Raw genomic sequence first — 57671 nt, 5'->3', positions numbered from 1 at the left:
CTTTGAACAGGGCCAGATCCTGCGGCAGCACCGACAAGCCGGTGCGCTGCGCACTGCGCTCGCGGCCACTGGTGCTGCTGGCGGGATCGCGGCGCATGCTGATCTGGCGACGGCCGGTCAGCACGTCGCGGCTGGCATCGGTCAGGCGCAGGCCACCGTGGCCCTCGCTGTCCACTTCCAGCAGGCTGGCGGCGACCAACTGGCGGAACACGCTGCGCCAGGTGCGTGCATCCAGGTCGCGGCCGATCGCATAGGTGCTGAGCTTGTCATGGCCCTGCTGCTTCACCTTCTCGTTCTCGCTGCCACGCAGGATGTCGATCAGGTGGCCGACACCGAAGCGCTGGCCGCTGCGGTAGACGCAGCTCAGCGCTTTCTGTGCAGGAATGGTGGCGTCCCAGGAGGCCGGTGGTGTCAGGCAGTTGTCGCAGTTGCCGCAGGGCTGGGGGTAGGTCTCGCCGAAGCCGGCCAGCAGCACCTGGCGGCGGCATTGCATGGATTCGCAGTAGCCCAGCAGGTGGTCGAGCTTGGCCCGCTCCAGCTGCTTGCGCTCTTCACCGGCCTCGGACTGCTCGATCATCTGCTTGAGCAGCACCACGTCGCCGAGGCCGTAGCACAGCCAGGCTTCGGCGGCCTCACCATCGCGGCCGGCGCGGCCGGTTTCCTGGTAGTAGCCTTCCATCGACTTCGGCAGGTCGGTATGCGCCACGAAGCGCACGTCCGGCTTGTCGATGCCCATGCCGAAGGCGATGGTGGCGCACATCACGATGCCGTCCTCGCGCAGGAAGCGGCGCTGGTTGTTCGCGCGCACGTCCGGCGGCAGGCCGGCATGGTAGGGCAGGGCGTTGAAGCCCTGTCCGCAGAGGAATTCGGCGGTCTCCTCGACCTTGCGCCGCGACATGCAGTAGACGATGCCGGCCTCGCCACGGTGGCCGCGCAGGAAATCGGTCAGCTGCTTGCGGGCGTTGTCCTTCTGCACCACGGTGTAGCGGATGTTGGGGCGGTCGAAGGAGCTGACGAAGTGGCGCGCTTCCTGCAGATCGAGGCGCTCGGCGATCTCGCGCTGGGTCGGCGGATCGGCGGTCGCGGTCAGCGCGATGCGCGGGATCTGCGGCCAGCGTTCGTGCAGCACGGTCAGCTGGCGGTACTCGGGGCGGAAATCATGGCCCCACTGCGACACGCAGTGTGCTTCGTCGATGGCGAACAGGGCGATCTGGCTGCGCGACAGCAGCGACAGGAAGCGACCGGTCAGCAGCCGCTCGGGGGCGACATAGAGCATGTCCAGCTCACCCGCGAGCAGCTCGCGCTCGACGCGGCCGGCGGTCTCGGCGTCGAGGGTCGAGTTCAGGTATTCGGCACGCACGCCGAGCTGGCGCAGGGCTTCGACCTGGTCCTGCATCAGCGCGATCAGCGGCGAGATGACGATGCCGCAACCGTCACGCAGCAGGGCCGGGACCTGGTAGCACAGCGATTTGCCACCGCCGGTGGGCATCAGCACGAGGGCATCGTGACCGGCAGCCACATGCTCCACGATGTCCTGCTGGGGACCACGGAAATCGTCGTAACCAAAGACGCGTTGGAGCAGGTCGTGCGCGGGACGGGAAGCCATCCGGCTAGTTTACCCCGGCGGGGGTGTCTCGGCAGGGCTGCGCCCTGGGAACGCGCCATCGCATGCGCGCTGCCGCTCCCACGCTTCGCTGCGCGAAACGCGGGCCCACTTACCAGCTCCCAGACCCCCGCCGCTTCGCGGCCGCCCCCTGACTCAGGGGGCTCTCCCCCAGACTTGGCCCGGTGGCCAGTAGATCCACGCCATGCGTGGATGAAATCTGTCAGATATCGACAAACAAAATGGGTCAGATCCATTTTCCGCAGGAAAACGGATCTGACCCCAATGGCTTTGCCGGCAGATCGCGGAGACCTGTCGAAGGCGGGGTGGGGCCGGTGGCAGGGGTGTCCGCGGCATGGATACCGCGGCCAAGCCCCCATGGGTGAGGGCGCTTTGCTTGCGAAGCACTGCTTCGCAAGCGCCCGAACGCACAGCCGCCAGCGGCTGGGCCGGACCGCGGAGCGGGGTTTACGGCGTCCCCTGCCACCGGACCCACCCCGCCTACCCACAGGAAACCAGCTTTTGCTCCGGCTGTTGCCGTTGCCGTTGCCTCTGCGGGTGCAGGGCTGCAAGCCCTGCCGCCCCCCCTCAAACCTTACTGGAGCAGGGAACGCAGCATCCAGGCGTACTTCTCGTGCGTCTGCAGGCGTTGGGTCATCAGATCCTCGGTCGGGGCGTCGTCACCCTTGGCCGCCACGTCCAGCACTTCACGTGCCGTACGGCAGACCGCTTCGTTGGCGACCACCAACTGGCGTACCATTTCACGCCAGTCCGCACTGTCGGTCAGGCCCGGTTCCTCGGCGATCGAGGTCAACGCAGCGAATTCCCGGTAGGAGCCCGGGGCATTGAAGCCCAGCGCGCGGATGCGCTCGGCCACGTCGTCCAGTGCAGCCCACTGCTCGGTGTACTGCGTCTCGAACATGGTGTGCAGCGAGTTGAACATCGACCCGGTCACGTTCCAGTGGAAGTTGTGCGTCTTCAGGTAGAGCGTGAACGCGTCGGCCTGGAAGCGCGACAGACCGTCGGCGATCTTCTTGCGGTCGCCCTGGGTGATCCCGATATCGATGTTCGGCGCCGACGGTGCCGCCGCTGCAAGCTTCTGCTTGCCGGTCTTGGCCTTGGTCGTGCTCTTGGTCTTCGCCATGGGGTTCCTCCTTGTGGAATCGTTGGCCTTCACAATAAACCGGTCGTGATGACTGGTCGCTTTCAAAGTTTTGAACGAACCGATTGATGAACTCTATCGATAAAAATCCATCGCCCCGCCTGCGCCAACAGCGTGCCGCCATCGACGGCGCCATGAGCCGCGACCGGGGCCGTTTGCTGGGGATGCTCTCGCGTTGCCAGGCCAAGCCACAGGATGCGGCACTGGCCGCCACCTTCGAGCAGGCCTTGCAGGCATCGGTGCAGCGCCGAATGACACGGGCGCAGCAGCAGCCGTCCATTACTCTGGACCCGCAGCTGCCGATTGCGCGTGAAGCCGACGCCATCATCGGGCTGATCCGCGACCACCAGGTCGTGGTGATCGCCGGTGAAACCGGCTCGGGCAAGACCACCCAGCTGCCGAAACTGTGCCTGGCCGCAGGCCGTGGCCAGGCCGGCATGATCGGCTGCACCCAGCCGCGACGGATTGCCGCACGTGCGGTGGCCAGCCGCGTGGCGCAGGAACTGCAGAGCGAACTGGGCCAGCTGGTCGGCTACCAGGTGCGCTTCAACGACAAGGTCAGCGAAGACAGCCGCATCAAGTTCATGACCGACGGCATCCTGCTGGCGGAGATCGCCAGTGACCGTTGGTTGTCGAACTACGACACGATCATCGTCGACGAGGCGCACGAACGCAGCCTCAATATCGACTTCCTGCTGGGCTACCTGAAGCAGCTGCTGCGCAAGCGCCCGGACCTGAAGCTGATCGTCACCTCGGCCACGATCGACACCGAACGCTTCGCCCAGCATTTCGACAATGCGCCGGTGATCAGCGTTGAAGGCCGCACCTACCCGGTGGAAGTGCGCTATCGCGCGCTGGAAGGCGAGGGCGAAGACCAGGGCGAACGCACCGTCAACGACGCCATCGTGTCGGCCATCGACGAGATCACCCGCCTGGATGCGCGTGGCGATGTGCTGATCTTCCTGCCGGGCGAGCGCGAGATCCGCGATGCGCACCAGTCGCTGGAACGGCGCAAGTACCGTAATACCGAGGTACTGCCGCTGTACGCGCGCCTGTCCAACCAGGACCAGGACCGGGTGTTCAATCCCGGGCCGAACCGGCGCATCGTGCTGGCCACCAACGTGGCGGAAACCTCGCTGACGGTGCCGCGCATCCGTTACGTGGTCGATCCGGGCTTCGCCCGCGTCAAGCGCTACAGCCCGCGCAACAAGCTGGACCGCCTGCACATCGAGCCGATCTCGCAGGCCAGCGCAAACCAGCGCAAGGGCCGCTGCGGCCGTATCGCCGAGGGCATCTGCTACCGCCTGTACGCCGAGGCCGACTTCCAGGCACGGCCGGAATTCACCGATCCGGAAATCCGCCGCTCCAGCCTGGCCGGGGTGATCCTGCGCATGCTGCAGCTGGGCCTGGGCCGCATCGAGGAGTTTCCGTTCCTGGAAGCGCCGGATGAGCGCGCGGTGGCCGACGGCTGGCAGCAACTGACCGAACTGGGCGCGATCGACGCCGAGCGGCGAATGACCACCATCGGCAAGCAGATGGCACGCCTGCCGGTGGACGTGAAGCTGGCGCGCATGCTGGTCGCCGCGCAGGCCGCCGGCTGCCTGCGGCCGATGCTGGTGATTGCCTCGTTCCTGGGCATCCAGGACCCGCGCGAACGCCCGCCCGAAGCGCGCGGCGCGGCCGACAGCGCGCATGCGCAGTTCGCCGATGGGCGTTCGGAATTCGTCGGAGTGCTGCGCCTGTGGGACGCCTACCGGCAGGCCCACGAAGACCTGACCCAATCCAAGCTGCGCGACTGGTGCGGTCGTCACTTCCTCGGCTTCCTGCGCATGCGCGAGTGGCGCGAGCTGCACCGCCAGCTGCGCCTGCTGTGCGAGGAACTGGGCTGGAAGGAAGAAGCCAGTGATGCCTCGATGGCCCCGCTGCTGGCCGGCAGCAGTGCACCGGCCCCGGCGCGTGATGATGCCGCCGCAGTGAAAGCCACCCGTGGCCAGCTGCACCGTGCCGCGCGCCTGGCCCGCGAAGGCAAGGCTGAAGCGGCGCCGGCGCCGGCGCCCGTGGCCGTGCGTGCACAGAAGGAACAGGCGCCGGTGGGCGGCGGTTTCAGCGAGCGCGTGCGTGCCGCTGCGTACCAGACCCTGCACCGCGCGCTGGTGGCAGGCCTGCCGACGCAGATCGGTCACCGCACCGAGAAGGGCGATTTCCAGGCGCCACGCCAGCGCCGTTTCCTGCCGTTCCCGGGTTCGGCGCTGTCCAAGCGGTCGCCGCCGTGGCTGCTGGTGGCCAACCTGCTGGATACGCAGAAGGTGTGGGGCATGACCCTGGCCGCGATCGAGCCGGACTGGGTCATCGCCGAGTTGCCGCACCTGCTGCTGCGCAAGCACTTCGATCCGCACTGGTCGCGCGCGCAGGGCCAGGTGCTGGCCTCCGAGCAGATCAGCCTGTTCGGCCTGGTGCTGGCGCCAAAGAAGCCGGTGCACTACGGCCGCATCGAACCGGGCGAAGCGCATGACATCTTCGTGCGCCAGGCGCTGGTGACCGGCGAGATCAACACCCGCGCCAGTTTCGTGGCCGACAACCAGAAAGTGCTGGAGATCGCCCGCGAGGAAGAAGCCAAGCTGCGCCGCGCCGGCATCGTGGCCGACGAGGACTGGCAGGCGCGCTGGTACCTGGACCGGGTGCCGCCGCAGATCCATTCGGCCGCAGGACTGGATACCTGGTGGAAGGGGCTTGCACCGGAACAGCGCAAGACCCTGCACTGGTCGCTGGTCGACCTGTTGCCGGGCGAGGGCAGCGAACAGGAGCGCTACCCGAAGTACCTGGCGCTGGGCCAGGCACGCCTGCCGCTGCATTACCGCTTCGAGCCGGGGGCCGACGATGACGGCGTGACCCTGGACGTGCCGCTGCACCTGCTCAATGCGCTGGATCCGGTGCAGCTGGGCTGGCTGGCGCCGGGCTTCGTTGCCGACAAGGCCTCGGCACTGATCCGCAGCCTGCCCAAGGCGATGCGCCGCAACTACGTGCCGGCGCCGGACTTCGGCCGCGCGTTCTACGAAGCGTTCCCGCAGCCCAGCGCCGATGCCATCACCGGCGAACTGGCGCGCTTCCTGTCACGCGCCACCGGCGCCACGGTGACCGCGCTCGATTTCGAACCCGGTTCGATCGAACCGCACCTGCACATGAATCTGCGCCTGCGCGACGAACAGGGCAAGGTGCTCGCGACCTCGCGCGACCTCGATGCGTTGCGCGCGAAGTTCGGCGGCCGTGCCGGCGATGCCTTCGCTGCACGTGCTGGCCGCGAGATGGCGGCCGATGGCCTGCGCACGTTCCCGGCCACACCGGTTCCGCTGCAGGTGCCCGGCGAAGCCGGCGTACCGGCCTATCCGGCGCTGCTGGACGAGGGCGACAGCGTGGCGCTGCGCATCTTCGCCGACCGCCTGCAGGCGCAGGAGGCCCACCCGCTGGGTGTGCGCCGGCTGCTGGAGATCGCGTTGGCCGAGAAGGTGAAGCAGGCACGCAAGCAGTTGCCGGTCGGTGCCAAGACCGGCCTGCTGTATGCCGCCATCGAATCGCAGGAGCGCCTGCGCGGTGACCTGGTCGATGCGGCGATGAACGCAGTGCTGGCCGAGGGCCTGGAAGACATCCGCGATGCGGCGGCTTTCGAGCAGCGCCGCGAGCATGCCGCCAAGGCCCTGTTTGGCGAGGCGATGTCGCGACTGAAGCTGGCCGAGAGCATCCTGGCGCTGGTGGCAGAACTGAAGCCGATGCTGGAAGCACCGTTGATGGGCTGGGCGCGCGGCAACCTGGACGATATGGAAGCGCAGCTGGTCGGCCTGATCCATCCCGGCTTCCTGCGCGATACGCCGGCCGACGCGCTGGCGCAGTACCCGCGCTACCTGAAGGCGATGATCCTGCGCACCGAGCGCGCCAAGCGTGATCCGCCGCGCGACCAGGCGCGCATGCTGGAACTGCATCCGTTCCTGGAGGCGCTGGAGACGGGCGAGCAGCAGGGGTTGCGCGAGCGGCCGCAGTGGCAGGCCCTGCGCTGGGACCTGGAAGAACTGCGGGTATCGCTGTTCGCCCAGGAGCTGGGCGCACGTACCGGCATCTCGGCGAAGAAGCTGGCGCAGCGGGTGGCCGCACTGCGCCAGGCGTAAATGCGTGCAATGGCCGCCCCATCGGGCGGCCATTGCCGCCGGGCATGGACCCGGCGCGGCTGGAATGCCCGGGTGTTACTTGGCGCGGCGAACCTTCGGCTGCACGTTCACACCGTCCACCTTCATGTACCAGGCCCCCATCACGCCCGGGCGCATGCTGACCTTCGGAGCTTCCTTGCGGCCACCGGAATAGTGCGTGGCATCAATCTGCTCCCACTCCTGGCCGTTCTGCAGCACGTAGCGGCGGCCCTGGCTGAAGCCACGGAATTCGCCCTGCAGGGTGCTTTCGATCGGCTCGCTGCTGCCGAAATCGAAGAAGCCGCGGTTCTTCTTGATCACTTCCTGGCGGCCTTCTTCGCGCGCTGCGGCGACGGCCTGGGTGGTGGCCGCCTCCACTTTGCCCTGCAGCCAGCGATTGAGCGTGGCCAGTTCGTTGGCACTGAGCTTTTCCAGACCGGCGGCCTTGAACTCAGCGGGCGACATCTGCTGCTGCAGGTCGCCCTCCACCACGCGCTGGGCCAGCGCTGGCGCGGAAAGGGACAGCAGCACGGCGGCACAGGCCAGCATCCGGGGACGGACGCGCAGGGCAATCGAAGGCATGGCAGGTCTCTCCTGGGTGTGCTGGCGAGTGTAGCGGCATGTCTTCATGCCGGGTGATGGTGGCCGCGGTGATTGTCCCTGAACGGCGCCGGCGCTAGTGTAGGGGCCTCTGTCTTGCCTGCTCGATGCTGTGAACCGCGCTTCCGTCCCTGGCCTGGATGCCTTGTTGAACCGTCCCTCGGCAGCCGTGCTGCCTGCTCCGCTGCGCCAGGCCCTGCGCGAGCATTGGGAAGCGCCGGACTGCGACCACCAGATGCGCGCCACCTGGTCGGTGCTGGGCGATACCCTCGATGCGCTGGCGATGCTCTCGGCTGACGAGGGAGCGGTGGTGGCAGCATTGCTGTTCGACCTGCCGGGCCTGCGCGCCAGCCTGGACCAGCTGCCGCTGGGCAGCCACAAGGCGGCAGTGATCGGCCTGCTTGATGGCCAGGACGCCGCCGACCCGGTGTGGGCACTGCATGCCGGCCGCGAGGCCGGACGCAACAGTGAAGGCCTGCGCCGGCTGCTGCTGGCGATCATCCGCGACCTGCGCGTGGTGCCGATCCTGCTGGCACGCCAGCTGGCGCGGATGCGTGCGGCCGACAAGCTGGACGAAGAGCAGCGCCGTGCGCTGGCCCAGCTGACCCGCGATATCCACGCGCCCCTGGCCAACCGCCTGGGCATCTGGCAGCTGAAGTGGGAGCTGGAGGACCTGGCATTCCGCCACCTGGAGCCGGAGACCTACCGCCGCATCGCCCGCGAGGTGGACGAAACCCGCATCGCCCGCGAGCGCTACGTCGAGAACGTCAAGAAGGTGTTGTCGCGCGAGCTGGTCGCCCAGGGCATCAAGGCCGAAGTCAGTGGCCGCCCGAAGCACATCTACAGCATCTGGCGGAAGATGCAGAAGAAGCGGCTGGCCTTCGACCAGCTGTATGACATCCGTGCGGTGCGCGTGATGGTCGACGACGTCGCCGCCTGCTACGCCGCGCTGGGCGTGGTGCACGCGCTGTGGGCGCCGGTGCCGAGCGAATTCGATGATTACATCGCCCGGCCCAAGGCCAATGACTATCGCTCGCTGCACACCGCCGTGGTCGGTCCGGAAGGGCGCACCATCGAAGTACAGATCCGTACCCACGAGATGCACTCGCAGGCCGAGCTGGGCGTGGCCGCGCACTGGAAGTACAAGGAAGGTGGCAAGGGCGCGGAGAAGTCCTTCGACCGCAAGATCACCTGGATGCGCCAGCTGCTGGAACAGGCGCAGGACGGGCAGGGCAATGAACTGGCCGGGGCGCTCGATGCCGAGCTGACCGAGGACCGGGTCTACGCGCTGAGCCCGAAGGACGAAGTGCTGGACCTGCCGCAGGGTGCTACGCCGCTCGATTTCGCCTACCAGGTGCACACCATGGTCGGGCACCGCTGCCGCGGCGCCAAGGTCAACGGCCGTATCGTGCCGCTGACCTATCGGCTGCGCAGTGGCGATCGCGTCGAGATCCTGACCGGCAAGGAGGCCGACCCGCGCCGCGACTGGCTGATGCCAGCCAACGGCTTCCTGGCCAGCAACCGCTCGCGCGAGAAGGTACGCAGCTGGTTCCACAAGCTCGACCGTGCGCGCAACGTGCAGGCCGGTCGCGAGCTGCTCGAGCGCGAACTGAAGCGGCTGGGCCTGCAGCACTCGGACCTGGCCGTCGCCGCGAAGAAGTTCCATGCCGACAGTGTCGATGACCTGTACATCCAGGTGGCGCTGGGCGATACCGGCCCGAACCAGGTCAGCCGTACGCTGCTGGAAGCAGAGCGTGCCGCCAGCCAGCCGGCGCCCGCGCCGAGCCTGCCGCGGCCGACCGCGCGCCGCGAGAACCTGGGCAAGTCCAAGTTCACCGTGCAGGGCGTGGGCAACCTGCTGGTGCAGCTGGCACGCTGCTGCCAGCCGGTGGCCGGCGAGCCGATCGTCGGTTACCTGACCCGTAGCCGTGGTGTCACCGTGCACCGTGCAGACTGTGCCGCGCTGGCCCGGCTGGCCGCCACCAGCCCGCAGCGCATCCTGCCGGTGGAATGGGGCCAGGCCGGCGGTGGCTATGAAGTGGACGTGGTGGTCACTGCTGTCGACCGCCGCTGGCTGCTGAAGGACATCACCAACCTGATCGCCCAGGAAGACGCCTACGTGCTCGACATCCACAGTGACAACGTGCGCAACAGTGGCCGCGCCCATCTGCGGCTGCGGCTGAAGGTCAGCGACTACGGGCAGTTGTCGACCCTGCTGGGCAAGCTGGATGCGCTGCCGGGCGTGAGTGAGGCGCGTCGCCTCGGCTGAGCTTCACGCTGCCCCGGCTACCCTGCACGCATGGAACGCGAGCCCCCGCATCGCCCGCATGGCGCTGAACATCCTGCGCTGGACCGCGTCCGTCGCGAGGGCCGTTGGTGGTGGCTGCAGGCGCGCCATGCGCGCCGGATCTGGCGCTGGGCGCTGCTCGCAGCGCTGGCCGTGTTCGTGCTGCTGGTGCTGCTGCGCAAGCCGTTGGCAGACTGGTTCTGGGACGAGCCGCAGATCGAACAACTGCTGGCCGAGGGGGATCGTGCATTGGCCGCCGGTCGCCTGAGCGATGCCGACGGCAGTGGTGCGCGTGAGCGCTACCAGGCAGTGCTGGCGCTGGACGGTGATCGTCCGCAGGCGCGCCAGGGCCTGGCCAATACCGGTGCGGCAGCGCTGCAACAGGCGCGCGATCGCCTGCAGGCCGATGACCTGGACGGCAGCGCGCAGGCACTGGCACTGGCGCGTGAGCTGCAGGTGCCGCAGGGCGAAGCCGATGCGGTCGCCCGCCAGCTGCAGGCGCGACGCAGTGCCGGAGCGGGCATTGGTGCGTTGTTGGCACAGGCGCGCAACGCGTTCGCTGCTGGACGCCTGGATGACGGCGACAGCAGTGCGCTGCCCTTGTTCCAGCGCATCCTGGCCCTGCAGCCGGACAACCTGCCGGCGCTGGAAGGGCGCGAGGATGCGCTGAGCGACCTGCTGCTGCAGGCGCGCACGCTGGCGGGGCGTGGGGAGCTGGCCGAGGCGGCCGCGATCCTGCGTCGTGCCCGCCAGTTCGATGCCGGTCATGCCGATCTGCCGGCCAGCGAGGAAGCCCTGGCGCGCGCGGTGGACCAGCGCTTGCGGCAGGCGCAGCGTGCGTTGCAGCGGCAGCAGCTGGAAGCCGCGGCCAAGGGCTTCCTGGCAGTGCTTGCGGTGGCTGCCGATGATCCGAATGCACAGCGCGGGCGTGAGCAGGCACTGCAGGCGGTGGTCGCGCGTAGCCAGACATCCGCCGACGACTTCCAGTTCGATGCGGCGCAACGCGATGCGGCCCTGGCGGCGGAGCTGGGGGCTTCGCAGGCAATCCGACAGCAATTGACGCAGCGCCTGCAGCGCGCGCAGCAGGCACAACGGGCCCTGCAGCAGCCGGCGATCAGCACGGCGCAGCGCGAACGCCAGCTGCGCGACCATCTGCGGAAGATCGAGCATGCCGAGCGTGCAGGGCAATGGATCAGCCCACCGGGGCACAGCGCATTCGACGCGCTGCGCGAAGCCCAGTCACTGGCCCCTCGCGACGTGCGGGTGAAGGCCGCCGCCGCGCGCCTGCTGCCCGCCAGCCGCCGCTGCTTCGACGACAATCTGCGTCAGAATCGTGTACAGGCGGCAGGCGCCTGCCTGCAGGCCTGGCAGACCCTGTCACCGACTGCGGCCGGGCTGCCCTCGGCGCGGCTGCGGTTGGCCCAGCGCTGGCTGGCGATCGGCAGCGAACGGCTCGGCAATGGCGACCTGGCCTTCGCTGCGCACGCCGCCGAACAGGCGCGCTTGCTGCAACCCGACCTGGCCGAACTGCCGGCATTCGAAGACCGCCTGCGCCGCGCCGGTGGTGAGCTGCGACCACACTGATATCGACAGGATTCGTGCAGGTCGTACTGGTCGGGTATAGTCCAGCCGCTGCATCACGCTCAAGCGGTGCAGTGAGTTGTCAGTCTTGCTGTCAATGTTATTGCTGCAGGTTTGGCGGGAGATGGCCTTCGGTCGTTTTCATCGTTTTTCACACAGCCTGCGTTCCGCAGCCAGCGACATGACGTCATGAATCCAGTGATTCCGCAGGGACCCGGTCCGGGGTCCGCCTTCGATGCCTCCCTTGTCTGCGCTGTCATCGTCACCTATGGGCCCGAGCCGGACCTGTTGCGGCGGGTGGTTGACAGTGTGCTGCAGCAGGTGGGGCATCTTGTGGTGTTCGACAATGGCAGCACGGGTGTTGATGTCGACGAACTGCTGGCCGGAAAGGGCGGAATCAGCGTAATTGCCTCGGCGCACAACGTTGGCCTCGGGAGTGCCTTGAACCGGGCCTATGAGCGGGCACAGGCGCTCGGCTTTGCCTATGTGCTGCTGATGGATCAGGACAGTGTGCTGGCGCCAGGGATGGTGGATGTCCTGGGGACTGCACTGATCGAATTGGCCCGCGCAGAGCGCGTGGCCGCTGTCGGCCCGCAGTTCCGCGATTCGCGCAGTGGCATGCTTGCCCCGTTCGTTCGCTTTGGCTTCCCGTTCAACCACAAGTTGCGGGGGGGAGCGGGCCAGCGCATCTCCTGCGATTTCCTCATTACCTCCGGTTCGCTGGTGCCGATGTCGGCATTGCAGGATATCGGTGCAATGGACGAATCCCTGTTCATTGACAACCTGGACATGGACTGGTGTTTCAGGGCCAAGCGCCATGGTTATTCCCTGTATGGCATCTGCGACGCGCAGATGACCCATAGCATCGGCGAGGAGCTGCTGCCATCACGTACGAAGCCGGATGGCGTGATCGTGCACAAGCCCTTCCGCCTTTACTTCATCATGCGCAATCGCGTTCTGCTCTACGCGCGTGCCTATACGCCACGGGTGTGGATTGCCCAGGATGTGCCGCGCCTGCTGCTGAAGCTGGTAGGCAACGGCGTGTTCCTCGCCCCTCGCTGGATTCGGTTGCGGTTCATGTTGAGAGGGCTGTGGGATGGGCTTCGGGGCAAGGCCGGGCCCCTGCCTCCGGTAAATCACTGAACAGGCAGTTTGGTGAACCTGCCTTGGGGAAATGGGCTGGGGTAGACTCCGCTGACGCCCCTGCCATGCTTCTCCCGTGCCCCGACGCTACGATTCCGACGACATCGACGATTTCGACGACGACGACCAGCAGGACAACGGTCCGCTGTGGCGGCGCCGGCTGATCACCTGGAGCATGGCTGCGGTCGCGTTGGGATTGGGTTTCCTCATCCCCTATACGCTGTACCTGAACCAACAGGTGACCCAGCGTTTCGGTGAACTGCGCTGGCAGATCCCGACGCGCGTGTACGCGCGCCCGCTGGTGCTGACTCCCGGCAAGGCGATGGATGCGTCCACGCTGAAGACCGAGCTGGCAGCCTCTGCCTACCGCGATGACGGGCAGGGCAAGGAGCCGGCCACCTATGCGGTGAACGGCGGGCGCTTCGTCATCTCCAGCCGCGGCTTCAACGACGTTGACGGCCGGGTGGCCCCGCGCCGGGTGGAGCTGTCGCTGGCCGACGGCGGCGTGGCCTCGCTGCGCGACGCTGACAACCGCAAGGCGCTGAAGGCCGCGCGGCTGGATCCGGCGCGCATCGCCACCCTGTACGGCCAGAAGCAGGAAGAGCGCCGCCTGATCCGCATGGACGAGGCGCCGGACCTGCTGGTGACCGGCCTGCAGGCAGTGGAAGACAAGGATTTCAACCGCCATCACGGCATCGACCTGTCCGGCATCGCGCGCGCGGTGTGGGTGACGATCCGTTCCGGTGGCCAGAGCCGCCAGGGCGCTTCGACGCTGACCCAGCAGCTGGCCCGCAGCGGCCTGCTCGGCATCGGCAAGGAACAGACGGTCACCCGCAAGTTCAATGAGGTGCTGTACGCACTGATCATGGAAGCGCGCTACGACAAGCGCACCATTTTCGAGGCCTACCTCAACCAGGTGTACCTGGGCCAGCGCGGCAGCCAGGCGATCCATGGCATGTCCTCCGGCGCCGAGTTCTGGTTCGGCCGTGACCTGCAGTCGCTGGAGACCGAGCAGATCGCACTGCTGATCGGCCTGGTCAAGGGCCCGTCCTTCTACGACCCGCGGCGCAACCCGGAGCGCGCGCTGGATCGCCGCAACTTCGTGCTGGGCAAGCTGCACGAGGCCACGCTGATCGACGATGCCGAGTACCAGCGCGCGCTGAAGGCACCGCTGGGCGTGCCCAAGACGCCGGGCCTGGTGGCAGCCAACCGCTTCCCCGCCTACGTTGACCTGGTTCGCCGCCAGCTCGGCCATGACTATCCGGAATCGGCGCTGCAGGGCGCGGGCCTGAGCGTGATGACCGGCATGTCGCCGTCCGCGCAGGCCTATGCCGAAGGCGCGGTGACCCGCACCATCAAGTCGCTGGAAAGCCAGCGCCGCCCTGAACTGCAGGCCGGCATGGTGTTGACCGACGTGCACAACGGTGACGTGCTGGCGGTGATCGGCAGCCGCGAGGTGTCCGAGGTCGGCTTCAACCGCGCGATCGAGGCACAGCGCCCGGTCGGTTCGCTGCTCAAGCCGTTCGTGTACCTGCTGGCCCTGGCGCAGCCGGACCGCTATTCGCTGGCCAGCTGGGTGGATGATTCGCCGGTGACGGTGCAGCTCGGCCGCGGCCGCAACTGGAACCCCGGCAATGCGGACAACCGCAGCCACGGCACGGTGCGCCTGATCGACGCACTGGCGCATTCCTACAACCAGGCCACGGTGCGCGTGGGCATGCAGGTCGGCCCCGAGCGCGTGACCCAGCTGATCCACGTGCTGGCCGGGATCAAGGCCGAGGCCAACCCGGCGGTGATCCTCGGCTCGACCGACCAGAGCCCGTACGCGATGGCGCAGCTGTACCAGTTCCTTGCGTCCGGCGGCGAGATCCAGCCGCTGCACGCGGTGCGTGGCGTGCTCGATCCGCAGGGCAAGCTGCTCAAGCGATACGACAAGACCCCGGCACCGGCGCAGGAAGGCGATTCGATTGCCGCCAACCTGATCAGTGTCGGCCTGCAGCAGGTGGTCGCCAGCGGTACCGCGCAGCGGCTCAATGCCGATGGCCTCGGCCGCCTGCAGCCCGCCGGCAAGACCGGCACCACCAACGATGGCCGTGACAGCTGGTATGCCGGCTACACCGGTGATCATCTGGCGGTGATCTGGATCGGCAACGATCAGAACGAGCAGGCCGGCCTGTATGGCGCCACCGGCGCGATGCGGGTCTGGTCGGGCATCTTCCAGCGCCTGCCGAGCGCGCCGCTGCGGGTCAGCAACAAGGGCCTGGATTGGCAGTCGGTGGCGCCCACCGGCCTCAACAGCACCGATGAAGGCTGCCCCGGCGCGCGTCGTTTCCCGTTCGTGGTTGGCTATGCGCCGGCCTATGCGCCGTGCGCACCGGCGGTGTCGCCGGACGGGCAGGGCGGGGCCGAAGGCGAGGGCGGTGGCTGGCGCAGCTGGTTCGGCCTGGACCGCAAGCCGGAAGCACCTGCCGAACCTGCCGCGGCACCCGCCGCCGCTACTCCTCCCCCGAGCCGATGATGCCGATGAACATGCGATCCCTGCTGCAGCCCCTGGCCCTGACCGGCCTCAGCCTGGCCCTGGCCGCCTGCGTGAGCAGCGCACCGCCGGTGGTCAAGCCGGTCGACACCACCACGCCGGCGCAGCGCCTGGCTGCCGTGGATGCAGCAGCAGGCCCGGACGACAAGGAACTGTCGGTGCAGCCGCTGCGTGATTCGCAGGTGGAAGACCTGCGGTTGACCGCACAGGCGCAGCGCCAGGCAAACGATCTGGCCGGCGCGGCCAGCAGCCTGGACCATGCGCTGGAAATCGTCGCCGGCGACCCGGCGGTTTTGCAGGAACGTGCCGAGCTGGCACTGCTGCAGGGCCAGTGGGCACAGGCGGAGACGTTCGCGCGCAAGGCGGTGGATCTGGGTTCGAAGACCGGGCCGCTGTGCCGCCGGCACTGGGCGACGATCGAGCAGTCGCGCCTGGCGCGGGGCGAGAAGGAGAATGCGGTGTCGGCGCATGCGCAGCTGGAAGGCTGCACCGTGCCGGGGATCAAGCGGTACTGAGTTATTCCACTCCATCGGGCGCTGCCCCCTCTGCGGCAAGCGCTCGCACTGATGGATGGTCGTGATGGGCCGTGTGGGTGGGGCGTGCAGGACGCGCCGTAAACCCATCCCTGGGGGCTCGATGGCGCCATCCATGGCGCCAACGGTCCTGCACGCCCCACCCACCCGGCCCGCCATACATCGCGCGGGCCGCAGGCAAGAACAAAATCAAAATCAAAAGCGGGTCGCACGCTGCGCGCACTCGCGGTAACTCATCGTTCTTCCCGTTCCCTCCACCGCTTTTGACATCCCAGTCGAGCAAGCTCGACGCTACGAAGTGCGTCCCTCCGTCACCGGGAAACTGTCGGAGGCGGGGGACTGTGGGTTTGCGGGGTGTCCGCGGCATGGATGCCGCGGCCAAGCCCCCAGGGACGGGTTTACGGCGTCCCCGCAAACCCACAGTCCCCCGCCAGTCCCCAGTACAACCCAGAGCCATGAACACCGCTGTTGCTGTTGCTGTTGCTCCGGCTTGAAACGGGTGCCGGGCAGCGCCCGGCCGGGTATCCTTTCCCTCTGATGTCCGACCTTGTCCATGCCAGCCGCGAAGCCCTCAGCGAAGGCGGCGCGCTCGCCTCGCACCTGGATGCCTTTGTCCCGCGTCCGGCACAGCTGCACCTGACCGAAGCCATCGCCGATGCGCTGCAGCAGCGGGACCTGCTGCTGGCCGAGGCTGGTACCGGCACCGGCAAGACCTTCGCCTATCTGGTGCCGGTGCTGCTGTCCGGGTTGCGCACCATCATCTCCACCGGCACCCGCGCGCTGCAGGACCAGCTCTATCACCGCGATCTGCCGCGCGTGCGCCAGGCGCTGGGCGTCGGCCTGCGCAGCGCGCTGTTGAAAGGGCGCGCGAATTACCTGTGCCGCTACCGACTGCAGCAGGCGCGGGGTGAACCGCGGTTTTCCAGCCCCGAGCAGGCCGCGCAGTTCCAGCGCATCCTGGCCTGGTCCGGCCGCTCGGAGTTCGGCGACATCGCCGAACTGGAAGGCCTGGCCGATGACTCGCCGCTGCTGCCGATGGTCACCTCCACCGTCGACAACTGTCTGGGTACCGATTGCCCGTTCTGGGATGACTGTTTCGTGGTGCGTGCGCGCCAGCGTGCGCAGGCGGCCGACGTGGTGGTGGTCAACCATCACCTGCTGCTGGCCGACCTGGCACTGAAGCAGGATGGCTTCGGTGAGTTGCTGCCGGGGGCGCAGGCCTTTGTCATCGACGAGGCGCATCAGCTGCCCGAGTTGGCCGCGCAGTTCTTCGGCGAAGGCTTCGGCATGCGTCCGTGGCAGGAGCTGGGCCGCGACTGCCTGGCCGAAGCTCGCGGCGTGGGCGGTGCGCAGTCGGCCCTGCAGGAACCGGTCGACCAGTTGCAGCAGGCGTTGCTGGCGTTGCGTTCGGCGATGGAGGGGCTGCCGCCACGTGGTACGCAGTGGCGCGCGCTGGCGATGCCACAGGTGCGCGATGGATTCGATACGGTGATGGCCGGCCTGGTGACGCTGGAGCAGGCATTGCAGCCGCTGCGGGAAGCGGCGGCGGGCCTGGACGCCTGTCATGCGCGGGCGCGCGAAGCTGTGTCGCGGCTCCAGCGCTGGCTGGGCGATGATGAGCCCACCCTCGATTTCGATACCGATCCGGCGGAGACTCCCAGTGCCGCCGATGTGCTCTGGTATGAGCTCACCCCGCGGGGTTTCCGCTGCCAGCGTACGCCGATGGATGTGTCCGGCCCGCTGCGCGAGCATCGCGAGCGCAGCCGCGCGGCGTGGATTTTCACCTCGGCCACGCTGACCGTTGGCGGTGGCTTCGACCACATCGCCACGCGCCTGGGCCTGGACGATCCGCACACGCTGGTCCAGCCGAGTCCGTTCAATTGGCCCGAGCAGGCATTGTGTTACCTGCCCGAAGGCCTGCCCGATCCGGCGGCGCGCGGGTTTGGCACCGCGCTGATCCAGACTCTACGGCCGGTGTTGCAGGCCTCGCAGGGCAGGGCGTTCCTGTTGTTCGCCTCGCACCGTGCATTGCGTGAGGCCGCCGAGGCACTGCGCGACGGGCCGTGGCCGTTGTTCGTGCAGGGCGAGGCGCCACGCGCGACGCTGCTGCAGCGCTTCCGCGAATCGGGCAATGGCGTGCTGCTGGGCTCGGCCAGTTTCCGCGAGGGCGTGGACGTGGTCGGCGAAGCGCTGAGCGTGGTGATGATCGACAAGCTGCCGTTCGCGGCGCCGGATGACCCGGTCTACGAGGCGCGGCTGGAGGCGATCCGCAGCCAGGGCGGCAACCCGTTCCGCGACGAGCAGCTGCCGCAGGCGGTGATCGCACTGAAGCAGGGCGTTGGCCGCCTGATCCGCAGCGAAAGCGACCGGGGCGTGCTGGTGCTGTGCGACCCGCGCCTGCTCAACCGCGGCTACGGCCGGGTCTTCCTTGAGTCGCTGCCGCCGTTCCGGCGCACCCGCAGCCTGGCCGATGTGCAGGCCTTCTTTACGCCACAATGGCTACCCGTGGCCGATGATGCGCCTGTCCCGGCCGCCGTTGCGGCAGGGCCGGAGCCGGCTCCCGGTGCCACGTTCCCCTTGTTCTGACCTGATCCGATGAAACTGCTCGCCTTTGAAACCGCCACCGAAGCCTGTTCCGTTGCCCTGCATGTCGATGGGCAGGTGCTGGAACGCTTCGAGATCGCCCCGCGCCGGCACGCCGAACTGAGCCTGCCGTGGGCCGAGGCGCTGCTGGCCGACGCCGGCATCAGCCGTCGCCAGCTCGATGGTATCGCGCTCAGTCGCGGTCCGGGTGCGTTCACTGGCGTGCGCCTAGCGATTGCCATCGCCCAGGGCATCGCACTGGCACTGGACCGCCCGCTGCTGCCGGTCTCGACGCTGCAGGTGCTGGCGCTGCGGGCACCGGCGGAAGAAACGCAGATCCTGTCGGCGATCGATGCGCGGATGGGCGAACTCTACGTCGCACGTTTCGAGCGGGTGGACGGCCTGCCGGTCGCGCGCGATGCCGAGCGCGTATGTGCGCCTGCCGCGGTGGCGTTGCCGGAAGGGCTGTCCGCCTACGGTGTGGGTACCGGTTTCGGCGCAGCCGAGAGTGCACTGGTGGCGCAACTTGGGGCTGGCCTGCGTGGATTCGATGCCGCCGCATTGCCGCGTGCGTCGGACGTGCTGGCACTGGCGGTGCCGGCCTTCGCGCGCGGCGAAGCCATTGCACCGGAGAAGGTTGAGCCGGCCTACCTGCGCGACAACGTGGCACTGACCCTGGTCGAGCAGCAGGCGGCGCGAGAAGCGAAGGCGAAGGCCAACGGCTGAGCCCCTCGTGGCGGGGGGGGGGATCGCGTAAATCAAAAGCCGCGCTTGGCCGGGCGGGGTGGGTTCGCGGGGGACGCCGTGAACCCCGCTCCGCGGTCCGGCCCAGCCGCTGGCGGCTGTGCGTTCGGGCGCTTGCGAAGCCGTGCTTCGCAAGCAAAGCGCCCTCACCCCTGGGGGCTTGGCCGCGGCATCCATGCCGCGGACACCCCCGCGAACCCACCCCGCCCGACCTCTGACAGTTCCCGTGTGCGTCCGCCACGGAAAATCAAAAAAGAAAAGTCAAAGTCAAAAGCGGATCGCTTCGCTCGCATCCACGCGTGGCGTGGATGTGTGTCGACCAAGGTCGACACCTACCAACAGCAATGATGCGCCGCGATCTGTCGGAGGTGGGGCGGTGTGGGCTTGCAGGACCGTTGGCGCCATGGGCCCGAGGCATGCCTCGGGCGGGTTGGGCAGGACGCCCAACCCCGGTCCTGCCGTGTGCGCAGGACAGCGCACACGAGCAAGGCGCCATCGAGCCCCCAGGGGTGAGGGCGCTTTGCTTGCGAAGCACGGCTTCGCAAGCGCCCGAACGCACAGCCGCCAGCGGCTGGGCCGGTCTGGGGGTTTACGGCGTGTCCTGCAAGCCCACACCGCCCCGCCAGGTCCGGCATCTCCGCCGCCGCTTCTGCTGTTGATTCGGTTGTGGCCGTCGCCTCTGCGGGTCCCGGGCCGCAGGCCCGGGCAACAAAACCCTACCGGTCGTCGTGCAGGGTGCCACCGGGCAGGAACACCCACGTGCGGGTGACCTGCAGGATGTCGATCTCGTCCTCGGTCTTCGGCAGCGGCGGGAACGGCTGCGCCAGCTGCACCACCCGCAGCGCCGCCTCATCCAGCAACGGCGTCCCGCTTGAACGCAGGATCCGGCTGCTTTCCACGCTGCCATCGCGGCGCACGCCCACGCTGATCACCACCTGGCCGCCGAGCCGGCGCTGCCGGGCCTCGTCCGGGTAGTTCAGGTTGCCGACGCGCTCGGCGCGGTCGACCCAGGCGCGCAGGTAGTTGGCATAGGCATATTCGCGCGTGCTGGCCGACACGAACTTGCGGTTCGGGCGCTTGGCGTACTGCGCGGAACGCAGATGCACCTCGGCCGCCAGCCGTGCCATCTCGGCGTCGCGCTGTTCGCGCGCGGTCAGCGGTGCATCCGGTTCGGGCTGCTCCGGTGTCGGCCGCGGCTGGGCCTGGGCCACCGTCTCTTCGCCATTGCGGCTGCTTACCACGCGTGCCTGCGGCGGCGGAACCGGCGCGGCCGACTGCTGCTGTTGTGGCACTGGGCTCAGCCCCGCCTGCGCCTGCGGCACGATGCCGGCCTGGTTGTCGCGCGGGCGCTGCGCACGGTCGTGCTCGCCACCACCTTCCTGGCTCGCGGCGGCAAGGAAGTCGGCCTGCTTCGGCGTCAGTGCGGTGCGGGTCTGGCTGAAGATCACCTCCAGCGTCGGCACCAGCGGTGCGTCGCCCTTCACCGCAAAGCCCACGCCCAGGATCAGCAGGGCGTGGACCACGACCGACAGCGCGATGGTCGCGCCCAGCCGTTGCGCTTCGCGAGGCGGCGGGGGCAGGACGGCAGGTGCGGCCGCCATCAGCGCAGGCCGGCCTCGAGCGCGTCGAACAGGGTGCCGGCGATGTTCAGGCCGTACTGCGCGTCCAGCTCGCGCACGCAGGTCGGGCTGGTCACGTTGACCTCGGTCAGGTAATCGCCGATCACGTCCAGGCCGACGAAGCGCATGCCACGACGCTTCATCTCCGGGCCAACCTGGCCGGCGATCCAGCGGTCACGCTCGCTCAGCGGGCGCCCTTCGCCACGGCCGCCGGCCGCCAGGTTGCCGCGGAACTCGTCACCCTGGGGAATGCGCGCCAGGCAGTAGTCGACCGGTTCGCCGTCGACCAGCAGGATGCGCTTGTCGCCGGCCGTGATGTCGGGAATGAACTTCTGGGCCAGCGCCAGCTTGCGGCCGCCGTCGGTCAGGGTTTCCAGGATCACGTTCAGGTTCGGATCGCCCTGGCCGCTGCGGAAGATCGAGCGGCCACCCATGCCATCCAGCGGCTTCAGCACGGCCTGGCCGTGTTCCAGGGCGAAGGCCTTCAACGCCTTGGCATCGCGGCTGACCAGGGTCGGCGGGCAGCACTGCGGGAACAGCAGGGCGGCCAGCTTCTCGTTGTAGTCGCGCAGGCCCTGCGGGTTGTTGACCACGCAGGCACCGGCAGCGGCGGCCACATCCAGCACCTGGGTGTCGTAGATGTACTCGGCGTCGACCGGCGGGTCCTTGCGCATCAGCACGATCTGGCCGGGACCGAACTCGGTACGGCTGAACGCGCCCAGCTCATACCAGCCGGCCGGGTCGTCGCGAACCTGCAGCGGTGCGGTCTGGGCCACCGCCACGCCACCTTCCAGGGCCAGTCCGCCCGGCCGCACGTAGTGCAGGGCATGGCCGCGGCGCTGGGCTTCCAGCAGCATGGCGAAGGTGGTGTCCTTGGCGATCTTGATGTGGGCGATGGGGTCCATCACCACGATGACGTTCAACGGCATGGGCGCACCTGTCAGGCAAGGCGTTGATGGTAGCGGCAACGCCGGCCGCGCGCCTCCCCGCCGTACTGCAACGCAGCGTCCGCCTGCCGGCAGCGCAGTCATTGCGAACCCGGTCACGTTCAGCCGGGCGCCACCCCCTGCGCGGTAAGCCGGCCTTGAAGCGGGCGCGGAAAGTGCGATATAGATACGCTTTCGCAGCGGCTCCCGCCAGAGATTGGGCCGTGCGCTTGGGGATAGGCAATGACTGAAAACACGACTGCGGGCGGGGAACTCGCAGGACTCCGGGTGATGGTCATCGATGATTCGAAGACCATCCGCAGGACTGCGGAAACGCTGCTCAAGCGCGAAGGCTGCGAGGTGGTCACCGCCACCGACGGCTTCGAAGCGCTTGCCAAGATCGCAGACCAGCAGCCGCAGATCATCTTCGTCGACATCATGATGCCGCGCCTGGATGGCTACCAGACCTGTGCGCTGATCAAGGGCAACCAGCTGTTCAAGGCGACCCCGGTGATCATGCTGTCATCCAAGGATGGTCTGTTCGACAAGGCGCGGGGGCGCATCGTCGGCTCGGAGCAATACCTGACCAAGCCTTTCACGCGCGAAGAACTGCTGGGTGCCATCCGCACATACGTCAACGCCTGACCAGGGGGGAAAGGCACAATGGCTCGTATCGTCCTGATCGAGGATTCACCGACCGACCGCGCGGTGTTCACCCAGTGGCTGCGCCGTGCCGGCCACGAGGTGCTGGAAGCGGACAACGCCGAGGATGGCCTGCAGCTGGTCCGCGACCAAGTGCCGCAGCTGGTGCTGATGGACGTGGTCCTGCCCGGCATGAGCGGTTTCCAGGCCACCCGCGCAATGGCCCGTGATGCGGCGATCAAGCACATCCCGGTGATCATCGTCAGCACCAAGGCGATGGAAACCGACAAGGCCTGGGGCCTGCGCCAGGGCGCAGCCGATTACATCGTCAAGCCGCCGCGCGAGGATGAACTGATCGCGCGGATCAACGAACTGGTGGCCTGATGCGCTCGCCCTTCGACATCCTTGAAGCCTACGAACGGCGCAGCCTGGCCCACGCGGTGCAGCTGCCCGGGCGGCAGTTCGCCCAGGACCTGTGGCGTGGCGTCGGTTTCCGCGTCGGCCAGCGCCGGCTGGTGTCCGATTTCCGCGAAGTGGTGGAAATCGTACCGATGCCGCCGGTGACCCCGGTGCCCTGCGCGCAGCCCTGGCTGCTGGGCGTGGGCAACCTGCGCGGCAACCTGTTCCCGGTGGTCGACCTGAAGTACTTCCTGGAAGGCACGCGCACCGTGCAGCAGGAAGGCCAGCGCGTGCTGATCATGCGCCAGGCCGGCGGCGACGTCGCACTGACCATCGATGAACTGTTCGGCCAGCGCAGCTTCGAGCTGGAACAGCAGATCGAGGCTGGCACCCTGGCCGAAGGTCGCTACGGCCATTTCGTTGACCGTGCCTTCCATGCCGACGGCCATGACTGGGGCGTGTTCTCGCTCTCGCTGCTGTCGCGCACCCCTGAATTCCGGCAAGCCGCGGCCTGAGGCCGGGCATCGCCCCCTGCATTGAAGATCGAGGTTGAACGATGAGTACTGCTTCGGACGCCACCAAGACCGGCAAGCTGCGGCTGGGCGGCAGCAACCTCTGGCTGTTCCTGCTGCTGGCATCGATGATCCTGTTCGGCGTCAACACCGGCGTCGCCACCTGGCAGGGCAGCCGCCTTGCCGACGCCGGCTCCAAGGCCGCCGACCTGCAGGTGCTGTCGCAGCAGCTGGCCAACCAGGGACGTGACGCGGTCGGCGGCAACGCCCAGGCCTTCACCGCCTTCAAGGCCACCCGCAACGCGATCGAACAGAACGTGTCGACGCTGCAGGGCCGCTACGGCAAGGAGCCGGGCGTGTCCGGTGCCATCGCCACCCTGGGCGAGACCTGGGCACCGTTGGGCAAGCAGGCCGGGCAGCTGGTGGCCAGCGAGCCCGCCGTGCTGGCGCTGGCCGGCAATGCCAACAACTTCACCGGCGCGGTGCCGGGCCTGCAGGCCCAGCTGAACGAGCTGGTACGCGCGATGTCCGCCTCCGGCGCGCCGTCGTCGCAGGTGTACAGCGCATTGCAGCAGGTCGTGGTGGCCGGTTCGATGGCCCGCCGCGTGACCGAAATGCGTGCCGGTGGCAGCGCCGCAGCGACCTCCGGCGATGCGCTGGCGCGTGACATCACCGTGTTCTCGCAGGTGCTCGACGGCCTGCGCAACGGCAACGAGGAACTGGGCATCACCGCCGTGCGCGGTGCCGCCGCCGTGGCCGCGCTGGAGCAGTCGCAGCAGAAGTGGGAAGCGATGAAGCAGGACGCCGACGCGATCCTGGCCAGCTCGCGCCAGCTGTTCGCGGCGCAGTCGGCGGCCACCGCGCTGGGCCAGGGTTCGGCACACATGCTGGACGACAGCCGCAAGCTGTTCGATGCGTTCTCCTCGTTCGGCTCGGTGTCCGATACGCGCCTGTTCCCGAACTTCTGGATCGGTGTGGTGTCCGGTGCGCTGTCGCTGATCGCGATCATCGGCTTCGTCTCCACCAACGTGCGCAGCCGCTCGCGCGAGCAGGAACTGCGTTACCAGACCCAGGTGGAATTCAACAGCCGCAACCAGCAGGCGATCATGCGGCTGCTGGACGAAATCTCCTCGCTCGGTGAGGGCGACCTGACGGTGAAGGCCTCGGTGACCGAGGACATGACCGGCGCGATCGCCGACGCGATCAACTACGCGGTGGACGAGCTGCGCCACCTGGTGACCACCATCAACGACACCTCGGCCAAGGTCGCGATGTCCACCCAGGAAACGCAGGCCACCGCCATGCAGCTGGCAGAGGCGGCGGGCCACCAGGCCAACCAGATCACCTCGGCCTCGGACCGCATCGGCGAAATCGCGGCGAGCATCGAGCAGGTGTCGCGCAACTCGGCCGAGTCGGCCGACGTGGCACAGCGTTCGGTGGTGATCGCCGCCGAAGGTGCCGGCGTGGTGCGCGAGACCATCCAGGGCATGGACCAGATCCGTGACCAGATCCAGGAAACCTCCAAGCGCATCAAGCGCCTGGGCGAGTCGTCGCAGGAAATCGGCTCGATCGTGGAACTGATCAACGACATTTCCGAGCAGACCAACATCCTGGCGTTGAACGCGGCCGTGCAGGCGGCGTCGGCAGGTGAAGCGGGCCGCGGTTTCGCGGTCGTGGCCGACGAAGTGCAGCGCCTGGCAGAACGTACCTCGGGTGCGACCCGACGCATCGAAAACCTGGTCCAGGCCATTCAGGCCGACACCAACGAGGCGGTCACCTCGATGGAGCAGACCACGGCCGAAGTGGTGTCCGGTGCGCGCCTGGCCGAGGACGCCGGTACCGCGCTGACCGAGATCGAGCGCGTGTCCAACGCCCTGAACACCCTCATCAAGAACATCTCCATCGCCGCCCAGCAGCAGTCGGCCGCCGCCTCGGACATCACCCGCACCATGGGCGTGATCCGGCAGATCACCGGCCAGACGTCTCAGGGTGCCGGGCAGACGGCAGAGTCGATCGGCCACCTCGCGCAGCTGGCGGCGGACCTGCGCCGTTCGGTCGCCGACTTCAAGCTGCCGGCGTGACGCGGGCAGGGCGGCGAGCAAGGAACCAGTCGATGAAGCATTTCCATTCCCCACGCCAGAACTCGCGCGGCTTCCGCGCGGCGGCGAACGGAGCGCGTCCATGAGCAGTCTGCGCGATGCGATGAGCCACGCAGCGCTGGGCTGGGTCAAGCCCGAGCTGGACGAGACCCTGCGCCAGGTGCGCAACGAGGTCGAGTACTACGCGGAAGATCCCACCGATGCCAGCCGCATGCGCATCTGCGCCGGCTACCTGCACCAGGTGCAGGGCACCCTGCGCATGGTCGAGCTGTATGCCCCGGCGATGGTGGCCGAAGAGCTGGAACAGCTGGCCAACGCCATCGGCGCCGGCCGTGTGGCCGACCGTGATGAAGCCTGCGCGACCCTGATGCGCGGCAGCGTGCTGCTGCCGGACTATCTGGAACGCCTGCAGAACGGCCATCGCGACATTCCGATCGTGCTGATGCCGCTGCTCAACGAGATCCGCGCGTCGCGTGGCGAAGAGGGCGTCAATGACAGCGTGCTGCTGGCCTTTGCGCCGGACAGCGTCACCGCCACCGAGGCCGAGCTGGACCATGCCCGTGGCAGCCTGAGCGGGCGCAACCGCGAGCTGCTCGACACGGTCGGCAGCGCGGTGAAGGAAGAACTGCTGCGCATCAAGGATGCGCTTGACCTGCACCTGCGCACCGGCGGTGCGCCGGAACAGCTGCAGACCCAGGCCAACGAGCTGGGCGCGGTAGCCGATACGCTGGGCATGATGGGCCTGGGCGTGGCCCGCGGCGTGGTCGTGCAGCAGCGCGACGCGCTGCGTGGCGTGGTCGAGGGGCGCCAGCAGATCGACGAGAACCTGCTGCTGGATATCGCCGGTGCGCTGCTGTACGTCGATGCCTCGCTGGACGACCAGGTTGCCCATCTGGGCGCCGGCGGCAGTGGCGAGGACGATCCGAGCGCGGTGGAGAACCGGCGCACGGTGGAAGTGCTGGCCCATGAAGCCATCGCCAACTTTGCCGCCGCCCGCGAGCATTTCGTCGCCTTCATCGAAACCAGCTGGAACCATGCCGAGCTGCAGGACGTGCCGCGCCTGCTGGGCGATGTGTCCGGCGCCCTGCGCATGCTCGACCTGGGCACCGCCGCCGATTACCTGCGTGGCGTGCAGCAGTACATCGAGGCCGAACTGATCGGCCGCCAGCGCGTGCCCAGCGGCCGCCAGCTGGACACCCTGGCCGATGCCATGGCCAGCCTGGAGTACTACCTGGAAGCCCTGCGCGATCGTCGCCCGGGCCGCGAAGACATCCTCGAAATCACCCGCAGCAGCCTCGAGGCGCTGCGCTACTGGCCGCTGCCCGAGCGTAATGCCGTCGCGCCGGATGCGCTGGCGGTACTGGCGGTCGAACCGGAGCCGGTTACCCTGCAGGCCGAACCGCTGCAGCCGGAACGCATCGAGATTCCGGTGCAGCCTGCCGCGCCCGCTGCCGGCGACATGCCGACGCCGCTGCCGGACTTCACCTTTGATCCGCCGCCGGCCACCCCGGCGCCGATGGTGTCCGACAACCGCCTGATGTTCGGTGCATTGGGCACTGTGGCCGCCGTGGCCGCCAGCACCGGTGATGCCGACGCCTCGCCGTTGCCGACGCACGATGATGCCGAGGCATCGCTGGTCTTCGCGGCGTCCAGCGCACCTGCACCGGATGTCCCGCAGTGGGAGTTGGCGCCGTTCCACTCGGAGGGCGACGTGGTCGCGCCTGCCGATGACGAACGCAGCCCGACCTTCGCCAGTTTCGATCCGGTCAGCTTCGAGCTGGCAGACAGTGGCCACTCCGGTGCACCGCAGTGGTCGCTGTCCGAGGCACCGCAGGTGCTTGAGGAAACCGTAGCGCCTGCGATCGACGAGACGACGGACGCCATGGTTTCGTCCGCGACCGGATTCGATGCTGCACCAGTGTTCGATCCGGTAGCGGCCGAGCAGGACGCGGTTGCCGAGTCCGACGACGTGGTGTTCCGCTTCGACGCCGACGCATTGGACAACGCTGACGACGTACTGTCGCTGCATGCGATGGAAACGCTGTCGCTGGACGATGACGCCGGGTTGCATCCGGCGCTGGAGATCGTCGATGCCGTGGTGCTGCCGCCGGTCGATGCATCGCCTGCGGCGGAGGTCGAGGTGGACGAAGCTCCGGATGACCTGCCGGCACCGTCGTTCACGCCGCCACCGATCGAAGCGCCCGCCCCGGCAGCGGAAATCTCGGCACCGGCCGTGTCGGTGATCGATATCGACACCATCGCGCCGATCGATTTCAGCGAAGCCGATGCCCAGTTCTTCGCCGAGCTGAGTGCAGCTGCTGCCGGCTTCAATCCGCAGGCGATGCCTGCGGCGGCGGCACCGGAGGAGGTGGTTGCGACCGACGCCGACACCAATGCCGACGCGAATGCGGGCTTCGACGCCGGCTTCGACGACGACGCCGAGAACATCGACGAGGACATCCGCGAGGTGTTCCTGGAAGAGTTCGACGACGAGCTGGCCAATCTCGGCACGCTGCTGCCGGCGTGGCGCGTGCAGCCGGACAACATGGACCGGCTGCGTCCGATCCGCCGCATCTTCCATACCCTGAAGGGCAGTGGCCGCCTGGTGGGCGCGCGCACGCTGGGCGAGTTCGCGTGGAAGATCGAAGGCATGCTCAACCGCGTGCTGGATGGCAGCCGCGCCGCGTCGCCGGCGGTGCTGGCGATGGTCGACAACGCACATGCGGCGCTGCCGCAACTGAACGCGGCGCTGCGCCATGGCCAGCGCATCAGCGTTGACCTGCAGGCCATGCAGGCCATCGCCGATCGTGTCGGTGCAGGCGAGGAAACCTACTACGTACCGCTGCCGGGTGCGGCTGCGCCGGTTGTACCGGTTGCCGAAGCCGACGGTGAAGACGAGATCAGCCGCATTCTCGACGCCGAGTCCGCCGCTTCGGCGCCGACCGATGCCGTCGTGGAGGCCGAAGTCGTCGGCACGCCGGCCAACATCGACAGCGTGCTGCGCGAGATTCTCGAGGCCGAGGTGGAAGTCCACCAGGCCACCCTGCAGGACTGGCTGCGTTCGGCGCAGCAGGCACCGCAACCGGTCAGCGATGCACTGCTGCGCGCGGTGCACACCATGAACGGCGCCTTCGCGATGACCGAAGTGCCCGAGATCACGGCTGTGACCGGCGGCGCGGAGTCCTACATCAAGCGCGCACTGGCCGCCGAGGTGGTCCCGGGTGATGAAGGCGTGGCCGCCCTGGATGCGACCGCGCAGGCGATCACCGCCACCATGGAAGCATTGCAGGCCGAACAGCCGCGCATTGCGCCGCAACAGGTGCTGGTACAGCGCCTGCAGGCGCTTGCTGGCGAGCTGCCGGAAGCGCGCTGGCCGATGGTGGGCCTGGAAGACGAAGAAGACGATCTGGCGCTGGATGACCAACCCACAGCGGAATCGGATGTGGAAGCATCGACGGCCATCGCGTCCGGAACCGATGCTGTACCGCTTTCGTCTGTCGCACCGGAGCAGGAACCGGAGGCACATGACGATGCTGCGCAAGCTCCGGTCGCCGACGTGGCGATCGAAGCCGGGCTGGAGGTCGGTGAGCTGACGGCCAGCGACGATCTTTCGCGCTACTTCGATGCCGGATGGCCGTCCGTGCCGGGTGAGCAGGAGGCGTCGCTGCCGGTGGTCGAATCGATCCAGGTGGCCGACGATGTTCCAGGCGTTGCCGTAGCCGGCGCCGAGGCGGAGTCCGAAAGCGTGCCGCCGTTGTCCGACGATGCCGGTTTGACCGTCGTGGATGATCTGTCGCCATACCTGGATGCCAGTGCGCTGCCGGTCGACGACCGCGACGCCGAAGAGATCCCGGTCGCTGTCGAAGCCGTCGCATCTGACCTGAATGCGCCCTCGGCCGATCACGCGCACGCCGTTGATGCCGTGGCGTTCGAAATGCCTGCTGCACTGCCACTCGACAGCGAGCTGTCGAGCCTGCAGGATGAAATGGCTGCGCCGGGGTTTGCAGAACCGGTCTCGCTGGAAGCCGCGCTCGAGGCCGGCCTGCACGTGATCGACGAAGAGCAGCCCCTGGCCGACGACGGGCAATGGCCCGTGCTCGGCCTGCAGGCCAGCGAACTCGCGCCGGGCGAGGCGGAAGCCTTTGCCGAGGATGCGGACGTCGGCGGGGAGGCGGCGATCGGTGAAGGAGAGAGCGCCGATCAGCCGTCCCCGGCGACGGTGAATGAGGAGATCGCGGAGTCCGCTGCGCCGGCCACCGCCGAACCGGTGCGCTTCTTCGAACTGGAAGACGCGCCGGGCCAGGCGGATGTCCACGCCGAAGCCGAAGCCGCCGACGTCGATGCGGTTGCCGTGTCGGATGCCGTGGCAGCCGGCACGCCTGAAGCCGACGTGCCTGAAACCGTGACACCTGACGTCCTTGCCATGCCGGTGCTGGAAGACAGCGCCGATGCGCTCGACTTCAGCGTCTACGATCGCGAGCTGGTCGACATCTTCGTCGAGGAAGGCAAGGACCTGCTCGACCACTGCGATGGCCTGATCAGCGAGCTGCGTGATGCACCGCAGGACCGCGAGGTGCTGGCCGGCCTGCAGCGTGACCTGCATACCCTGAAGGGTGGTGCACGCATGGCTGGCATCAACGCCATCGGCGATCTCGGCCACAGCATCGAATCGTTGCTGGAAGCCGTCGCCGCCGGTCGCACCGAGATCGAACGCCGCGATGTGCAGTTGCTGGAGTGCGGATTCGATCGCCTGCACCAGCTGCTGACCCGCACCGGTGACCACCGCGTGGTGGAACCGGCGCAGGATCTGGTCGACGCGTTCGAAGTGCGTACCACGACCGATATCGCTGCTGCGGCGGCGGCAGCGGCAGCCAACGTGGCGAACGTCGCAGAAGCCGCGTCGGCACCGGTCGCCAGCCCGGCGCCGGCACTGCTCGATGCGCCGTTGTCGGCACCGCTGCCGGCCGAAGGCGTTGTCGATGAAGATCCGCTGGCGCGCCCGCAGCAGGAACAGGTGCGCGTGCGCGCTGATCTGCTCGACCGCCTGGTCAACCATGCCGGTGAAGTGGCGATCTACCGTTCGCGCCTGGAACAGCAGCTTGGCGCCTTCCGCGGCGCGATGGGCGAACTGGAGCGCACCAATGCGCGACTGCGCGACCAGCTGCGCCGCCTCGACCTGGAAACCGAAGCGCAGATCGTCGCCCGCTACCAGCGTGAGCAGGACCAGGCCGATCAGAAGTTCGATCCGCTGGAACTGGACCGCTTCTCCACCCTGCAGCAGCTCAGCCGTGCGCTGAACGAATCGGCGGCCGACCTTGGCGGCCTGCAGGGTGTGCTGGACGATCTGTCACGCCAGTACGACTCGCTGCTGCAGCAGCAGTCGCGCGTCAGCTCCGAGCTGCAGGACGGCCTGATGCGCGCGCGCATGGTGCCGTTCGATGGCCTGGTGCCGCGCCTGCGCCGCGTGGTCCGCCAGTCCGGCATGGATACCGGCAAGCAGGTGCACCTGACCCTGGAGGGCACCCACGGCGAACTGGACCGCAACGTTCTCGACCGCATGGTCGCGCCGCTGGAGCACATGCTGCGCAACTCGGTGGCCCACGGCCTGGAAGCGCCGGAACAGCGCCGCGCCGCCGGCAAGCCGGAAGAGGGCGAAGTCGCCATCCGCCTGCACCGTGAAGGCTCGGAAATCGTACTGGAAGTGGCCGATGACGGTGCCGGTCTGGACCGTGAAGCGATCCGCCGCCGCGCCATCGATCGTGGCCTGCTGGCCGCCGATGCGCAGCCGAACGAGCAGGAACTGGACAACCTGATCTTCGCCTCCGGTTTCTCCACCGCCGACCAGGTCAGCCAGCTGGCGGGTCGTGGCGTGGGCATGGACGTGGTGCGCAACGAAGTGCGCCAGCTCGGCGGCTCGGTCGACATCCAGTCGGTGCGTGGCCAGGGCGTGCGCTTCACCCTGCGCCTGCCGCAGACGCTGGCCGTCACCCAGGCGGTGTTCGTGCAGATCGGCGAAACCACCTTCGCCGTGCCGGTGGCCTCGGTCAGTGGTATCGGTCGCCTCTCGCGCGAACGCTTTGAGGCTGCCGACAGCAGCTACCGCTACAGCGGCGAAGACTATCCGCTGTACGACCTCGGCAGCCTGGTCGGCCAGGCCCCGGCGCGTGCCGATGGCCAGGACCAGGTGCCGCTGCTGCTGGTCCGCGCCGGTGACCTGCGTGCTGCCGTGGCGATCGACCAGGTGCTGGGCAACCGCGAAATCGTGGTCAAGCCGGTCGGCCTGCAGATCGCATCGGTACCGGGCATCTACGGTGCCACCATCACCGGCGATGGCCGCGTGGTGGTGATCCTGGACGTCGCGCCGCTGGTGCGCCGTTTCCTGGCCAATCCGACGGCACCGGTGCTGGCCAATGCGCCGCGCGACGAACGCCAGGTGCCGTTGGTGATGGTGGTCGATGACTCGCTGACCATGCGCAAAGTGACCGGCCGCATCCTGGAACGCCACAACTTCGAAGTCAGTGTCGCCCGCGATGGCGTGGAAGCACTGGAGCGGCTGGAAGAGCGCGTGCCGGACCTGATGCTGCTGGATATCGAGATGCCGCGCATGGACGGTTACGAGCTGGCCACCGCGATGCGCGACGACCCGCGCTACAAGGATGTGCCGATCGTGATGATCACCTCGCGCAGCGGCGACAAGCACCGCCAGCGCGCCTTCGAGATCGGTGTCCAGCGTTATCTGGGCAAGCCGTACCAGGAACTGGACCTGATGCGTAACGTGTACGACCTGCTGGGGATCGCCCGTGTCCGTGAGTGAAACCCATCCGGCCCCGGCCGTTGCCCTGCTGGCCCGCCCTGGTGCGGCGCGCGAACGCCTGCGCGAGGCGCTGTCGCATGCAGATGTGCAGCTGGTCCTGGAAGATGATCCGAACGGCCTGGAGCCACAGGTCCTGCAGGCTGCGGATCCACAGTTCGTGGTGATCGCGCTGGAAGCTGCCATCGAGGACGCACTGGAACGGCTGGAAGCCGTGCTCTCGGCACCGGGGCTGACCCTGGTGTTCGATGAGGCCGAGCTGGCCGCGCGCCGCGACGGCTGGGAGGCCCAGCGTTGGGGGCGCCATCTGGCCGCCAAGCTGCATGGCCACCAGCAGGTGTTGCCGCCGGGTGCCGAGGAAGAGCCCAGCCTGCAGCTGGAGCCCGGCCATCCGGCGCCCGCGCCGGCGCCACAGGAGGAAGCCCTGCAGCCCCACCTGGAGCAGGCGCTGAGCTGGGCCGATGAGGTTCCGGCAGACGGCCTGTATTCGCCTCCGGCACACCTGCACGAACCGATCGCGCTGGAGCAGGCCCTGGCGGCGCTGCAGCCGGTCGTGCCCGAACCCCTGGAGCCGCCTTCGCCGCCGCAGGCGCTGGCCGAACCGGTGGCGCCTGCGGCACCGCCGATCTCCTTCGATCACACCGCCTGGTCGCTGGTCGAGGAATCGATCGAAGCGCCGGTACCGGCAGAAGCCGTGGCATCGGTCGCCGTGCCGCAGCCCTCCTTCGATACCGATCATCTGAGCCTGGTCGATCTGGATGCCGCCGCCCCGGCCGGTGCGCGCGCCGCGTCGCTGCTGGTGCTGGCCGGCATCGGTGGCCCGGATGCCTTGCGTCGCCTGCTCGGCGCACTGCCCGCGTCGTTGAGCGTGCCGGTGCTGGTGCACATGCGCCTGGATGGTGGCCGCTACGGCAACCTGGTCAAGCAGATGTCGCGCGTTTCGCCGTTGCCGGTGCAGCTGGCCGAGGCCGGCCAGCACGCCGTACCGGGCGAGGTCCACGTGCTGGCCGATGATATCGGCGTGCGCGCGGCCAGCGATGGCCTGCATTTCCAGAGCGATGCCACTGGTATTTCGCTCGCTGCATTGCCGGCCGAACACACCGCGCTGGTGCTGCTCAGCGGTGCCGACCTGGCTCACGTCGGCCCGGCGCTGGACCTGGCGGCTGCCGGTGCCTGGGTGGCCGGGCAGGTGGGCGAGGGCTGCTACGACCCGGCTGCAGCCACTGCGGTGGTTGCTGCCGGCATGGTGGCCGGTGAACCGCAGGAACTGGCGCAGGCGATTGCCGCGCGCTGGGGTGAGCAGGACGACAACGGAGAAGCACCATGAGCTACGCCAGCAATGACGAAATCCGCGGCGTCCTGATCCAGGCCGGCAACGAGCGCGTACTGCTGCCCAATGCCACCGTGGCCGAAATGATGTCGCGCGTGCCGGTGCAGCCGGTCTCCGATGCGCCGCGCTGGCTGGTCGGCGAGATCGGCTGGCATGGCTGGCAGGTACCGCTGGTGTCGTTCGCACGTCTTTCCGGGCTGGGCGAAGAGACGGTGGCCGGCCACAACAAAGTGGTGGTACTGAAGTCCCTCAGCGGCAATGCGCAGCGCCCGTACTACGCGCTGCTGACGCAGAACTTCCCGCAGCTGATCTCGGTGCCGCGCGACGGCCTGCTGGCCGACGCCTCCGAAGAAACCCTGCCGCAGATCGTGCACATGCGCGTGCTGCTGGGTGAGCAGAGCGCGCTGCTGCCGAACCTGGACGCGCTGGAAGCGGCGCTGGATTCGCTGGCGGCCTGATCGGGAACCCGCCGGTCGGATTCCCGGTCGTGCCGGCCGCTGGCCGGCAATCTCGTTATTCCCTGGATGCCGGCCAGCGGCCGGCACTACCACGAACCAGCATTACCCCAGATCGCCCAACCGCGCCTGCAACGCCGCGATCGCGGCCAGCCCGGCCGTTTCCGTGCGCAGGATCCGCGGCCCCAGTTGCAGCCCCTGGAATCCTGCCGCGGCCAGTTGATCGCGGTCGCGCGGCGACCAGCCGCCTTCCGGGCCGATCGCAATCACGATGCCGCCGGCCGGAGCGGCTTCCAGCGTCGACAGGCGATGCGCCCCCTGCGGATCCAGGGTCAGCCGCAGCGAATCGGCTGGCAGCGCCGCCGCAGCCTGCGCCAGCGACAGCGGGGATCCCACCTGCGGAATGCGCGCACGCCCGGACTGGCCGCAGGCCGAGGTCACCACGTTGTTCCAGTGCGCCACGCGCTTCTCGGCCCGTGCCGCATCCAGCTTCACCTCGGTGCGCTCGGCGTTGACCGGAATGATCGAGGCCACGCCCAGTTCGGTCGCCTTCTGCAGGATCAGGTCCATCTTCTCGCCACGGGCGATGCCCTGCAGCAGGGTGATCGCCAGCGGCGATTCGTTGTCGATGGCCTGCACCGCGTCGATGCGCACCTGCACTTCGCGCTTGCCGGCCACGGTCAGCGTGGCGCTGTAGTCATGGCCGTCGCCGTTGAACAGCACGCAGGTGTCTCCCTCGCGCAGGCGCATCACCCGCACCAGATGGTTGGCGGTCTCTTCCGGCAGGGTCACGGTCTGGCCGCTGTGCAGCGCCAGGTCGATGGGGCAGCGGGTCACGCGCATGCAATCGCCTCGTCGATGGCCGCCAGCGTGGTGTGTGCCAGCAGCTCCAGTTGTTCGTCATCCACGCAATAGGGTGGCATCCAGTACAGCACGTCGCCCAGCGGGCGCAGCACCACGCCGCGCTTGAGCGCGGCCTTGTAGGCCTGCAGGCCCAGCCGCAGGCCCGGATCGAACGGCGTGCGCTTGTCGCCGTCGCGCGACAGCTCGAAGGCCACCACCATGCCGGCCTGGCGCACGTCGGCCACGTGCGGGTGGTCGGCAAACGGTGCCGCCAGCGTGCCCATCACCGAGGCGATGCCCCGGTTGCGCGCGATCACATCGTCGTCGCGGAAGATGTCCAGCGTCGCCAGCGCTGCGGCGCAGGCCAGCGGGTTGCCGGTGTAACTGTGCGAATGCAGGAAGGCGCGCTCGCGCGAGTCGTCGAGGAAGGCGTCATACAGCGCCTGCGTCGCCAGTACCGCGGCCAGCGGCAGGAAGCCGCCGGTCAGTCCCTTGGACAGACACATCAGGTCCGGCATCACCCCGGCCTGCTCGCAGGCGAACAGGGTGCCGGTGCGGCCGAAGCCGGTGGCGATCTCGTCGGCGATCATGAACGCGCCATGGGCATCGCACAGTTCGCGCACGCGCTGCAGGTAGACCGGGTCATGCATGCGCATGCCGCCGGCACACTGCAGGCGCGGTTCCAGGATCACCGCGCAGATCTCGCCCGGGTGCTGGTCGAACAGCGTGGCCAGGCCATCGGCTGCCTGCCGCGCGCGATCGGCCGCGCTCTGGCCGGGTTCGGCCAGGTAGGCATCGGGCGAGGGTGCGAACAGGCCTTCGGCCAGCAGCGGTGCATAGACGCGGCGATACAGCGGAATGTCGCCCAGCGCCAGCGCGCCCAGGGTTTCGCCGTGGTAGCCATTCTCGAGCGCGATGAAGCGCGTGCGGCGCGGCTCTCCGCGGTTCTGGAAATACTGGAAGGCCATCTTCAGCGCCACTTCCACGCCGGCTGAACCATTGTCGGCATAGAACACCTTGGCCAGCGGCGCGCGGCCGGGCTGGCGGGGGGCCAGTGCCAGCAGGCGTTCGGCCAGGGTGATCGCAGGCTCGTGGCCGAAGCCGGCCAGCATCACCTGTTCCAGCTGCCCGGCCTGGGCGGCGATGGCGCCACCGATGCGTGGTTCGGCGTGGCCGAACAGATTGGTCCACCAGCTGCTCACCGCATCCAGATAGCGGTTGCCGTCGTGGTCGATCAGCCAGGCACCTTCGCCACGGGCGATCGGCACCAGCGGCAGGGTGTCCGGATGCTCACGCATCTGCGTGCACGGGTGCCACAGCACCTGCAGGTCGCGCTGCCGCCAGTGGCGGGCCAGCGGGGAGGGGGTTGGGTCTGCTAGCATTTCGGGCTCATGAACATGTTGCTGCCTGCACATTCTATCGGCCCCGGCGCAGCCGCCGGGCGCCGCGGAGATTCCGCATGAACGATGACCGTGCCGGCCGTCGCTTGCCGATCATCCATCGGATCACCGATGAGGAGAACGGCCCCTTCCAGCGCCAGCACCTGGACCTGGAGTTCTCCAACGGCGAACGCCGCCGCTTCGAGCGCCTCGTCAGCCGTGGGCACGGTGCGGTGGTGGTGGTGCCGATGCTCGATGACGAAACCGTGCTGCTGGTGCGTGAATACGCCGCCGGCATGCACCGTTACGAGCTGGGGCTGGTGAAGGGCCGTATCGATGCCGGCGAGACGCCTGAGCAGGCGGCCGACCGCGAACTGAAGGAAGAAGCCGGTTATGGCGCGCGCCGGGTCGACGTGCTGCGCGCGATGACCCTGGCTCCGACCTACATGAGCCACCAGTCGTGGCTGGTGGTGGCGCGCGACCTGTACCCGGAAAAACTGGCCGGCGACGAGCCCGAAGAGCTGGAAGTGGTGCCGTGGAAGCTGGCCGAACTGGACCAGCTGATGCTGCGCGAGGACTTCTCCGAGGGACGCTCGCTGGCGGCGCTGTTCATTGCCCGCCAGTGGCTGCAGGGAACGCGATGATCAAGCTGACGACGGACCTGCGCGAGACCGCCATCGCCATCGCCCAGGAAGCCGGACAGGCCATCATGCAGGTGTATGCCGATGGCTTCGACGTGCAGATCAAGGACGACAACAGCCCGGTCACCGCCGCTGACCTGGCCGCCAACCAGGTCATTGAGCTGGGCCTGCGCCAGCTGACCCCGGACCTGCCGATCCTGTCCGAGGAATCGGCGCAGGTGGGCTGGGAGCAGCGCCGCCACTGGGGCGCCTACTGGCTGGTGGACCCACTCGACGGCACCCGCGAGTTCGTCAAGCGCAACGGTGAGTTCAGCGTCAACATCGCCTTGATCTACCAGGGCGCGCCGGCCTTCGGCGTGGTGCTGGCGCCGGTCACCGGCATCGTCTGGCATGCCATGCGCGGTGAACTTGCCTATCGGCGGCAGGGCCTGCACGACACCGTGCTGCGTACCCGCACGCCGGCCACTGCTCCGCTGCGCGTCGCCGCCAGCCGTTCGCACCGCTCGCCGGAAACCGAGGCGCTGCTGGCGCGCATGGGCCGCATCGAGACCATCGCGCAGGGCTCGTCGCTGAAATTCTGCCGGATTGCCGAAGGCGGCCTGGATGTCTATCCGCGGCTCGGCCCGACCTCTGAATGGGATACCGCCGCCGGCCAGTGCGTGCTGCATGCCGCCGGTGGCGCGGTGCTGTCGGCGGCGACCGGCAAGCCCTTCCGCTACAACCGCCGCGAGACCCTGTTGAACGGCGATTTCATTGCCCTTGGTGATACCAGTCTGCCGTGGCGCGACTGGTTATCCGACTGAACCTGGAGCCCGCATGAGCGCGCACGATACCCCCACCACCGGCAGTGCCGCCAGCAACGAACTCGAGCGCCTGCTGTCGATCATGGCGCGACTGCGCGATCCGCAGGGCGGCTGCCCGTGGGACCTGGAACAGGACTTCGCGACCATCGCGCCGTACACCATCGAGGAAGCCTACGAGGTCGCCGATGCGATCGACCGGGGGGACCTGGACGATCTCTGCGACGAGCTCGGCGACCTGCTGCTGCAGGTGGTGTTCCACGCACGCATGGCCGAGGAGCAGGGGGCATTCGCCTTCGCCGAGGTCGCCCGTGCGATCAGCGACAAGATGCAGCGCCGTCACCCGCACGTGTTCGCCGATGTCAGCGTCGACGATGCCGATGGGGTGATGCGCAACTGGGAGGCGATCAAGCGCGCAGAGCGTGCCGCCAAGGGCGAGCAGGACACCTCCGCACTGGCCGGTATCTCGCGTGGCCTGCCGGAATGGCAGCGCGCCGTGAAGCTGCAGTCGCGCGCGGCCAAGGTCGGGTTCGACTGGCCGGGCCCGTTGCCGGTGCTGGACAAGGCGGCCGAGGAGCTGCAGGAGCTGCGCGAGGAATTCGAGCGCGGAGATATCGCCGGCAACAAGGCGCGCCTGCAGGAAGAACTGGGCGACCTGCTGTTCGTCTGCGCCAACCTTGCCCGGCACGCCGATATCGATCTGGGCGCCGCACTGCGCGGGGCCAACCACAAGTTCGAGCGGCGCTTCCGCGCGATGGAAGCGCAGGCCGCCGCCCAGGGCGAGGCGCTGGCCGCACTGGACCTGGATGCGCAGGAAGCACTGTGGCAGCACGCCAAGGCAGCGGAAAAAGCGTGAAGACGCTCGGCCTGTTCCTGCTGACCGCGCTGGCCGAGATCATCGGTTGCTATCTGCCGTGGCTGTGGCTGCGCAAGGGCGGCAGTATCTGGCTGCTGCTGCCGGCGGCGGCCAGCCTGGCGCTGTTCGCCTGGCTGCTGACCCTGCACCCCACCGCCAGTGGACGGGTCTATGCCGCCTACGGTGGCGTCTACATCGGCACCGCGCTGTTCTGGTTGTGGCTGGTCGACGGCATCCGCCCCAGCCGCTGGGACCTGTTCGGTGCAGCCCTGTGCCTGGCCGGCATGGCGGTGATCATGTTCGGTCCACGCACGCCCCCGGTGTAACGTCGAGCCAGGCTCTACAACGGCCGCCGGGCCACGCCCGGCAAGCGCGCAGCGGCGCCTCCGCGGAAGGCGCATGATGGCAGTGACCACGGCCCCGGAGCACGCACATGTCCCGCTTCGCCAGCTTCCGCGAGTTCTACCCGTTCTACCTCAGCGAGCACCGCCACCCGGTCTCGCGGCGAATGCATTTCATCGGCAGCTGCGGAGTGCTGCTGCTGGTGGCTGCTGCCGTGCTGCGCGGCCAGCCGCTGCTCCTGCTGGCCGCGTTGTTCTGCGGTTACGGATTCGCCTGGGTCGGTCATTTCTTCTTCGAGAAGAACCGCCCGGCGACCTTTCGGCATCCGCTGTATTCATTCATGGGTGACTGGGTGATGTTCGCCGACATCCTGCGCGGGCGGGTGCGCCTGTAGCAGGCGGTTGCGGGGGAAGCCATTGCCTCGCCCGAAAGGGAAAGGGTGGGGCGGGCCGCGCTTCCGCTTCCACGAACCGCTGCGCTGCGGCACGCCTGCGGGCGACCGATCTGGGATAATGGGGATTCTTGTTTCCTCTGCTGCCGGATCCGGTCATGACCCAGAAGACGCTGCTCAACGATACCCACCGCGCCCTTGGCGCCAAGATGGTCGATTTCGGGGGTTGGGACATGCCCATCCACTACGGCTCGCAGCTGGACGAGCACCACCTGGTGCGCCGCGAGTCCGGTGTGTTCGACGTCAGCCACATGACCGTGGTCGACCTGCGCGGTGACCAGGTCAAGCCGTTCCTGCGCCGCCTGCTGGCCAACTCGGTCGACAAGCTGAAGGTGACCGGCAAGGCGCTGTACTCGTGCATGCTGAACCCGCGCGGCGGCGTCATCGACGACCTGATCGTCTACTACCTGGGCGACGATTTCTTCCGCATGGTGGTCAACGCCTCCACCCGCGAGAAGGACCTGGCGTGGCTGCGCGAGCAGGCGGCACCGTTCGGCGTTTCCGTCGAGCAGCGCCCGGACCTGGCCATCCTCGCCGTGCAGGGCCCGCAGGCGCGCGACATCGTGATCGGCCTGGCCCGCGAAGTCGACCGTGCAGCGCTGACCAAGCTGGGCCGCTTCGCCGCCCTGCAGGCGCAGTCCGACGACGGCGTCGAGCTGTTCGTCGCCCGCACCGGCTACACCGGTGAAGACGGTTTCGAGATCCTGCTGCCGCAGGATGCCGTGGTCGCCTTCTGGAACCGCCTGCTGGCGGCAGGCGTGAAGCCGGCCGGGCTCGGCGCGCGCGACACCCTGCGCCTGGAAGCCGGCATGAACCTGTACGGCCAGGACATGGACGAAGCGATCAGCCCGTATGAAGCGGCGCTGGCCTGGACCGTGTCGCTGGATGAAGGCCGCGACTTCATCGGCCGCGACGTGCTGGAGGCGCAGAAGGCCGCCGGCACCGCGCGCCAGATGATCGGCCTGGTGATGGACGAGAAGGGCGTGCTGCGCCACGGCCAGGCGGTGACCACCGCAGGCGGCCAGGGCGAGATCCTGTCCGGCACCTTCTCGCCGACCCTGGCCAAGGGCATCGCCTTCGCCCGCGTGCCGGCCGGTGAACTCGGCGAGGTCACCGTCGACATCCGCGGCCGGCAGGTGCCGGTGCGCGTGGTCAAGTTCCCGTTCGTGCGCGAAGGCCAGGCCCAGCCCGGCGTGCTCGCCGACGCCTGATCCGAACGTGCCGGTCGTCACTGACAGCAGTGGCGGCCGGTTGGTTACACTAGCCCCGTTTTTTCCACCCCTGCATATCTCTGGAGCAGTCCCATGAGCGAGATCCCCGGCGACCTCAAGTTCCTCAAGTCCCATGAGTGGGCCCGTGTCGAAGGCAATGGCCGCGTCACCGTCGGTATTTCCGACCACGCCCAGGGCCTGCTGGGTGACCTGGTCTACGTCGAACTGCCGGAAGTCGGCGCCGACGCCAAGGCCGGCGAGCAGATCGCCGTCGTCGAGTCGGTGAAGGCCGCCTCGGACGTCTACAGCCCGATCAGCGGCAAGGTCGTCGAGGTCAACTCGGCCCTGTCCGACAAGCCGGAAACCATCAACGAAGATGCCTACGGCGAAGGCTGGATGTTCGTGGTCGAACTGACCAACGCCGAAGAGGTCAACGAGCTGCTGGACCCGGACGCGTACGCTGAAGCCCTGGAGAACGAAGACCACTGAGTCGTCGTTTCCGGATTCTGGAACGGCCACCTTCGGGTGGCCGTTTTTGTTTTGGCGACCGCGTCGGACTCATGACGCGGGGTTCGCTGCGCACCCTCGGCGTGGCATCAGCCGACAGACGAACGGTGCCGATGGGCGTGCGCAGTTTTGCGCAAATCCGCGTTTCAGCCCCGCGCCGAAGCGTTCGAATGTGAAAACTTTTCGCCCCCCGTTGCGGCGCCGTTGTGCTGGCGTTGGCGGCGGTGCCGGTGACCATCGACGTTGCGCGTGCGCTGTTGTGCCCAACCTGCGCCTATCTGCGCGGAGTGCTTATTTCAAGTGTTTTTTGATCAACGCCTGCATTGGCATCGATGCAGGCAACGCGCGTGCGCGCCGCTTCCGCCGTCGTTGCAGGCCGTGCAGAGTGGTGGCGCCGGCGGCGCCCGGGACGGCGCGGATGTGAAAATTTTTCGCGGGGGTTGTTGACAGTAAAAAAAACCGTGATTAGGTTTCGCCTCAGCAGACCTTGCCTGCCCAACCGAGTGCGCAGAATCAATCGTCCGATGCGAAGCAGCCCCTTCAAGACCACCGCGACCCTGATGACGGTGGACATGGCCCCGCTTCCCCCGGAGAAATGCAAGGCAACTCCCGTTCCGATGCCCGCTCCGCCGATCGAGGCGGGCATTGCCGCATCCGTAACGGCGCGCCTGACGCGCCGGCGGTCCCCGCACGCAGCATCCGCGGGTTTGATCCAACTGGGCGTTTCAACTCCCTATCACTGACGAGGAGCCATCCCATGGCAACCAAGAAAGCTGCGAAGAAGAAGCCCGCCGCCAAGAAAGCGGTGAAGAAGGTCGCGAAGAAGGCCGCTGCCAAGAAGGCAGTGAAGAAGGTCGCGAAGAAGGCGACCGCCAAGAAGGCAGTGAAGAAGGCTGCGAAGAAGGTCGCCAAGAAGACCACTGCGAAGAAGGCAGTGAAGAAGGCGGCGAAGAAGGTAGCCAAGAAGTCCACTGCCAAGAAGGCCGTCAAGAAGACCGCGAAGAAGGCCGTCAAGAAGGTAGCCAAGAAGGCCACCAAGAAGACTGCCAAGAAGGCTACGGCCCGCAAGCCGGCCAAGAAGGTCGCAAAGAAGGCGACTGCCAAGAAGGCCGTCAAGAAGACCGCCAAGAAGGCAGTAAAGAAGACCGCGAAGAAGGCCACCAAGAAGGCTGCCCCGAAGAAGGCAGCGAAGAAGGTTGCCAAGCGCAAGCCGGCCGCCCGCAAGAAGAAGGCCGCTCCGGTCGCTCTGCCGGCAACCCCGGCGCCGCTGATCTAAGTACTTCCCGATAGCCGCATCCTGAAACCCCCTTCCCTGGCTGCCCAGCGGGGAGGGGGTTTTTTTATGGGCCGTTTGTAGCGTCGAGCCAGGCTCGACTGTTTTGCTGACGATCGGCGCTAGCCCTGCGGCGCCGCTGGAAAGCGCTCCACCAGGAAGTCGAGGAAGCTGCGCAGGCGGGTGGAGTGGTAACGGTCGTGCGCATAGACCACGTGCATCGGCCGACCGGCCTGGCCGTGTTCTGGAAGCAGCTGCACCAAGCGCCCAGCCTCGACATCGCCGGCCAGCAGCAGCGTCGATTGCAGGACGATGCCCAGACCCTGCAGCGCCGCCGAACGCAGGGCTTCGCCATTGTTGATCTGCAGCCTGCCATCGGGCACGCGGTCGAGCCCGCCAGCATCGGCCTGCAGCCACTGTGCAAGTGCGCTGGGTTCGAACGACAGGCATTGATGGCCGGCAAGTGCCTGCACGCTGAGTGGCGTGCCATGCCTGGCCAGGTACGCCGGCGAGGCGCACATCATCAGGCGATAAGGGGTCAGCGCACGCGCCACCAGCATGCTGCTGTCGGCCAGCGTGCCGATCCGAAGCGCCGCTTCGAAGCCCTCTTCTGCAAGGTCGACCACACGATCGGTCAGCGTGGCGTCGACCCGGACATCCGGATAGCGCCCCATGTACTCGGCCAGTGCCGGTACCAGCGCATGCGTGCCGAAGATCACCGGTGCACTGATGCGCAGCGTGCCCGCCGGTGCCAGGTGCTGGTGCTGCGCCTGCGCGTCGGTTTCCTCCACCAGGCGCAGGATCTCCCGGCAGCGGGTGTAATAGTCTTCGCCGAACGGCGTCATGTGCTGGCGGCGCGTGGTACGGCTCAACAGCTGCATGCCCAGCCGTGCTTCCAATGCTCGCAGGTGCTTGCCGGCCATCGTCGCCGAGATGTCCATCGCCGCGGCTGCCGCACTGAGGCTGCCCTTGTCCACGATCAGCACGTAGACCTGCATGCTTTCCAGCAGGTTCATCTGACACCCCGGGTGTTGAATGCTGAAACCTGCGCGGAGTTTATCAATCAGGGGTGATCAAACAGCATGTCGTGCACGGGCCGGATGTGCCGGCCATGCTGACAGGAGAACACCATGGACTTGAATCTTGCAGGCCGTACCGCGTTGGTGACGGGCGCGGCCAGCGGCATCGGTGCCGCCGTCGCCAGGCAGCTGGCGGCCCAGGGCGTGCGCATTGCCATCACGTCGCGGCAGCGGGCGCCCCTGCAGGCGCTGGCGGCGCGGATCGAAGCCGAAGGCGGCGCCACACCTGTCATCGTGGCTGGCGATGTCACGGTTGCCGGCGACGTCCGGCGCATCGCGGACGCATCCCGTGAGGCATTGCAACGTGTCGACATCCTGGTCAATGCCGCAGGCGGTTCCCGGCCGACCACGGTCGATGCCGATGACGATATCTGGGAGGAAGCGATTGCCCTGAACTTCTCCGCCGCGCGACGGCTGACCCAGGCGCTGTTGCCCGGCATGCAGGCGCAGGCTTGGGGACGGGTGATCAATTTCAGCGGTTCGATGGAACCGCGGGCGGTGAACGCCGCCACCGCGGCGAAGGCGGCATTGCACCTGTGGAGCAAGGGCCTGTCGTCGGAGGTGGCCGGGCAGGGCATCACGGTGAACGCGATTGCACCGGGGCGCATCAACAGCGCGCAGATCCTGGACCGCCTGCACCCCACCGAGGAAAGCCGACGCGCGTTCATCGCCCGCAACATCCCGATCGGACGCTTCGGCGAACCTGAGGAAGTGGCGCCGCTGGTGGCGTTCCTGGCCTCGCCGCTGGCCGCCTACATCACCGGTGCGGTGATTCCGGTGGACGGCGGCATGCACTACTTCGCGCACTAGCCCCGCATGTGTAGCGTCGAGCCGTGCTCGACTGCTTCTTCGTGTCTGTAGAGTCGAGCCGTGCTCGACTGCTTTGCACGAACAGTCGAGCAGGGCTCGACGCTACAACGGCCAACAAAAAGGGCGGCCCGCAGGCCGCCCTTCATGCTCACTGTCGAGCCCGGCTGATCAGCGCGGCGAAGCCACCGCGCGATTGCCCGAGGCGCCCTTGCCCTTGCGCTTGTCCTGCTGCGCCGGGCTGGCGCCCTCGGCCATCAGGTTGTCGCTGCCGAAGTCAGTGTCCACGTCCAGCCAGCGCTGCGCCGGCAGGCCGAGCGCGGAGTCGAGCACGGTCGGCAGCAGGCCGCTGGGCAGGCCGCTTTCGCCATTCCAGAGGATGGCGATGCCGAGATCGCGTTCCGGCACCAGTGCGACCAGGCCGCGATAGCCCTGCACGGCACCGGCATGGAACACCACGTCGTGGCCGGCGTAGTCGAAGGTACGCCAGCCCAGTGCGTAGCCGGCCGAATGCAGGCGCTCGCGGCGCCAGCCCGAACGCATCTCGCCGGGGGTGTTGATCAGGCTCGAATGCAGGGTGGCCAGCAGGGGGGCCGGCAGTACGTCGGGGCGATGGCCGGTGTGGGCCAGCAGCCACTGCGCCATGTCGCTGGCGCTGGCGTTGACGCCGGCCGCCGGAGCAACGCGGTAGTAGGTCGGCTTCGGCGTCAGCGAAACCCAGCCGTTACGGCTGCGCACGTGTGGGCGCGCCCAGCGCGAGCTGGCCTGGATGCCGGCCAGGCCGAGGCTGGCATCGTTCATGCCCAGTGGCTTGAAGATGCGGCGCTCGACCGACTGCTCGTAGAAGCTGCCGGAGGCCGCATAGACAACGTCGCCGATCAGGCTGAAGGCCACGTTCTGGTAGGCGTAGCAGTCGCCCGGCAGGCACTTCAGGCTGGTGTTGGCCAGCTTCTGGGTCAGCGAGTAGTACTCGGCGTTGCCTTCGATGTCGCGGTCGTAGGCGTTGTACGGCAGGCCGACGCGATGGCTGAGCACGTCGGCCACGGTCAGGCGATCGGTGGCTTCCGGCGAGTTCAAGCGGAAGCCCGGCACGTAATCGGTGACCTTGCTGTCCCAGCGCAGCGTGCCGTCGTTGACCAGCAGGCCGGCCATGGTGCCGGCGAAGGCCTTGGACAGCGAGGCCAGGCGGAACACGGTGTGCGCATCGACCGGCAGCGGATTGTTGACGTCGGTGACGCCATAGCCGCGCGCGCTGAGGATGCGGCCGCCCTGCACGATCGCCACCGCCATGCCTGGCACGCGCTCGCCATAGGTCAGCTGCTGCGCCATCGATTCGATGTTGGCGACGTTGAAGCCAGCCGCCGGCGCCTGGACGTGCGGCACCAGGCCGGTGCGGTAGGCCGCAGGCTGGGTGTGGGCGACGGTGGGAGCCGTCGCGGATTCGATGTTGGTCGGCATCGGCGGCAATGCCGGCGGTGTCTGCGCGGTGGTGGACAATGCAACGGGCATCAACATGCCCAGCAAACCGGTGGCCGCCGAACGGATCGGACGACGCAGGCTGTTCTTTTTCATCGGTTGGACCCGTGCGCGACTGCTGATGGCGATTCTAGCGCCGCTTTTCCCCTGTGCACAAACAAAGCGAAGATGAATGCGCATCTTGTTGAAAAAGTTGGAATTTTGATGCCCCGAAAGTGTGTATCGGAACGTGTCATCCCGGCCGGTCGTCGTGCCCATCCGCAGGCGCGGGGGCGCGTCACGCTGGCGATGTTGCGGTGCATTGGCTAACGTACGCGCTTCACTGCCCCGGAGCCTGCCATGCTGCTGTCCAACCGCCGTCTGTGGGCGAGGGGCGCTGCGTGAGCGCTGCACCGGGCAAGGGGCCGCTGCGAGGCCTGACGGCGGCGCTGCGCGAGTCGCCGGCGCTGTGGTGGTCGTTCCTGTACTTCTTCTGCCTGCTCAGCGGCTACTACGTGCTGCGCCCGGTGCGTGAGGCCATGGCCGCCTCGGCGGACCTGGAAACGGTGTTCCCGCCCGTGCTGATCGCCTGGTTCGCCAGCCACGGCGTCGCGTTGAAGGACTTCGTCCTGCAGTTCCTGTTCTCCTGCGTGTTCGTGATCATGCTGGCGCTGCAGCCGGTGTACGGCTGGCTGGTCAGCCGCTTCCCGCGGCGGGTGTTCCTGCCGGCGGTGTATGGCTTCTTCATCGTCACCCTGCTGGGGTTCTACGTGCTGTTCGACAGCGGCATACCCGGCCGGGGCATGGCCTTCTTCTTCTGGGTCATGGTGTTCAACCTGTTTGCGGTGGCGGTGTTCTGGAGCTTCATGGCCGATGTGTTCTCCAATGCGCAGGCGCGTGCCTACTACGGCTACATCGGCGCCGCCGGTACCCTGGGAGCCTTCCTGGGCCCGTTGATCACCAGTGCGCTGGTGCAGCGCGTGGGCATCGCCAACCTGATGCTGGTCTCGGCAGGGTTCCTGGTCGTGTGCCTGCTGTGCATCTGGCGGCTGCGTCACTGGGCGGTGCTGCGCGAGCGCGAACAGCAACTGGTCTCCGGCGAGCAGCCGATGGGCGGCAGCGTGCTCGACGGCCTGAAACTGATCGTGCGCGAGCCGCTGCTGCGTTGGCTGGCGGTGATGGTGGTGTTCGGCGTGGGCGTCGGCACGCTGCTGTACAACCAGCAGGCCAGCATCGTGCGCGCGTCCTTCACCGACCCGGCGGCCAGTACCGCGTTCTTCTCGCGCATCGATCTGGCAGTGAATGCATTGGCGCTGCTGATGCAGGTGGGCCTGACCCGCTGGCTGTTGTCACGCCATGGCATCGCGCCGGCGCTGCTGATTCCCGGGTTCGCGATCCTGATCGGCTTCTCGGTGCTGGCAGCCTCGCCGATGCCGTTGATGGTCGCGGTGGTGCAGGTGATGACCCGTGCCAGCGAGTTCGCGCTGGCCAAGCCGGCACGCGAGACGATCTACACGCGCGTGGACCGGCAGTGGCGCTACAAGGCCGGCGCGGCGATCGATACCGTGGTGTACCGCGGCGCGGACCTGGGTTTCACCTGGGTCCACAAGGCGCTGACCCTGTTCGGTTCGCACGTGGTGTTCATCGGCGGCGTGCTGGTGGCCGGCTTCATGACCCTGGCTGCGTTCGGCGTGCTGCGCGAAGAAAAGAAGCTGCCGCGTGATCGATAGAGCGCCGATTGATGCTTGAAGGCCGTGCAACTATAGGCTCATGCAGGGTTGTTGATTGTCTGGTTTCGGGGAGAGTGGGATGATCAAGGGGAGCACGAAGGACCACGTTCTGGACGAGGCTCAGTTGGAAGCATGGGTGTTTTCGGTACTGGAGCTGGTCAGCCAGCTACGAAATGGGAATCTGGAGAGAACGCTCTTCGCCAACGCCCTTGATGAGGAGGAGGATGTCGGAGGATGGCTCAAGGGCAACCTCGGGCTGATGAACTTCTCGGCGCGTGGATTTGGCGGTCGGCTCATCTTTCCGCACGTTATCGGCCCCAGCTCCCGAGCGTTGGCGAGGGTGGTCGATGCAGCCCGACGCGATCTGGAATTTGATGTTCTTACCCGCACCACACACGGAAAGTTGAACGTCCTTCGCCGCAGCAATGACCTGAAGCCAGACGCCTGGTTGAGTGCTGTTCCCCAACTCACCGCGGGGCGGTTGAAAGGCGGGTCTCGAGCCGGCAGGGGAGGTCAGAAGAGGCGGCAGGGCCCTGGCGGAGGCGAGGAGCAACTCCGTCATGCCGATCAGTGTGCAGGGTACCCGCACAAGCGATCGGTCTACCACGACTCGGAGTTCCTGCTGCTCAACTACTTTGATCTGGCACTTCGGCGGCTCTACCGGTTCTCCCATTGGAGGCGGATGGAGGGGGTGTTGTATCTTTTTACGGAGCGACGCCCTTGCAGTGATTGCTGCCATGTCATCATCCAATTGCTGCGTCGCTATCGCAGGATCCAGTTGGTGATCGTTCGGGCAACAGGAGGGCGCGGCTCTGACGAGAACATGCTGGAACGGTTGTCGCAGCATCCAAGGGTTCATCTGCGGAAAGTGGTGGTCCAGCCAGTAGGTGTGGAACTCTCCTCGCCATTATCCGTCGTGGAGACGGGGCCCTTGGCGCTTCCGTACCCTGATGGGACACCGCGTAGAGGTTGGTCGCCCAAGGGTGCAGAAATGCGGCGTTGACCATCACCATCACCATCTGGAGGCTGGATTTGATATGCAAGTGATCGCCCTGTTGCTGACCGTGCTGGTCGCTGTGCTGCACCTGTACTTCCTGGTGCTTGAAATGTTCCTGTGGACCCGCCCGCTGGGCCTGAAGACCTTCCGCAACACGCCGGAGAAGGCCGAGACCACGCGCGTGCTGGCGGCCAACCAGGGCCTCTACAACGGCTTCCTGGCGGCGGGCATCGTGGTGGGGCTGGTGATCGATCAGCCGGTGCTGGTGACGTTCTCGCTGGCCTGCGTGGTGGTGGCCGGGTGCTATGGCGCCTACAGCGTGAGCCGCCGCATTTTCATGATCCAGGCGGTGCCGGCGATCCTGGCGCTGGTGTTGCGAGCGCTCTGAAGTCGGCGCGTGCTGGCAGGCGTCGCCGCTCAGCGGCTGATGGCGCGCATGAAGCCCAGCCACATCGGCACGGCATGCAGTGCCGCACCCAGCACGAACAGGCCCGTCAGCAGGTGTACGCGCCAGTCGTTGATGCGCAGGAAGACGAATTGTTCAAGTGCGCGGCCCACCCAGAACACCGCCATGAAGCCCAGCAGGACCACCCCCAGACGAGTGTCGACCAGGTCCGGGGCAAAGATCAGCGCGATCAGCCCCATTCCCAGGAACACATAGATCACGCGCAGATTGAGGATCTGCATGATCGCGCGGTTGGCTGTGCCGAGCTGGGCGAGCTCGCGTTTCCAGCCGAACAGCCGCCAGAACGCCAGATGGAAGGCGGCAAACCCCAGACTGTGAATGCCTGCCAGGCGCACCAGTAGTTCTGTGGTTGTCATGGTTGATCAGCCTGTGCGCGGAGGGCGCGGCGATACCCACATTGCGATGGTCGCATGGAACACCTCGGTCCCTGCCGCATCGGTCACGCTGACCCCCACCGGCAGGTCGTAGCCGTCCGCAGCACTGACGATGGACAACATTGGCGTCGCCACGGCCTTCAACGTGCCCAAGGCCTTGGCCTGGTATTTCACTTCCATGCCCTTGGGGATCCAACGCATGTCTGCCGGCAGGCTGGCGTCCACCATCACTCCGCCGACCAGTTCGGCCAGGTTGCACATCGCGATCGCGTGCACCGTGCCGATGTGGTTGCGCACCTTGCGGCGGTCGGCCAGCGTGCCTTCACAGCGGCCGTGTTCCAGGCGGGTGATGCGCGGCGCGATGCTGGCGAAGTAGGGGGCCTTGAAGCACACCGCGCGCGAGAACAGCCAGTTGCCGGCGGGCCAGCGCTGCAGGCGGTGGTAAAGCGAGAGCAGGGGCGTGGACATGGTGGATATTCCGGTCGGCGGATAAAGCGACGGCGGGCCGAGGCCCGCCGTCGAGGCAACGCGTTTCGCGGGCGATCAGGCGGCCTGCGAATGCGGATCCTTGTGCTGGCGGTCGTAGTAGCTGGCCGCGCGCAGTTCGTGGGTGTCGAAGTCGTCCACGGTGATGGTGTCCAGGGTCAGCGTACGCAGCTCTTCCAGCAGGCTGCGCTCGTCCTGGGTGATCACGCCCTCGGCCACGGCTTCGTCCAGCTGCGCCTTGAAGTCCAGCGCCTCGATGCCCTTGCTCTTCAGTGCCTTCAGGAACTTGCGCTCCACCGGCTCGGCCATGATCGCCTTGCTCAGGTAGCTGTTGATGCGGCCGCCCGGGTTGTTCTCGCACGGGGTCAGGAACACGCCGCTGGCCAGACGGTCGCGGGCTTCATTCGGTGCCATCAGCAGGGCGGCGACACGGCGGCTCAGGCGATCTCCCGGAGCCTCGGCGCGACGGCCCAGCGGGAAGATCAGCGCCCACATCAGCCAGCCGATCGGACGGATCGGGAAGTTGCGCAGTGCGGCCGACAGCGACTCTTCGATCTTGTGCACGCTGTCATGGAAGGCCCACGCCAGCAGCGGCTGGTCGGCCTGCGGTGCGCCTTCGTCGTGGTAGCGCTTGAGCATGGCGCTGGTCATGTAGACGTGGCTCAGCACATCGCCCAGGCGGCCGGACAGCGATTCCTTGAACTTCAGCTTGCCGCCGAGGGTCATCATCGAGATGTCGGCCATCAGCGCCAGGTTGGCCGAGTAGCGGTCCAGCTTGCGGAAGTAGCGGCGGGTATAGGCATCGCCCGGGGCGGCACCGAAGCGCGCGCCGGTCAGGCCGAACCAGAACGAACGCACGGCATTGGAGATGCCGAAGCGGATGTGGCCGAACAGGCTGCGGTCGAAGTCCTGCAGGCCGGCACGGGTATCCGGATCCTGCGCGGCCTTCATTTCCTTCAGCACCCACGGGTGGCAGAGGATCGCACCCTGGCCGAAGATCAGCAGGCTGCGGGTCATGATGTTGGCGCCTTCCACGGTGATCGCGATCGGCGCGGCCTGCCAGCTGCGGCCGGCGAAGTTGCGCGGCCCCAGGATGATGCCCTTGCCGCCGATCACGTCCATCATGTCCGAGATCACTTCGCGACTCATGTTGGTGCAGTGATACTTGGCGATCGCCGACGGCACCGACGGCACGTCACCACGATCGACCGCGGCGGCGGTGGCCTGCGACAGTGCGCTGATCTTGTAGGCCTTGCCGCCGATGCGGGCCAGCGCTTCCTCCACGCCCTCGAAGCGGCCGACCGACAGGCCGAACTGCTTGCGGATGCGCGCATAGGCGCCGGTCACCGCAGCACCGGCCTTGGCACCGCCGCTGGCGGTGGACGGCAGGGTGATCGAGCGACCCACGGCCAGGCACTCGTTGAGCATGTTCCAGCCCTTGCCGGCCATGGCAGCGCCACCGATCAGCTGGGTCAGCGGGATGAACACGTCCTTGCCGCGGATCGGACCGTTCTGGAAGGTCGAGTTCAGCGGGAAGTGGCGACGGCCGATTTCAACGCCGGCGGTGTCGCGCGGCAGCAGGCCCAGGGTGATGCCGATGTCGCGGGTTTCGCCGATCAGGCCATCCGGGTCGTACATGCGGAAGGCCAGGCCGATCAGCGAAGCGACCGGGGCCAGGGTGATGTAGCGCTTGTCGAAGGTCAGCTTGACGCCGAGCACCTGCTCGCCGTTCCACTCGCCCTTGCAGACGATGCCGTAGTCCGGGATCGAGGTGGCGTCGGAGCCGGCGAACGGACCGGTCAGGCCGAAGCAGGGAACTTCGCGGCCATCGGCCAGGCGCGGCAGGTACTGGTCCTTCTGTTCCTGGGTGCCGTAATGCACCAGCAGTTCACCCGGGCCCAGCGAGTTGGGCACGCCGACGGTGGAGCTGACCACCGAGGACACCGAGGCCAGCTTCTGGATGACCTTGTGGTGAGCCAGCGCGGAGAAGCCCAGGCCGCCATATTCCTTCGGGATGATCATGCCGAAGAACTTGTTCTTCTTGATGAAGGCCCACAGTTCCGGCGGCAGGTCGGCGTGGACATGGGTGATTTCCCAGTCGTTGACCATCGTGCACAGCTCTTCCACCGGGCCATCAAGGAAGGCCTGTTCTTCGGCGGTCAGCTGCGGCTTGGGATAGTTCAGCAGGATGTTCCAGTCCGGATCACCGGTGAACAGTTCGCCCTCGAAACCGACCGAACCGGTTTCCAGCGCGATGCGCTCGGTCTGCGACAGCGGCGGCAGCACCTTGCGGAACACCTTCATCATCGGGCCGGTCAGCAGCGGCTTGCGGATGAACGGCAGCAGCAGCGGCACGGCGATGACGGCCAACACAGCGGCCGCGACGATCGTGGCGGTCTGGTTGACGTAGGGAATGAACCAGCAGGCGGCCAGCAGGGCCACGCTGATCAGCGTCCAGGTAACCAGCCGCATGCGGTGGTAGGCGACGAACGCGCCTGCCAGCAGCAGGGCGAGGAAGGGAAGAACGATGCTCATGAGCGTGCTCCGGTGACGTGCTCGTTTGTGGCGGACGAAGCCGCAGCGTCCGCTGCGGGCAACACGTCCAGATAGTCCAACACAGTAGCGGTAAAGGCGTCGTTGTCATCGCCGGCGACCATGTGCGTGGCCTGCGGCAGCTGTACATGGCGCGCATGCGGCGCCAACGCCAGGAATTCGGCCACGGTCTGCGGCGTGACCAGGTCACTGCGTCCGCCGCTGACCAGCAGCAGCGGGCACTTCACCTGGCGCGCGGCCTCGGCCAGCGCATCCTGGTGCTGTTCGCTGTCGCGGGCCAGCTCGGCCACCAGGCGCGGGTCCCAATGCCAGCGCCAGCGGCCGTGGCCGTCCTCGCGCAGCAGGGCACGCAGCGACTGCTCGGATTTGCGCGGACGGTGCGGCATGTACGCCGAGATCACGTCGGCGGCCTGGGTCAGCGAGGCGAAGCCGTCGGGATGGGCGGTCATGAAGGCCAGGATGCGCTCGACGCCGGCCGTGTCCCAGCGCGGGGTGATGTCGACCAGCACCATCGTCGAGAACAGGCCCGGCCAGCGTGATTCGGCCAGCAGGCCGAACAGCCCGCCCATCGATGCTGCAACCAGTACCGGCGGGCGCGGCTGCTCGCCGGCCAGCACGATCAGGTCATCGGCGAACTGTTCGCCGTGATAGGGCAGGTCGGCGGCATTCCAGTCCGAATCGCCGTGGCCGCGGGCGTCATAGGCCAGCGTCTGCAGGCCGGCCGCGTTCAGTGCGCGGGCGGTGGCATTCCAGGCGTGGCGGGTCTGGCCGAAGCCATGCGCGAACAGCACCCGGCCGCGCCGGCCATGGTCGCTGGCGGTGGCTGCCAGGCGGGCGCCATGGGCGGCGTCCAGGCGCAGGTCATGGAACGCAGCGGGAGGTGGGGACGTAACCATACTTGCTAGTATGGATCGCTTCGGGGGGAAGTCAATACTGCACGGTATGGTGCGCTGCGGAACGCGCCTGAATTGACCCTCCCGAGGGATCTGCGACGGTTTCGACCGCAACCGCGTACTGCAACGAACCCCGGCGTATGGTTAAATCAGCCCATGAATCAACCTGACGCTTCCGCCGGCGAACCGCGCGCCGGCCGCAACAGCCGCCTGAGTGCCGAAGACTGGGCCCAGGCGGCCCTCGATCTGATTGCTGAACAAGGTGTCGGCGCCGTCGCGGTGGAGCCGCTGGCACGGCGGCTCGGCGTCACCAAGGGCAGTTTCTATTGGCATTTCCCTTCGCGCGATGCCTTGCTGCAGGCGGCGCTGGAACGCTGGGAACTGTTCGAACAGGAACAGGTGTTCGGCAGCCTGGAAGACGTGCCGGATCCGCGCGTGCGCCTGCGCCAGCTGTTCCAGATGGTGGCGCATGAAGTGCAGCCGCACATCATCTACAGCGAGCTGCTGAAGGCACTGGATCATCCGATGGTGCGGCCGGTGATCGACCGCGTCTCGCAGCGCCGCCTTGATTATCTGGTCGCCTCGTTCCGCCAGGCCGGGCTCAGCTCGACCGATGCGCGTCATCGCGCACGTCTTGCCTACGCCGCCTATGTCGGCTTCCTGCAGTTGTCGTTGCAGCTGCAGCAACCCAAGCAGGCGCGCGAGGATTTCGAGGCGTACGTCGAGCATCTGATCGAGACGCTGATTCCGAACGGATGAGCGCCAGGGAATGATGTCGAAGCAAGGCCGCGGCGATGCCGCGGCCTTTTTTGTTGCGCGCTGGCCAGCTGTTTCCATGCGGCACAAAGAACAACGGCCCCTTGCGGGGCCGTTGCTGCATCAGCTGATCAGGCTGCCGATCAGAACTTCTGCTTGTACTGCATGTACATGAAGCGACCGATGTCGTAACCACCGTAGTAGGAGTACTGCGAGTTCGGTGCCGAGTACATCTGCGGGCCGTAATGGTCGAACACGTTACGCGCGCCCACGGCGATGGTTGCATTCCACGGTGCGTTCCAGGAGACCTGGACGTCGTGGAAGGTGGTGGCGCCACGGCGGTTCATCGGCTGGTTGCGTGCCGGATCCGGCGAGCCGAAGTCAGGCAGGCTGCACTCGGTCGAGAAGTAGCACTGTTCCTTCACGCTGGAGAAGTAACGGGTACCCCAGGTGATGCCCCAATCGCCATATTCCCAGCCCAGCACCAGGTTCGAACGCAGGCGGAAGTTGCTGCTGAAGCCATTGAGCACCGACACCGGAACCGACTCGGCATTGGTGGTCTTCAGCACGTTCTTGCTGACGTAGGTGTTCTGCAGGTTGGCGTTGAAGCTGCCCCAGCTGCTGGTTTCGAAGCGATAGGCCACATCGAAGTCGAAGCCTTCGGTTTCCTGGTAACCGGCATTACGCGGTGCGTACGTCAGGTTCGTCACGATGCCGCGGGTTGCGTCGCGGGTGAACGAGTTGCAGCGGTCGGCGATGCCGAGCACGTAGCAGTCGTTGAGCTGGGTGGTCGGATCGTCGGTGACGATGGTGTTGGTGATCTTGATGTTCCACCAGTCCAGGCTCATGTTCAGGCCCTGGGCGAAGGTCGGGCTCCACACCAGGCCGACGGTCTTGGACTTGGATTTTTCCGGAGTCAGGTTCGGGTTGGAGACGGCGTTGAACGGCACCGGGCTCTGCTCATCCTGGCCTTCCGCCGGGACGTAACCCTGCTTCAGCTGGCGGAAATTCGGGGCCAGTGCGCCCAGGGCGGCGGCGCAACGCTGGGCGGTGGCCGGATCGCTGGCAGCCAGACCGAAATCGGTATCGCACGGATCGGTGAAGTAGGCGAAGGTCTGCGAGCTGCCGCCGTACAGGTTGTCGATGGTCGGCGCGCGGAAGCCTTCGGCGTAGGTTGCACGCACCAGCAGCTGGTCGATCGGCTTCCACTTCAGGCCGAACTTGTTGTTGGTGGTGTTGCCGAAGGTGTTGTACTTCGAGTAGCGCGATGCGGCGTTGAAGCTCAGTTCCTTGGCACCCGGCAGGTCAGCCAGGATCGGAACGTTCAGCTCCAGATAGACTTCGTTGACGTTGTAGCCACCACCGGTCGGGCCGGCGGCCAGATCGGTCGAGTAGCCCGACTGCGACAGCGCATCCGGAACGTAGGTGCCCTTGTCTTCGCGGTACTCGTAACCCAGTGCGAAGCCCAGGTCGCCGGCGGGCAGGGTGAACAGGCTGCCGGCGATGTTCGCGTAGTAGGTCTTGGTGGTGACTTCACCGGTGTTCTTGGTGGTCGGGAACAGGAACTGCTGCAGGGCAGGATTGCCGGTCAGGCCGCCGTCGCCGGTACGTCCGTACGGAATGGCCGGATTCCACGGAATGCAGCCGCCCGGGCCCGGGCCATAGATCGGGTTGGTGCCTGCGGCCAGGCCGGCGGCTGTGCCGCACTCGACGCGGCCGGTGGCCGGGTTGAGGAACGACGCACCGGTGGCCTGGGTGACCGCCAGCATGTTGTAGTTGCCGGTCTGGGTCTGCAGGTTCTCCGAATTCTGGTAGATGTAGCCGGCTTCCCAGTCGAAGTACTTGTCATTGAACTGGAAGCTGCCCTGCAGGGCGCCAGTGAAGCGGAAGGTGGTCAGCTTGTTGGTCGACAGGCGCGGCACTTCCCAGCCACGGCGGATGAAGCCCATGTCGGTGCCGAACGGGTTGTAGTAGCTGTCCTGCGAGAGCACGGTACCCAGCTGGCGCTCGTAGTCGGCCGACTGCAGCGGATAACCGGCGACCTGGGCCTGCGACTCGCGACGGGTGTACAGCAGGTCGGAGACGAAGCGGATGTTGTCGGTCAGGTCGTACTGCACGTTTGCGAACACCGAGCGACGCTTGGTCGGCGTCAGCAGGTGCATCTGCTCGTTCGAGTTGCTGACGTCACCGGTGATCGGGGTGAGGTCGGTCTCGTGATAGGCGTTCGGATCGAACGGATTTCCGCCACGGTTCAGCGTCAGCAGCGGTGCTTCTTCATCATTCAGATCATAGAGCGCGCCCCACTGACTGACCGAGGTCCAACCGCGGTCGGGGTGGCGGTTGGTGCGCTGGGACTTACTGAACCAGCGATCCTTGGCCCAGACGGCCTTTTCTTCGGCGTATTCGGCGCCGATGGTGACCGAACCACGATCACCGGTGAAGCCGGCCACGAAGTCGAAGCTGCTCTTCTGGCCATCGCCTTCGCCGTACTGGCCGACGTAGGCATTGGCTTCCAGGCCCTGGAAGTTCTTGCGGGTGATGATGTTGATCACGCCGGCAATCGCGTCGGAGCCGTAGATCGACGAGGCGCCGTCCTTCAGCACGTCGATGCGTTCGACGATGGAGGACGGAATCTGCGACACGTCCTGCAGGCCACTGACGCTGGCGCCGAGGCGCTTGCCGTCGACCAGCACCAGCGTGCGTTCGGCACCGAGGTTGCGCAGGTCGATGTAGAAGCCACCGACGGCTTCACCGGAGGACAGCGGCTCGGAACGGCTGATGGCCGGGCTGCCGGCGGCAGAGATGTTCTGCAGGACGTCGGCAACCGTCTTGAAGCCGCTCTTCTCGATCGAAGCGCGGCTGATGCTCAGGACGGGCTGGGCGGTTTCGGTATCGACCTGACGGATGCGCGAACCGGTGACCTCGATACGGTCGAGATTGGTGGCTTCCTGGGCGTGGGCCGTCGCGGTGGTGGCACCGGCGACAAGCGCGATCACAACTGCGTCACGCAGCTGGCTGGACTTGAGTTTCATTGGCTCTCTCTCTCCAAGAAATCTTGGCTGGGGTTAATGCCCGGCGGGGGAGCGAAAAAGCGCTCCCAAATCGCGAGGCTGACCCGATAGTAACGGGCGTTCGCCAAGAATTAAAGCTGTGTTAATCAAGTCTGTGATTTTGGTAAAAATGCGCTTTCTCCATGCCAATCAAAAGGTTGCTGGTATGGGCATGACGTTCTGCCTCGTTTGTTAACGCAGAATGATGAAAAAAGTTTCGATTGAAATGTATCTCACTATGTCGATGCGCACTGTTTCATCGCCCAGTGGCGATACCGATTACGTAAGTGCGTAGCAGGCATGCTTATGCAAAAGGCGCCTTTCGGCGCCTTTGGGAATATCGTTGCTGAGCCTGTTTACCGGGATCAGAGATCCTGTTCGTAACGCACATACGGCACGGTGCCGTCGTCGTTGCTTTCGTTGCGCGGGGAGAACGGATTCTTGCCGCGGCTGATCACATTCTCGGCGCCGACGGTGAGCTGGCCGGACCACGGGGTACGCCAGGTCAGGCCGATGCCCAGGCCTTCCCACTTGCCGGGCTTGCCCGGGACGTCGACCACGCGGCCGATGATGCTGCCGGTGAAGTTGCCGTAACCGGCGCCGATGCTCAGGCTCTTGCTGTCCCAGCGGTCGACGATGGCCGGCGAGGCGTCGGCCAGCGGAACCAGGCGCGCCTTGGCGTAGGTACCGGCAATGGAGACGAAGCCTTCGCGACCGATGTTCTTCTGCGCGAACACGGTCAGATCGTTCTGCTCGGCGCGCAGCGAGGGTGTCTTGTTCGGGCCCGACAACCAGGCGGGCAGGGTTTCACGGCCGGTGCCGGCGGTGATGCCAAGGCGGCTGTTGCCCCGGTTCAGCGCGGCGGTACCGCTGAAACGACGGCTGTTCAGATCATCCTCGTCGCCCAGGCTGGCCAGCATGCAATGGCTGGCCAGGCCGCTGATGCTGGTGCCGCTGCTGCTGTTGCAGAGCAGGCCCAGCG

The 57671-nt window shown here is 67.2% G+C and carries 44 protein-coding genes (2 of these 44 cut by a window edge); 28 read left to right on the top strand and 16 right to left on the bottom strand.

The annotated features are described in order from the left end of the window. On the bottom strand, positions 1-1606 hold the 5' portion of the coding sequence (recQ, locus tag DFO63_RS06880; protein ID WP_119006647.1) for a DNA helicase RecQ. 200 nt of this gene lie to the left of the window's left edge; 1606 of the gene's 1806 nt are visible here — the first part of the coding sequence; the start codon lies at positions 1604-1606; the stop codon falls past the left edge of the window. 592 nt (positions 1607-2198) lie between these two features. Beyond that, positions 2199-2747: a Dps family protein gene (locus DFO63_RS06875; protein ID WP_006439098.1), complete on the bottom strand. Its 549-nt coding sequence runs from the start codon at positions 2745-2747 to the stop codon at positions 2199-2201. Between the two features lie 86 nt (positions 2748-2833). On the opposite strand from DFO63_RS06875, the gene hrpA reads away from it, so the two are divergent. Continuing rightward, on the top strand, positions 2834-6922 hold the full coding sequence (gene hrpA / locus DFO63_RS06870; protein ID WP_119006646.1) for an ATP-dependent RNA helicase HrpA: 4089 nt from the start codon (positions 2834-2836) through the stop codon (positions 6920-6922). 75 nt (positions 6923-6997) lie between these two features. Here hrpA and DFO63_RS06865 read toward each other — a convergent pair whose 3' ends face one another. Next, positions 6998-7522: a hypothetical protein gene (locus tag DFO63_RS06865; protein WP_049442966.1), complete on the bottom strand. Its 525-nt coding sequence runs from the start codon at positions 7520-7522 to the stop codon at positions 6998-7000. Positions 7523-7652: 130 nt separating this feature from the next. Here DFO63_RS06865 and DFO63_RS06860 point away from each other — a divergent pair, with 130 nt between their 5' ends. The 7 genes from DFO63_RS06860 to tsaB all read left to right on the top strand — a co-directional run bounded on the left by DFO63_RS06860 (position 7653) and on the right by tsaB (position 18929). Then, positions 7653-9809 carry a bifunctional (p)ppGpp synthetase/guanosine-3',5'-bis(diphosphate) 3'-pyrophosphohydrolase gene (locus tag DFO63_RS06860; protein WP_075676820.1) on the top strand — a complete coding sequence of 719 codons (2157 nt, stop codon included), beginning with the start codon at positions 7653-7655 and terminating at the stop codon, positions 9807-9809. A 30-nt stretch (positions 9810-9839) separates the two neighbouring features. Then, a complete protein-coding gene (locus tag DFO63_RS06855) occupies positions 9840-11411 on the top strand; it encodes a hypothetical protein (RefSeq protein WP_101765946.1) in 1572 nt (523 codons plus the stop codon). Positions 11412-11597: 186 nt separating this feature from the next. Next, on the top strand, positions 11598-12551 hold the full coding sequence (locus tag DFO63_RS06850) for a glycosyltransferase family 2 protein (protein ID WP_119006645.1): 954 nt from the start codon (positions 11598-11600) through the stop codon (positions 12549-12551). A gap of 76 nt (positions 12552-12627) precedes the next feature. Beyond that, entirely contained in the window at positions 12628-15069 is a 2442-nt protein-coding gene (gene mrcB, locus DFO63_RS06845; protein ID WP_101765945.1) for a penicillin-binding protein 1B, read from the top strand. Then, positions 15066-15602, top strand: a complete 537-nt coding sequence (locus DFO63_RS06840; RefSeq protein WP_049442971.1) for a hypothetical protein — start codon at positions 15066-15068, stop codon at positions 15600-15602. The genes mrcB and DFO63_RS06840 overlap by 4 nt, the downstream gene beginning before the upstream one ends. A gap of 555 nt (positions 15603-16157) precedes the next feature. Continuing rightward, positions 16158-18206 (top strand): ATP-dependent DNA helicase, encoded by a 2049-nt coding sequence (locus DFO63_RS06835; protein ID WP_119006995.1) that lies wholly within the window; start codon positions 16158-16160, stop codon positions 18204-18206. A 9-nt stretch (positions 18207-18215) separates the two neighbouring features. Continuing rightward, complete coding sequence (gene tsaB, locus DFO63_RS06830; protein WP_049442973.1) at positions 18216-18929, top strand: tRNA (adenosine(37)-N6)-threonylcarbamoyltransferase complex dimerization subunit type 1 TsaB; 714 nt, start codon at positions 18216-18218, stop codon at positions 18927-18929. A 734-nt stretch (positions 18930-19663) separates the two neighbouring features. On the opposite strand, the gene DFO63_RS06825 is transcribed toward tsaB, so the two are convergent. Both DFO63_RS06825 and gshB read right to left on the bottom strand, forming a co-directional pair. Beyond that, positions 19664-20548 (bottom strand): energy transducer TonB, encoded by an 885-nt coding sequence (locus tag DFO63_RS06825; RefSeq protein ID WP_049442974.1) that lies wholly within the window; start codon positions 20546-20548, stop codon positions 19664-19666. Then, positions 20548-21495 carry a glutathione synthase gene (gene gshB / locus DFO63_RS06820; protein WP_014038187.1) on the bottom strand — a complete coding sequence of 316 codons (948 nt, stop codon included), beginning with the start codon at positions 21493-21495 and terminating at the stop codon, positions 20548-20550. The genes DFO63_RS06825 and gshB overlap by 1 nt, the downstream gene beginning before the upstream one ends. A gap of 240 nt (positions 21496-21735) precedes the next feature. Between gshB and pilG the strand changes: the two genes are divergently transcribed. The 7 genes from pilG to DFO63_RS06785 all read left to right on the top strand — a co-directional run bounded on the left by pilG (position 21736) and on the right by DFO63_RS06785 (position 33743). After that, complete coding sequence (pilG, locus tag DFO63_RS06815; protein WP_005418455.1) at positions 21736-22137, top strand: twitching motility response regulator PilG; 402 nt, start codon at positions 21736-21738, stop codon at positions 22135-22137. An 18-nt stretch (positions 22138-22155) separates the two neighbouring features. Next, positions 22156-22518 (top strand): response regulator, encoded by a 363-nt coding sequence (locus tag DFO63_RS06810; protein WP_005410717.1) that lies wholly within the window; start codon positions 22156-22158, stop codon positions 22516-22518. Further along, entirely contained in the window at positions 22518-23048 is a 531-nt protein-coding gene (locus DFO63_RS06805) for a chemotaxis protein CheW (protein WP_014038186.1), read from the top strand. Before DFO63_RS06810 ends, DFO63_RS06805 begins: the two co-directional genes overlap by 1 nt. 41 nt (positions 23049-23089) lie before the next feature. Next, the gene (locus DFO63_RS06800) at positions 23090-25126 is read left to right on the top strand and encodes a methyl-accepting chemotaxis protein (RefSeq protein WP_014038185.1); all 2037 of its coding nucleotides are present in this window, start codon (positions 23090-23092) and stop codon (positions 25124-25126) included. Positions 25127-25226: 100 nt separating this feature from the next. Then, positions 25227-31958: an Hpt domain-containing protein gene (locus DFO63_RS06795; RefSeq protein ID WP_119006644.1), complete on the top strand. Its 6732-nt coding sequence runs from the start codon at positions 25227-25229 to the stop codon at positions 31956-31958. Continuing rightward, positions 31945-33282 carry a chemotaxis protein CheB gene (locus DFO63_RS06790; RefSeq protein WP_119006643.1) on the top strand — a complete coding sequence of 446 codons (1338 nt, stop codon included), beginning with the start codon at positions 31945-31947 and terminating at the stop codon, positions 33280-33282. The genes DFO63_RS06795 and DFO63_RS06790 overlap by 14 nt, the downstream gene beginning before the upstream one ends. Further along, complete coding sequence (locus tag DFO63_RS06785; RefSeq protein WP_014648089.1) at positions 33279-33743, top strand: chemotaxis protein CheW; 465 nt, start codon at positions 33279-33281, stop codon at positions 33741-33743. Before DFO63_RS06790 ends, DFO63_RS06785 begins: the two co-directional genes overlap by 4 nt. A gap of 102 nt (positions 33744-33845) precedes the next feature. On the opposite strand, the gene DFO63_RS06780 is transcribed toward DFO63_RS06785, so the two are convergent. Both DFO63_RS06780 and bioA read right to left on the bottom strand, forming a co-directional pair. Then, a complete protein-coding gene (locus DFO63_RS06780; RefSeq protein WP_049442978.1) occupies positions 33846-34583 on the bottom strand; it encodes a 16S rRNA (uracil(1498)-N(3))-methyltransferase in 738 nt (245 codons plus the stop codon). Continuing rightward, positions 34574-35965 carry an adenosylmethionine--8-amino-7-oxononanoate transaminase gene (gene bioA, locus DFO63_RS06775; protein WP_049442979.1) on the bottom strand — a complete coding sequence of 464 codons (1392 nt, stop codon included), beginning with the start codon at positions 35963-35965 and terminating at the stop codon, positions 34574-34576. Before bioA ends, DFO63_RS06780 begins: the two co-directional genes overlap by 10 nt. 77 nt (positions 35966-36042) lie before the next feature. Here bioA and nudE point away from each other — a divergent pair, with 77 nt between their 5' ends. From nudE to gcvH, 7 genes are all read left to right on the top strand, one after another. Beyond that, entirely contained in the window at positions 36043-36606 is a 564-nt protein-coding gene (nudE, locus tag DFO63_RS06770) for an ADP compounds hydrolase NudE (RefSeq protein WP_005418435.1), read from the top strand. Further along, positions 36603-37406: a 3'(2'),5'-bisphosphate nucleotidase CysQ gene (cysQ, locus tag DFO63_RS06765; protein ID WP_014038179.1), complete on the top strand. Its 804-nt coding sequence runs from the start codon at positions 36603-36605 to the stop codon at positions 37404-37406. Before nudE ends, cysQ begins: the two co-directional genes overlap by 4 nt. A gap of 13 nt (positions 37407-37419) precedes the next feature. After that, a complete protein-coding gene (mazG, locus tag DFO63_RS06760; protein ID WP_049442980.1) occupies positions 37420-38259 on the top strand; it encodes a nucleoside triphosphate pyrophosphohydrolase in 840 nt (279 codons plus the stop codon). Continuing rightward, entirely contained in the window at positions 38256-38585 is a 330-nt protein-coding gene (locus DFO63_RS06755; protein ID WP_049442981.1) for a YnfA family protein, read from the top strand. The genes mazG and DFO63_RS06755 overlap by 4 nt, the downstream gene beginning before the upstream one ends. Before the next feature lie 107 nt (positions 38586-38692). Next, positions 38693-38995: a DUF962 domain-containing protein gene (locus tag DFO63_RS06750; protein WP_119006642.1), complete on the top strand. Its 303-nt coding sequence runs from the start codon at positions 38693-38695 to the stop codon at positions 38993-38995. A gap of 155 nt (positions 38996-39150) precedes the next feature. Then, complete coding sequence (gene gcvT, locus DFO63_RS06745) at positions 39151-40263, top strand: glycine cleavage system aminomethyltransferase GcvT (RefSeq protein ID WP_119006641.1); 1113 nt, start codon at positions 39151-39153, stop codon at positions 40261-40263. Positions 40264-40356: 93 nt separating this feature from the next. Beyond that, entirely contained in the window at positions 40357-40752 is a 396-nt protein-coding gene (gene gcvH / locus DFO63_RS06740) for a glycine cleavage system protein GcvH (RefSeq protein ID WP_006464497.1), read from the top strand. A gap of 292 nt (positions 40753-41044) precedes the next feature. Here the strand turns inward: gcvH and DFO63_RS21950 are convergent, their stop codons facing one another. Beyond that, positions 41045-41416, bottom strand: coding sequence for a hypothetical protein (locus tag DFO63_RS21950; protein ID WP_147416398.1), 372 nt, complete (start codon positions 41414-41416; stop codon positions 41045-41047). Positions 41417-41527: 111 nt separating this feature from the next. Between DFO63_RS21950 and DFO63_RS06735 the strand changes: the two genes are divergently transcribed. After that, positions 41528-42046, top strand: coding sequence for a hypothetical protein (locus DFO63_RS06735; RefSeq protein WP_032130057.1), 519 nt, complete (start codon positions 41528-41530; stop codon positions 42044-42046). 119 nt (positions 42047-42165) lie between these two features. Here DFO63_RS06735 and DFO63_RS06730 read toward each other — a convergent pair whose 3' ends face one another. Beyond that, positions 42166-43059 (bottom strand): LysR family transcriptional regulator, encoded by an 894-nt coding sequence (locus DFO63_RS06730; RefSeq protein ID WP_119006640.1) that lies wholly within the window; start codon positions 43057-43059, stop codon positions 42166-42168. Positions 43060-43173: 114 nt separating this feature from the next. On the opposite strand from DFO63_RS06730, the gene DFO63_RS06725 reads away from it, so the two are divergent. Beyond that, a complete protein-coding gene (locus DFO63_RS06725) occupies positions 43174-43932 on the top strand; it encodes an SDR family oxidoreductase (RefSeq protein ID WP_119006639.1) in 759 nt (252 codons plus the stop codon). A gap of 168 nt (positions 43933-44100) precedes the next feature. On the opposite strand, the gene DFO63_RS06720 is transcribed toward DFO63_RS06725, so the two are convergent. Next, a complete protein-coding gene (locus DFO63_RS06720; RefSeq protein ID WP_075676850.1) occupies positions 44101-45501 on the bottom strand; it encodes a serine hydrolase domain-containing protein in 1401 nt (466 codons plus the stop codon). 284 nt (positions 45502-45785) lie between these two features. Here DFO63_RS06720 and DFO63_RS06715 point away from each other — a divergent pair, with 284 nt between their 5' ends. From DFO63_RS06715 to DFO63_RS06705, 3 genes are all read left to right on the top strand, one after another. Next, positions 45786-47114, top strand: coding sequence for an MFS transporter (locus DFO63_RS06715; RefSeq protein WP_119006994.1), 1329 nt, complete (start codon positions 45786-45788; stop codon positions 47112-47114). A 79-nt stretch (positions 47115-47193) separates the two neighbouring features. After that, entirely contained in the window at positions 47194-48117 is a 924-nt protein-coding gene (locus DFO63_RS06710; RefSeq protein WP_049442988.1) for a hypothetical protein, read from the top strand. A gap of 34 nt (positions 48118-48151) precedes the next feature. Further along, complete coding sequence (locus tag DFO63_RS06705; protein ID WP_014038168.1) at positions 48152-48499, top strand: DUF1304 domain-containing protein; 348 nt, start codon at positions 48152-48154, stop codon at positions 48497-48499. A 29-nt stretch (positions 48500-48528) separates the two neighbouring features. Here DFO63_RS06705 and DFO63_RS06700 read toward each other — a convergent pair whose 3' ends face one another. The 4 genes from DFO63_RS06700 to DFO63_RS06685 all read right to left on the bottom strand — a co-directional run bounded on the left by DFO63_RS06700 (position 48529) and on the right by DFO63_RS06685 (position 52886). After that, a complete protein-coding gene (locus DFO63_RS06700; protein ID WP_232289652.1) occupies positions 48529-48912 on the bottom strand; it encodes a hypothetical protein in 384 nt (127 codons plus the stop codon). Positions 48913-48939: 27 nt separating this feature from the next. Then, on the bottom strand, positions 48940-49419 hold the full coding sequence (locus DFO63_RS06695) for a hotdog fold domain-containing protein (RefSeq protein ID WP_119006638.1): 480 nt from the start codon (positions 49417-49419) through the stop codon (positions 48940-48942). Positions 49420-49494: 75 nt separating this feature from the next. Continuing rightward, positions 49495-51972, bottom strand: coding sequence for an acyl-CoA dehydrogenase (locus DFO63_RS06690; RefSeq protein ID WP_014038165.1), 2478 nt, complete (start codon positions 51970-51972; stop codon positions 49495-49497). Then, positions 51969-52886, bottom strand: coding sequence for an alpha/beta hydrolase (locus tag DFO63_RS06685; protein WP_119006637.1), 918 nt, complete (start codon positions 52884-52886; stop codon positions 51969-51971). The genes DFO63_RS06690 and DFO63_RS06685 overlap by 4 nt, the downstream gene beginning before the upstream one ends. Positions 52887-53039: 153 nt before the next feature. Between DFO63_RS06685 and DFO63_RS06680 the strand changes: the two genes are divergently transcribed. Beyond that, positions 53040-53642, top strand: coding sequence for a TetR/AcrR family transcriptional regulator (locus tag DFO63_RS06680; RefSeq protein ID WP_005418411.1), 603 nt, complete (start codon positions 53040-53042; stop codon positions 53640-53642). 140 nt (positions 53643-53782) lie between these two features. On the opposite strand, the gene DFO63_RS06675 is transcribed toward DFO63_RS06680, so the two are convergent. Continuing rightward, on the bottom strand, positions 53783-56671 hold the full coding sequence (locus DFO63_RS06675; protein WP_049442991.1) for a TonB-dependent receptor: 2889 nt from the start codon (positions 56669-56671) through the stop codon (positions 53783-53785). A 383-nt stretch (positions 56672-57054) separates the two neighbouring features. Further along, positions 57055-57671: the 3' portion of a hypothetical protein gene (locus DFO63_RS06670; RefSeq protein ID WP_014038162.1), read on the bottom strand. 232 nt of this gene lie beyond the right edge of the window; the window shows 617 of its 849 coding nt (coding positions 233-849); its start codon lies beyond the right edge, outside the window; the stop codon is at positions 57055-57057.

Origin of the sequence: Stenotrophomonas sp. AG209 (genome assembly GCF_003550055.1) — a bacterium.
In the GTDB taxonomy this organism is placed as follows: Bacteria; Pseudomonadota; Gammaproteobacteria; order Xanthomonadales; family Xanthomonadaceae; genus Stenotrophomonas.
The sequence above is the reverse complement of the archived record's forward strand: the minus strand, read 5'-3'. Positions and strand labels throughout refer to the sequence as shown.

Bases quoted from the DNA above. Each gene is read 5' to 3' on its own strand.
- DFO63_RS06805 (WP_014038186.1), top strand. From the start codon at position 22,518: ATGCGCTCGCCCTTCGACATCCTTGAAGCCTACGAACGGCGCAGCCTG.
- DFO63_RS06705 (WP_014038168.1), top strand. From the start codon at position 48,152: ATGCAAGTGATCGCCCTGTTGCTGACCGTGCTGGTCGCTGTGCTGCAC.
- hrpA (WP_119006646.1), top strand. From the start codon at position 2,834: ATGAACTCTATCGATAAAAATCCATCGCCCCGCCTGCGCCAACAGCGT.
- mazG (WP_049442980.1), top strand. From the start codon at position 37,420: ATGAGCGCGCACGATACCCCCACCACCGGCAGTGCCGCCAGCAACGAA.
- gcvH (WP_006464497.1), top strand. From the start codon at position 40,357: ATGAGCGAGATCCCCGGCGACCTCAAGTTCCTCAAGTCCCATGAGTGG.
- DFO63_RS06780 (WP_049442978.1), bottom strand. From the start codon at position 34,583: ATGCGCGTGACCCGCTGCCCCATCGACCTGGCGCTGCACAGCGGCCAG.
- DFO63_RS06710 (WP_049442988.1), top strand. From the start codon at position 47,194: ATGATCAAGGGGAGCACGAAGGACCACGTTCTGGACGAGGCTCAGTTG.
- pilG (WP_005418455.1), top strand. From the start codon at position 21,736: ATGACTGAAAACACGACTGCGGGCGGGGAACTCGCAGGACTCCGGGTG.
- DFO63_RS06730 (WP_119006640.1), bottom strand. From the start codon at position 43,059: ATGAACCTGCTGGAAAGCATGCAGGTCTACGTGCTGATCGTGGACAAG.
- DFO63_RS06850 (WP_119006645.1), top strand. From the start codon at position 11,598: ATGAATCCAGTGATTCCGCAGGGACCCGGTCCGGGGTCCGCCTTCGAT.
- DFO63_RS06835 (WP_119006995.1), top strand. From the start codon at position 16,158: ATGTCCGACCTTGTCCATGCCAGCCGCGAAGCCCTCAGCGAAGGCGGC.
- DFO63_RS06825 (WP_049442974.1), bottom strand. From the start codon at position 20,548: ATGGCGGCCGCACCTGCCGTCCTGCCCCCGCCGCCTCGCGAAGCGCAA.
- DFO63_RS06865 (WP_049442966.1), bottom strand. From the start codon at position 7,522: ATGCCTTCGATTGCCCTGCGCGTCCGTCCCCGGATGCTGGCCTGTGCC.
- DFO63_RS06725 (WP_119006639.1), top strand. From the start codon at position 43,174: ATGGACTTGAATCTTGCAGGCCGTACCGCGTTGGTGACGGGCGCGGCC.
- DFO63_RS06735 (WP_032130057.1), top strand. From the start codon at position 41,528: ATGGCAACCAAGAAAGCTGCGAAGAAGAAGCCCGCCGCCAAGAAAGCG.
- DFO63_RS06785 (WP_014648089.1), top strand. From the start codon at position 33,279: ATGAGCTACGCCAGCAATGACGAAATCCGCGGCGTCCTGATCCAGGCC.
- DFO63_RS06855 (WP_101765946.1), top strand. From the start codon at position 9,840: ATGGAACGCGAGCCCCCGCATCGCCCGCATGGCGCTGAACATCCTGCG.
- DFO63_RS21950 (WP_147416398.1), bottom strand. From the start codon at position 41,416: ATGCCCGCCTCGATCGGCGGAGCGGGCATCGGAACGGGAGTTGCCTTG.
- tsaB (WP_049442973.1), top strand. From the start codon at position 18,216: ATGAAACTGCTCGCCTTTGAAACCGCCACCGAAGCCTGTTCCGTTGCC.
- DFO63_RS06690 (WP_014038165.1), bottom strand. From the start codon at position 51,972: ATGAGCATCGTTCTTCCCTTCCTCGCCCTGCTGCTGGCAGGCGCGTTC.
- gshB (WP_014038187.1), bottom strand. From the start codon at position 21,495: ATGCCGTTGAACGTCATCGTGGTGATGGACCCCATCGCCCACATCAAG.
- DFO63_RS06810 (WP_005410717.1), top strand. From the start codon at position 22,156: ATGGCTCGTATCGTCCTGATCGAGGATTCACCGACCGACCGCGCGGTG.
- DFO63_RS06685 (WP_119006637.1), bottom strand. From the start codon at position 52,886: ATGGTTACGTCCCCACCTCCCGCTGCGTTCCATGACCTGCGCCTGGAC.
- nudE (WP_005418435.1), top strand. From the start codon at position 36,043: ATGAACGATGACCGTGCCGGCCGTCGCTTGCCGATCATCCATCGGATC.
- DFO63_RS06875 (WP_006439098.1), bottom strand. From the start codon at position 2,747: ATGGCGAAGACCAAGAGCACGACCAAGGCCAAGACCGGCAAGCAGAAG.
- DFO63_RS06795 (WP_119006644.1), top strand. From the start codon at position 25,227: ATGAGCAGTCTGCGCGATGCGATGAGCCACGCAGCGCTGGGCTGGGTC.
- gcvT (WP_119006641.1), top strand. From the start codon at position 39,151: ATGACCCAGAAGACGCTGCTCAACGATACCCACCGCGCCCTTGGCGCC.
- DFO63_RS06720 (WP_075676850.1), bottom strand. From the start codon at position 45,501: ATGAAAAAGAACAGCCTGCGTCGTCCGATCCGTTCGGCGGCCACCGGT.
- bioA (WP_049442979.1), bottom strand. From the start codon at position 35,965: ATGCTAGCAGACCCAACCCCCTCCCCGCTGGCCCGCCACTGGCGGCAG.
- DFO63_RS06750 (WP_119006642.1), top strand. From the start codon at position 38,693: ATGTCCCGCTTCGCCAGCTTCCGCGAGTTCTACCCGTTCTACCTCAGC.
- DFO63_RS06840 (WP_049442971.1), top strand. From the start codon at position 15,066: ATGATGCCGATGAACATGCGATCCCTGCTGCAGCCCCTGGCCCTGACC.
- cysQ (WP_014038179.1), top strand. From the start codon at position 36,603: ATGATCAAGCTGACGACGGACCTGCGCGAGACCGCCATCGCCATCGCC.
- DFO63_RS06800 (WP_014038185.1), top strand. From the start codon at position 23,090: ATGAGTACTGCTTCGGACGCCACCAAGACCGGCAAGCTGCGGCTGGGC.
- DFO63_RS06675 (WP_049442991.1), bottom strand. From the start codon at position 56,671: ATGAAACTCAAGTCCAGCCAGCTGCGTGACGCAGTTGTGATCGCGCTT.
- DFO63_RS06695 (WP_119006638.1), bottom strand. From the start codon at position 49,419: ATGTCCACGCCCCTGCTCTCGCTTTACCACCGCCTGCAGCGCTGGCCC.
- DFO63_RS06680 (WP_005418411.1), top strand. From the start codon at position 53,040: ATGAATCAACCTGACGCTTCCGCCGGCGAACCGCGCGCCGGCCGCAAC.